Here is a 57,671-nt window from a genome sequence, read left to right as displayed (position 1 = left end):
AAGGGCTTCGGCACTGCCGATCGTCGGGGGCTCAGCGCCGCATGAAGCTGCGCAGCCGCACGCCGGCGGCGGCCAGCACCGCGAAATAGAGCAGCGCGGCGCCGGTCACCAGCATCGCGAGCAGGCCGATGCGCCAGAAGCGCTGCTCGCGTAGGCCGATCCAGTCGAAATGCCCCGAGGCCCAGGCCAGCAGCGCGGCCAGCACCAGCGAGCCCGCGAGCACCTGCAGCGCGAAGCGGCCCCAGCCGGGCTCGGGCTTGTAGCTGCCGCGGCGGATCAGGCCCGCCAGCAGCCAGCTCGCATTGACCAGCGCGCCGATGCCGATGGTCAGGGTCAGCGCCGCGTGCTGCAGCACCGGCACCAGGAACAGGTTGAGCACCTGGGTCAGGATCAGCACGCCGACCGCGATCAGCATCGGCGTGCGCGTGTCGTGCTTGGCGTAGTAGCCCGGCGCAAGCACCTTGATGGCCACGATGCCGACCAGGCCGACGCCGTAGCCCATCAGCGCGACGGTGGTGCGGCGCACGTCCTCGCCGCCATAGGCGCCGTTGTGGAACAGCACCGCCACCAGCGGCTGCGAGAACAGCAGCAGCGCCACCGCGCACGGCGCCGCGAGCAGCAGCACCAGGCGCAAGCCCCAGTCGAGCAGCGACGAATAGCGCGCGTCGTCCTTGGCCGCGCGCGCGCCGGCCAGCTGCGGCATCAGCACCACGCCCAGTGCCACGCCAAGCATGGCGGTCGGGAACTCCATCAGCCGGTCGGCGTTGGTGACCCAGGTCACGCTGCCGGTGGCCAGGTGCGAGGCGATCTGCGTGTTGATCAGCAGCGAGATCTGCGCCACGCTCACGCCGAGCAGCGCGGGCAGCATGAGGCGCGCGATCTTGCGCGTGTCGGGGTCGGCCCAGGCGGTGCGCAGCGCCTTGAAGCTCGCGCCGATGCGCGGCAGCAGCCCGAGCTTGCGCAGCGCGGGCAGTTGCAGCGCCAGTTGCAGCACCCCGCCCACCATCACGCCCACGCACTGGGCATAGATCGGCTCGATGCCCCAGCGGCGGAACAGCGGCGCGCCGAACAGGATCGACAGGATCAGCGCGATGTTGAGCAGCACCGGCGAGGCCGCCGGCACCGCGAACTTGCGCCAGGTATTGAGGATGCCGCCCGCCAGCGCCACCAGCGACATGAAGCCGATGTAGGGGAACATCCAGCGCGTCATGACCACCGCGGCATCGAAGCCCGCGAGGCCGCTGGCCATGGCCCAGACCAGCCACGGCGCGCCGACCACGCCGGCCACGCACACCAGCACCAGCATCCAGGTCAGCAGCGTGGCGACATGGTCGACCAGTTCCTTGGCGCCGGCATCGCCGCGCTCGGTGCGCGTGGCCGCCAGCACCGGCACGAAGGCCTGGCTGAACGCGCCCTCGCCGAAAACCCGGCGGAACAGGTTCGGAATCCGGAAGGCGACGTTGAAGGCGTCGGTCAGCGCGCTGACGCCGAACACCGAGGCGAACAGCACGTCGCGCACGAGGCCGGTGATGCGCGAGGCGAGGGTCAGCAGGGAGACGGTGGAGGCGGATTTGAGCAGCGACACGGGGGGAGTGTAGGCCCCGCAAAGCGCATGAAATGGCGGTTCTGGCCAGATTTCGCCGTCCGGCCTATAATGGAGGGCTTTGCTGCATCATCCTCAGACACTGAGAGAACACTACCATGGCATCTACCAAGCCCAAGAAGAAGAACCCGCGCCTGGCGTCGGGCCGCAAGCGCGTCCGCCAGGACACCAAGCTGAACGCAGCGAACACCTCGCTGCGCTCGAAGTACCGCACCGCCGTCAAGAACGTCGAAAAGGCCGTCCTGGCCGGCGACAAGACCAAGGCGACCGAGCTGTTCGCCAAGGCCCAGAGCATCGTCGACACGGTCGCCGACAAGGGCATCTTCCACAAGAACAAGGCTGCTCGCGACAAGAGCCGCCTGTCGGCCAAGGTCAAGGCCCTGGCCCTCGCGCCTGAAAAGGCCGCCGCCTGACACCTGTCAGGCAAGCCCGGACCGGTTCGTGCCGGTCCGCCGTTTGATCGGGGTGCGCTGCAGCAAAGTGAAAAACCGCCTTCGGGCGGTTTTTTCATGGGCGAACGGTTTGTCGAAAAAGGAAAAGCGGTCGACCGCTCAGGGCTTCTTGACCGGCGTCGGCGGGGTCCGCTGGAGCCCGGCCTTGTGCTGGTGATCCGGATCGGGCACCAGGCAGGCCTCGGCCACCTGCAGGTCGTTGTCGCGCGCGAAGTTCACGCAGAAGTCCCAGGCCATGGGTTCGGCCTCGCGCAGCGCGCTGTTCACCACCACGCACTTCACGCCGTTGATGGTGGTCGGCACGCACCACGGCGAATAGCTCAGGTGGCTGCCCGGATAGGCCCCGCCGGGCCGGAAGGAGCACATCACGCCGGCCAGCCGCTCGGCCCAGTCGCTCGGGCGAAAGGTGCGGCCGTCGTGCGTGATGCCTTGGATGAAGATCTCGGTGGCGGTGGGGGAAATCATCGTTTGGGAAGAGGCGACCGCAAGCCGTAGCGAGCTGTTGCGGTGCAGCAAGGATTCTATCCGCGCCCTCCTGCCTTCCACCCGCCGCAGGGCATTGCTGTGATGCGGAATCCTCAACGCCAGCGTCAAACTCGCCGCCTAGAATCCGCCTTCCCTTACTGGAGAACCGAATGAGCGCTACCGTCGAGCCCACCTCGCCCCACGTCATGAACACCTACGGCCGCCTTCCGATCGCGCTGTCGCACGGTCAGGGTTGCCGAGTCTGGGACACGAACGGCCGCGCCTACCTCGACGGCCTCGGCGGCATCGCCGTCAACACGCTGGGCCACAACCATCCCGAGCTGGTGCCCGCGCTGCAGGACCAGGTCAGCAAGCTGATCCACAGCTCCAACTACTACCACGTGACCGGCCAGGAAAAGCTCGCCGCCAAGCTGACCGAGCTCTCGGGCCTGACCAATGCCTTCTTCTGCTGCACCGGCCTCGAAGCCAACGAAGCCGCCCTGAAGCTGGCGCGCAAGTTCGGCCACGACAAGGGCATCGAGCGCCCCGAGATCGTGGTCTATGAAGCCGCCTTCCACGGCCGCAGCATCGCCACCCTGTCGGCCACCGGCAATCCCAAGGTGCAGAAGGGCTTCGGCCCGCTGGTCGAGGGCTTCATCCGCGTGCCGCTCAACGACATCGAGGCCCTGAAGAAGGCCACCGAGGGCAATCCCAACGTGGTCGCCGTGTTCTTCGAGACCATCCAGGGCGAAGGCGGCATCCACCCGATGCGCATCGAGTACCTGAAGCAGGTGCGCGCGCTGTGCGACGAGCGCGACTGGCTCATGATGATCGACGAGGTGCAGTGCGGCATGGGCCGCACCGGCAAGTGGTTCGCCCACCAGTGGGCTGGCATCAAGCCCGACGTCATGCCGCTGGCCAAGGGCCTGGGCTCGGGCGTGCCGATCGGCGCCGTGGTGGCCGGCCCCAAGGCCGCCAACATCTTCGGCCCCGGCAACCACGGCACCACCTTCGGCGGCAACCCGCTCGCCATGCGCGCCGGCATCGAGACCATCCGCATCATGGAAGAGCAGAAGCTGCTCGAGAACGCCGCCAACGTCGGCGCCCACCTGAAGGCCGCGCTCGAGCGCGAACTCGGCGGCCTGCCCGGCGTGAAGGAAGTGCGCGGCCAGGGCCTGATGCTGGGCATCGAGCTCGACCGCCCCTGCGGCGCGATCCTCAACCGCGCCTGCGATGCCGGCCTGCTGCTGAGCGTGACCGCCGACAGCGTGATCCGCCTGGTGCCGCCGCTGATCCTGAGCATCGCCGAGGCCGACGAGATCGTCGCCATCCTCGCGCCGATCGTGAAGACCTTCCTCTCGGAGCCCGCCCCCAAATGACGAGTGCCAGCGCGACGCCAGCCATCCGCCACTACCTGCAGTTCTCGGACTTCTCGGCCGACGAGTACGCCTACCTGTTCGACCGCATGGCGGTCATCAAGAAGAAGTTCAAGACCTACGAGAAGCACCAGCCGCTGACCGACCGCACGCTGGCCATGATCTTCGAGAAGGCCAGCACGCGCACCCGCGTGAGCTTCGAGGCCGGCATGTACCAGCTCGGCGGCAGCGTGGTGCACCTGACCACGGGCGACAGCCAGCTCGGCCGCGCCGAGCCGATCGAGGACAGCGCCAAGGTCATCAGCCGCATGGTCGACCTGGTGATGATCCGCACCTACGAGCAGACCAAGATCGACGCCTTCGCCGCGCATTCGCGCGTGCCGGTCATCAACGGCCTGACCAACGAGTTCCACCCCTGCCAGATCCTCGCGGACATCTTCACCTACATCGAGCACCGCGGCTCGATCCAGGGCAAGACGGTGGCCTGGGTGGGCGACGGCAACAACATGGCCAACACCTGGCTGCAGGCGGCCGAGATCCTCGGCTTCACCGTGCACGTGAGCACGCCCAGCGGCTACGAGGTCGACCAGTCGATCGCCGGCATCCGCTCGGGCGACAGCTACAAGGTCTACAAGGACCCGATGGAAGCCTGCCGCGGCGCCGACCTGGTGACCACCGACGTCTGGACCAGCATGGGCTACGAGGCCGAGAACGAGGCGCGCCGCAAGGCCTTCGCCGACTGGTGCGTGGACGAGGAGATGATGCGCGTGGCCCAGCCCGACGCGCTGTTCATGCACTGCCTGCCCGCGCACCGCGGCGAGGAAGTGCAGGCCGAGGTCATCGACGGCCCGCAGTCGGTGGTCTGGGACGAGGCCGAGAACCGCCTGCATGCGCAGAAGGCGCTGATGGAGTTCCTGCTGCTCGGCAGGCTCTGAGCGCCCCTTCCCTCGCCTCCTTCGACGCACAGCCCGCCATGAACGCCTGCCAGCAATGCGGCGCCTGCTGCGCCAGCTACCGCGTCGACTTCAGCGTGCACGAGCTCGACGACAACGGTGGCCGGGTGCCCTCGGGCCTGGCCGTCGAGGTCAACGACACGCTGTGCCGCATGCGCGGCACCGACCACACGCCCGCGCGCTGCGCGGCCCTCACCGGCAAGATCGGCCAGTCGGTGGCCTGCGGCATCTACGAGTGGCGGCCCAATCCCTGCCATGAGCTGCAGGCCGGCAGCGACGCCTGCCAGCGCGCGCGGCTGCGCCACGGGCTCGGCGCGCTGCCCGACACCCTGCACTGATCAGGCCGCCGGCACCGGCAGGCCGCCCACGCGGCCCTTGAATTCCTGCAGCGAGAAATAGGTCTGCACGTGGCGCACGCCCGGCAGGCGGTGCAGCTTGCGCTGCAGCAGCTCCGAGTAGGCGTCGAGGTCCTTCGCCACCACCACCAGGATGAAGTCCTCGGGCCCCGAGATGCCGTGGAACATCACGACCTCGGGGATGGCGCAGACCGCGTCCTCGAAGGCGCGCGACGAGATCTCGGTCTGGTGGTCGATGCCCACCATCACGAAGGCCATCACGCCGAAGCCCAGCGCGCGCCGGTTCAGGCCCGCGTGATAGCCGCCGATCACGCCGTCGTCCTCGAGCTTCTTCACGCGCCGCCAGCACGGCGACTGCGACAGGTGCGCCATCTGCGCGAGCTCGCCCGAGGTCAGGCGGGCGTTGTCCTGCAGCGCGCGCAGCAGCTGGAGGTCGGTGCGATCGAGGTCGGCTTGCATGATTTTTTCCAGAATCGGTCGTTTGAGAATGGATTATCCAATTTCATTCGAACCCATGGATAACTTCTCGACTTCAAGCAACTCTTGCGAATAGCATCCGGCACCGCGCAACGGCTTGTGGCAAGCCGGCATCCGGCCCACACTGGCTGCCTCGGCCCACCGGCATTGTTGCCACCCGAACCCCACCCTTCGTGACACCGCTTCGTGACACCGATTCAGCCACCATGACCGCACCACGACGACTCTGGGACATCTCCGCCCCCGTGCACGCGGGCAGCCCGGTGTTTCCGGGCGACACGCCCTATACGCAACAGTGGTGCGCCACCATCGGGCCCGGCTGCCCGGTCAACGTGAGCGCGATCACGATGTCGCCGCACGTGGGCTCGCACGCCGACGCCCCGCTGCACTACGACCCCGAGGGCGCCACCATCGGCGACGTCTCGCTCGACGCCTTCATCGGCCCCTGCCGCGTGATCCACGCCATCGGCCGCGGCCCGCTGGTCGAGTGGGCGCACATCGCCCACGCGGTCACGAGCCAGCTGCCGCCGCGCGTGCTGGTGCGCACCTATGCCGCCATGCCGGTCGATCGCTGGGACGGCCAGCTCGCCGCCTATGCGCCGTCGACGGTCGAGCGCCTCGCGGCCATGGGCGTGAAGCTCATCGGCATCGACACCGCGAGCATCGACCCGGCCGACAGCAAGACGCTCGACAGCCACCAGGCGATCCGCCGCCGCGGCCTGCGCGTGCTCGAGAACCTCGTGCTCGACGAGGTACCCGAGGGCGACTACGAACTCATCGCGCTGCCGCTCAGGCTGGTGAGCGCCGATGCCTCCCCCGTTCGCGCCGTGCTGCGCGAGCTTTGATCCGCCAAGACCCATGACGACCACCCTCGAAGACTGCCGCGCGCTCGACGCGCAAGACCCGCTGCGCGCCCTGCGCGACCAGTTCACGCTGCCCGACGGCGTGATCTACCTCGACGGCAACTCGCTCGGCGTGCTGCCCAAGGCCGCGCCCGCGCGCATCGCCGAAGTGGTGGCCAGGGAATGGGGCGAAGGCCTGATCCGCTCCTGGAACACCGCGAGCTGGTTCGACCTGCCGCAGCGCCTGGGCGACAAGGTCGCGCGCCTCGTCGGCGCCGCGCCCGGCGAGGTGGTGTGCACCGACAGCACCTCGGTCAACCTCTACAAGGTGCTGTTCGCCGCGCTCTCGCAGCAGAAGGACAGCGGCCGCAAGCTGGTGGTGAGCGAGCGCAGCAACTTCCCGACCGACCTCTACATCGCCGAGTCGCTGTGCCGCGAGCGCGGCTTCACGCTCCAGCTGATCGAGGCCGACGAGCTGCCCGGCGCGCTGACCGACGAGGTCGCGGTGCTGATGCTCACGCACGTCAACTACCGCACCGGCGCCATGCACGACATGAAGGCCATCACCGCCGCCGCGCATGAGGCCGGCGCGCTCGCGGTCTGGGACCTGGCCCACAGCGCGGGCGCGGTGCCGGTGGCGCTCAACGAGGCCGAGGCCGACTACGCCATCGGCTGCGGCTACAAGTACCTCAACGGCGGCCCCGGCGCGCCGGCCTTCGCCTGGGTGCACACGCGCCATGCCGGGCGCTTCGAGCAGCCGCTGTCGGGCTGGTGGGGCCATGCGGCGCCGTTCGAGTTCACGCCGCACTACCGGCCCGCGCCGGGCGTGGCGCGCTACCTCTGCGGCACGCAGCCGATCGTCTCGCTGTCGGCGCTCGAATGCGGCCTCGACACCGTGCTCGCGGCCGAGCCCTTCGACGGCGAGCGCGGCGGCATGGGCGCGCTGCGCGCCAAGTCGCTCGCACTGACCGACCTGTTCATCGCGCTGGTCGAGGAGCGCTGCGCGGGCCACGGCCTGTCGCTGGTCACGCCGCGCGAGCATGCGCGCCGCGGCTCGCAGGTGTGCCTGAGCCGCGACGAAGGCGCCTATGCGATCGTGCAGGCGCTGATCGCGCGCAACGTGATCGGCGACTTCCGCGCCGGCGACGCGCAGATGCCCGACATCCTGCGCTTCGGCTTCACGCCGCTGTACCTCGGCTTCGAGGACGTCTGGAATTCCGTCGAGCAGCTGGTGCAGGTGCTCGAGACCGGCGAGTGGCGACGCCCCGAATTCAACCGCAAGAACGCAGTGACATGAGCACCGAGAAGCGCCCCGAAGAGATCGTCCACGAAGAGAAGGCGCAGCTGGATTTCAGCGCGTCGATGAGCTACGGCGACTACCTGCACCTCGACGAGATCCTCAACGCCCAGCATCCGCTCTCGCCCGCGCACGACGAGATGCTGTTCATCGTGCAGCACCAGACCAGCGAGCTCTGGATGAAGCTGATGCTGCACGAGCTGCGCGCCGCCACCGCCTGCATCGCGAGCGAGCAGTTGCCCGATGCCTTCAAGATGCTGGCGCGCGTGAGCCGCATCATGGAACAGCTGGTCGGTGCCTGGACCGTGCTGTCGACCATGACGCCGCCCGAATACACCGCGATGCGCCCCTACCTCGCGAGCTCGAGCGGCTTCCAGAGCGCACAGTACCGCTGCATCGAGTTCGCGCTCGGCAACAAGAACCCCGCCATGCTCAAGCCGCATGCGCACCGCCCCGACCTGCTGGCCCAGGTCGAAGCCGCCTGGCGTTCCCCCTCGCTCTACGACGAGTCGCTGCGCCTGCTCGCGCGCCACGGTCTGGACGTGCCCGCCGACCGCCTCGAGCGCGACTGGACCCAGCCCTACGAGGCCAGCGACGGCGTCGAGGCCGCCTGGCTGCAGGTCTACCGCGAGCCGCACCGGCACTGGGACCTCTACCAGCTCGGCGAGAAGCTCACCGACATCGAGGATGCCTTCCGCCTCTGGCGCTTCCGCCACGTCACCACCGTCGAACGCGTGATCGGCTTCAAGCGCGGCACCGGCGGCACGGGCGGCGTGAGCTACCTGCGCAAGATGCTCGACGTGGTGCTGTTCCCGGAGATCTGGCGCCTGCGCACCGACCTCTGAGTGCCCGCGCGGCCGCACCCGGCCGCGCATGATTCGCCTCCTACAATCCGCGCGGCACCGGCGCTTCAAGACACGACGAGGCCCTGCGATCCGTCGCCTTGCCTCGTGCTGCGGGGTACCCCCGCGGTGGATGGATGGTTGCCCATTCCGGCGCGCAAGCGGGACTGCGCTCACGCGCAGGACAGCTGGCGCTTCACCGGCTGGTTGAAGCGCCGTGGCCACCCTCTTCAACGGCTTCGCGGCCCTCATCCATGACGCGTGAACCGAATTACAGGGAGTGGATCGCGCGCAGCCTCGCCCGCGCGCTGCTCGCCGATGCGAGGCAGCCCGGCGGCACCGCGCCGGGCGCCCTGCGCGCGCGGGCCGCGGCCACGCTGGGCAGCGATGCGCCCTGGCTCGCGCCGCTCATCGAAGCGCTGGCCCGACGCTCGCCGGCCACGTGGCGGCGCACCGACCTGCCCGCGCTGGCGCAAGCGATCCACGACCTGCCCGAATTCGATGCCGCCTTCGAGCAGGACGAGCCGCCGCGCGTGCGGCGCATCATCCTGCGGCCCGCGCAGATGTTCCCGCGCCCGCTCGGGCTCGACCACCTCGCGCTGCCTGCGCTGCCGACGCAGGCCGAACTCGCGCGCTGGCTGGACCTCGATCCGCAGCGCCTCGAATGGCTGGCGTCGCCCGCGCAGGCCTTTCGCACGCCGCAAGGCACGAGCCCCGCGCCCGCCCGCCACTACCGCTACCAGCTGCAGCCCAAGCGCCTCGGTGGCCTGCGGCTGCTCGAGATCCCACGGCCCGAGCTGAAGCGCGCGCAGCGCGGCATCCTCGACGCGCTGCTCGCGCGCGTGCCCGTGCACGAGGCGGCACATGGCTTCGTGCCGGGCCGCTCGGTCGCGAGCCATGCCGCCGCGCATGCCGGCAAGGCGGTGGTGATCGGCTTCGACCTGCGCGACTTCTTCGCCGGCGTGCGCGCCTCGCGCGTGCATGCCACCTGGCGCACGCTGGGCTATCCCGACGGCGTGGCGCGCACGCTCACCGCGCTGTGCACGCACCGCACCGACGCCGCGGTCATCGAGCGCCTGCGCGACGACGGCGGGCTCGACCTCATGGGCGGCAAACGGCTGGCCGAGGCGCACCTGCCGCAGGGCTCGCCCTGCTCGCCCGCGCTGGCCAATCTCTGCGCCTTCCGGCTCGACCTGCGGCTCGAGGGCCTGGCCTGGGTCTTCGGCGCCACCTACACGCGCTATGCCGACGACCTGGTGTTCTCGGGCGACGAATCGCTGCGCCTGCGCTTCGATGCGTTGCGGGCCTGGGTCGGCGGCATCGCCGCCGACGAGGGCTTCGAGCTCCATCCACGCAAGCTGCGCTGCATGCCGCGGCACCGCCAGCAGCGCGTGACCGGCGTGGTCGTCAACGACCGTCCCAATGCGCCGCGCGCCGACTTCGACCGCCTGCGCGCGCTGCTGCATCAATGCACGCTGCACGGTCCCGCGAGCCAGAACGCCGCCGGGCTCGCCGATTTCCGCGGCCACCTGCTGGGCCGCATCGCCTGGTTCGGCCAGTTCAGCCCGACACGCCAGGCCCGGCTGCGGCGCCTGTTCGATCGCATCGAGTGGCCGGCCGGCGCCGCGCCCGCCTGAACCGAGGGTGGCACCCATTGCCCCCGCGGCCCAGCGCGCTACATTTTGGGAACAACGGAGGCGCCATGAACGACATCCAGTTTTCGGCCGATGAACTCGACACCCTGCGCGAACACGGCGTGGCGCTGTTCGCGGACCGGGTGATCTTCGATGCGCAGCCGCCGATGCCGGCGCACCGCATCTCGGCGATCCAGGCGATGTGCGCGGGCCCGCTGCCCGAACCGCTGCTCGCGCTGTGGCGGCTCACGGCGGGCGGGCGCCTCGACTACGACCTCGCGCTCGAGATGAACGGCAACATCGAGAACATCAGCTGGTCGGAGCTGTTCTGGGACGGCAGCGACGGCTACCGCGACCTGCAGGGCTGGATCGAGCACGAGCAGGAACTGGCCGAGGAAGGCGCCCAGACCCACGGCCTGCGCTGGCGCGGCAAGCTCACGCACCTGCCCTTCGGCGGCTTCGAATACTGCGACCGCATCTACACGGTGGTCGAGCCCGGCGCCGAGCACGGGCAGGTCGTGGCCTGGAAGCAGGGCCTGCCGCCGGCCTGGACCCATGCGCTGCACGAGGACGGCCTGAGCGTGGTCGCGAACGACCTGTTCGGCGCCTTCGCCGCGCTGCACCTCGACGAGGATCCGCTCGCGCCCACGGGCGACTGCTACTCGGGCCACGCACTGCTGGCCTACATCGACGACCGCCACCAGACGCATGGGCTGGACATCGACCTGATGGACAAGCTGGTCACCTTCTACTGCCGCGCCGTGGTCGACTGGCGCACGCCGCTGGCCGACGGCAGCCTGCGCCGCCAGCCCGCGGTGGCGCGCACCGCGCTGCGCCATGCGATCGCGGTCGACGACGCGGCGCTGGTGGTCGATCTCGCGGCCGCGGGCGTTCGCTTCGAAGGGCCGCTGCAGGGCAGCGCGCTGGCCACCGACATGGCGGTGAGCCGCAGCGCCTATGCGGCCGCGGCCGCGCTGGTGCGCGCGGGCGCGCCGGTCTCGGCCGAGGTGCTGGCGAACATCGACGGGCAGATCTCGCCCGAACTCACGACCGCGCTGCTGGCCAATGGCGCGGAGCCCAACATGACGGCCGTGGTCGCCTGCGTGGCATGCGGCGCGCCCGCGAGCGCGCGGCTGATCGCCGAGGCCTGCGCGCGCGCGGGCATCGACGTGCCGGCCGCCTTCATCGTCGACCGCGACGCGCTGCTGGCCGAGCTCGAGGGCACGCTGATCCAGGTGCGCAGCGGCTCGATGGGGCACTACCTCGGGCCCGAGGGGCTGGCCGAGCGCATCGAACACCTGCAGTCGTTCAGGCTCTAGAGAACTCTCAGGGAGCTAGCCGCCGTACAGCCAGGGCTGGTCGAGCAGCCGCTCGCCGAGCGCGCGCATCGCGAGGTCGCGGCCCAGCCGCACCAGCCCGCTGGCATGGAAGATCTGCCCGTTGCGCCGTGCCTTCGCCTGCACCTGCGCATTGCGCTGCCAGCGCGCGGCCGCGTAGCGCGCGAAGGCGGCGGGCACGGCAGCGGCGCCGCCATCGCCCAAGGCCTCCGACAGCGCCACCGCATCCTCGATCGCCATGCCCGCGCCCTGCGCGAGGTACGGCACCATCGGATGCGCGGCATCGCCCACCAGCGCCAGCCGCTCGTGCGCCATCTCGGCGGCCGAGGCCAGCGGCGGGCGATCGCTCAGGGTCCAGGCGCGCCAGCCGGGCATGGCCTCGAGCAGCGCCTGCAACGAAGCGCCCGTGCGGCCCGTGGCGGCCTGCAGCGCCGCGAGGCCGCTGGCCTGGTCCCAGTCATGCGCATTGCCGGCCGGCGCCGACTCGGCGATGACCACCACGTTGAGCCATTCGCCGGCACGCACCGGATAGGCCACCGCATGCAGTTGCGGCCCGAGCCACACGTCGACCCCGCTGCGGCGCAGCGCGGGCGGCAGCGCGTCCTGCCGCGCGAGCGCGCGCCACGCGGTGTGGCCGGTGATGCGCGGCGGCCGGTCGGCCGTGGCCGCATCGAGGCGCCGCCGCACCACGCTCCAGAGGCCGTCGGCACCGACCACCGCCTCGCCCTCCCAGGCGCGCGCGTCGCTGCTCGACACGCACACGAGCTCGTCGCTGAGCTCCACGCGCTCGATCTGCGCGGCGGTCACGAGCGCGCCGGTGCCGCGCGCGCGCACGGCCTCGAGCAGCAGCCCATGCAGGTCGGCGCGGTGGATGCAGAGGTAGGGGGCGCCGTAGCGTTCACGCATGGCGGCGCCGAGCGCGAGCCGGCCGATCTCGGCACCGCTGCCGGCGCTGCGCACCACCAGCGCTTCGGGCTGCGCGGCGACCCGGGCGAGGGAGTTTTCGAGGCCGAGCTGCGACAGGCGCCGCGTGACGTTGGGGCCGAGCTGCACGCCGGCGCCGATGTCGCCGAAGGCGGCGGCCTGCTCGAACACGTCGACGCGATGGCCGCCGCCGGCCAGCGCCAATGCGGTGGCCAGCCCCCCGATGCCGCCGCCGGCGACGAGGATGTGCGCGGGCATCGGCCTCAGCGCGCGGAGGACGAAGAGGCGGAGGAGGAAGCCGGGGACGCCGGGTTCTGGGGGGATTTGGGACCGCAGCTGTTGCAGCTGTCGCACGAGCCGCAGCCCGAGGTCTTGGCGAGCGAGGCCGCCAGTTGCTCGGCGCGCTCGGCATCGACGAGGCCGGCGCGCTGCGTGCCGGTGGCGACCTTGCGCGCGGCGCTGCGCCGCCAGCCCGCGGGCATCCAGCGCCAGACCGCGTAGAACGCGGCGCTCGCGACGATCAATCCGACGATCAGTTCTTGTGCCATGGAAGCTAGCCTTTCAGGGGCGGTTTTACCCCGCCCCGAGAGCCACCGCAACGTGGTAGGTGATGAAGCACGCGATGTAGGCCAGCGCGAACAGGTAGCCCGCCATGATCCACACGTACTTCCACTGGCCGGTCTCGCGCTTGACCGTGGCCAGGGTCGAGATGCATTGCGGCGCGAACACGTACCAGACCAGCAGCGACAGCGCGGTCGCCAGCGACCAGCTGCCGGCGATCAGCGGCTCGAGCGCGCCGGCCACGTCGTCGCCGGTGGCCGAGAGCGCGTAGACCGTGCCCAGCGCGCCCACCGCGACTTCGCGCGCGGCCATGCCCGGCACCAGCGCGATCGAGATCTGCCAGTTGAAGCCGATGGGCGCGAAGATGTGCTCGAGGCCGCGGCCGATCATGCCGGCCAGGCTGTACTGGATCGCCGGTCCGGTTGCGCCCTCGGGCGGCGACGGGAAGGTCGAGAGGAACCACAGCAGGATGGTCAGCGTGAGGATGATCGTGCCCACGCGCTGGATGAAGATCCATGCACGCTCGTACAGACCCAGCAGCAGGTTGCGCGGATTGGGCCAGCGGTAGGCCGGCAGTTCCATCATCAGCGACGAGCGCTGGGTGTTGTCGCGGAAGCGCTTCATGACCCAGGCCACCAGCATCGCCGAGACGATGCCGAAGACGTAGAGCGCGAACAGCACCACGCCCTGCAGGTTGAACACGCCGGCCACGGTGCGCGCCGGGATGAAGGCCGCGATCAGCAGCGCATAGACCGGCAGCCGCGCCGAACAGGTCATCAGCGGCGCGATCATGATGGTGGTGATGCGGTCGCGCCAGTTGCTGATGGTGCGCGTGGCCATCACGCCCGGGATGGCGCAGGCGAAGCTCGACAGCAGCGGGATGAACGAGCGGCCCGACAGTCCCACGGTGCCCATCACGCGGTCGAGCAGGAAGGCAGCGCGCGGCAGGTAGCCGGAATCCTCGAGCGCCAGGATGAACAGGAACAGGATCAGGATCTGCGGCAGGAAGACGATCACGCCGCCCACGCCCGCGATCACGCCGTCGACCAGCAGGCTCTGCAGCATGCCCTCGGGCATGTGGGCCTTGAGCAGTTCGCCCAGGCCCTCGGTGGCGGCCTTGATGGCGTCCATCGGCACGTTGGCCCAGCTGAACACGGCCTGGAACATTAGGAACATGGTGACCGCGAGCACCAGCATGCCCCAGACCGGGTGCATCACGATGCGGTCGATGCGGTCGCTGGTGACCAGGCTGCTCGCGGGCTCCTTCACCGCCAGGCCGAGGATGCGGCGCACCTCGCGCTGGGTGGCGAGCACGTCGTCGAGGCCCGGCGCATGCCAGGGCTGAGGCGTGGCCGCGGCCACGGGGGTGTCGAGCACGGCCAGCAATTCCTTGGCGCCACCGGACTGCACGCCCACGGTCTCGATCACCGGCAGGCCGAGTTCGCGCGAAAGCACGGCCGTGTCGACCGCGATGCCCTGCTTGCGCGCCATGTCGGTCATGTTGAGCGCAACCACCATCGGCAGGCCGAGCTTCTTGGCGTCGAGCACCAGGCGCAGGTTCAGGCGCAGGTTGGTGGCGTCGGTCACGCAGACCAGCAGGTCGGGCAGCGCCTCCTGGCTCTGGCCGGTGACGACGTCGCGCGTGACGGCCTCGTCGGCCGACAGCGCGTTAAGGCTGTAGGCGCCCGGCAGGTCGAGCACGAACACGCGCCGGCCCGCGGGCGTGCGCAAGCTGCCTTCCTTGCGCTCGACGGTCACGCCCGCGTAGTTCGCGACCTTCTGGCGGCTGCCGGTCAGCAGGTTGAACAGCGCGGTCTTGCCGCAGTTGGGATTGCCCAGCAGCGCGATGCGGTTGGGCTGGCCGGTGGCGGCGAAACCGCCCGGGCCCTGGATCACGGCTTCAACCATGGCGCGCACCTCCGGCCACCTCGGCGCCCGGCGCCACGTGGATCAGCGCGGCCTCGTGGCGGCGCAGCGCGAAGGTGGTGTGGCCCAGCCGCACCGCGATCGGCTCGCGGCCCGGCATGCCGCTGGCGACGATGCGCACCGACTCGCCCGGCACGAAGCCGATCTCGGTCAGGCGCAGCACCAGTTCGCGGTCCTCCGCGCCTTCGGGGCGGGCGACGTCGAGCACGGTGGCCCACTGATGATCGGGAAGCTGGTCGAGACGCAGGCCCGCGGCGGCCGGCGCAGTGGCCGCCTGGGCGGCGATGTTGTTGGTTTGCACGGTGGGAGTGCGCTCGGAACCCCGGGAGCGCCAGTTAGCAAAACCAGGATGCTATCAATTCTCAATCGCGTAAACCTGACCAAGACCCCACAAATCCGACGATCGCGCCCCGCGCCGGTGCGTTTCGACCCCGGCAGGACCGGGGATCGAGGGTCAGTTCAGGCCGAGCATGCCGCGCAGCTTCGACAGGTCCTCGGCCAGCGTGTTGACCCGCCCGGCCAGCAGCTTGCGGTCGCGCTCGCTGAGCTTCGAATAGGTCTCGAAGCCGCCGTCGGGCGTGCGGTACTTGGCGAGCGTGTCGAACACCACCTTGAAGTTGGCGTCGGTCTTGTCCGAGAAGGCCTTGTTCTCCTTCACCACCAGCGGGCGCAGCAGCTCGACGATCTTGAAGGCGCCCTCGAAGTTGGACTGGAAGTCCCACAGGTCGGTGTGGCTGTAGCGGTTCTCCTCGCCCGAGATCTTGGTGGCCGCGACCTCCTCCATCAGCACGGCGGCGCCGCCCACCACCTTCTCGGGCGGGAAGGTCAGCGCGCCCAGGCGCTTCTGCAGCTCGAGCACGTCGGCCAGCAGCTTGTCGGCCACGGGGTTCAGCTCCTTCGTGCTCTTCTGCACCCACAGGCCGTACTCGATGCGGTGGAAGCCGCCGAAGGCCGGGTCCTTCTCGGCCTTCTCGTGGTCGTCGGCGCGCGAGTCGATGGACTTGTCGAGGTCGTTGAACAGCTCGGCCACCGGCTCGATGCGCTCGTAGCTCGTGCGCGTCGGCGCGTACAGCTTCTTCGCCTTCTCGATGTCGCCGGCCTTCACCGCGGCGGTGAAGGCACGGGTGTCCGCGGCCAGCTTGCGCACGTTCTCGGCGACGTAGATCTTGTAGTCGGAGATCGGGCCGACCAGCTCGAGCGGCGACACGGCGGCCTGCGCGCCGGCGGCGTAGAGGCCGGCGATGCCTGCGAGGAAGGTGGCGAGGAAGCGACGGCGGAACTGCACGGTCATGGATCTCCTTGGTTCTGAGGGTGGTGAAAAAACTGGGTGGCGCGCGGCGCGCTCAGGCCGCCATCAGGCTGCGGCCGAGCCAGTCGGCCTCGTCGCGCACGCCCGGCAGCGTGAAGAAGAAGCCGCCGCCGATGGGCCGGATGTATTCCTCGAGCGGCTCGCCGTCGAGGCGCGTCTGCACCGCGATGAAGCCGTCCTCGAGGTTGGCCTGGTAGCAGATGAACAAGAGGCCCATCTCGAGCTGGCCCGACTTGGTGACGCCGTTCGAATAGTTGAAGGGCCGTCGCAGCATGAGGTTCTTGTCGGACGCCCTGGTGCGCGGATTGGCCAGCCGGATGTGCGCGTCGAGCGGCGTGGTCTTGCCCTCGGGGTCCTTCGCGTAGTCGGGCACGTCGTGCTCGGTCCTGCCGCCGTCCATCGGCGCGCCCGTGGGCTTGAGCCGGCCCATGATGGCCTCCTGCTCCTGCAGCGGCGTGCGGTCCCAGCGCTCGACGAAGTTGCGGATGATGCGCACCGCCTGGTAGCTGCCGCCCACGGCCCAGGCCGGCTCGTCGCCGCCGGGCGGCACCCAGACGATGCGGTCCATCAGCGTGTCGTCGGCCGAGTCGGGGTTGGCCGAGCCGTCGCGAAAACCGAGGAAGTTGCGCGCGCTCTCGGCCGGCTTGCCGGGCACGGCCGGGATCGGCGGCACCGTGCCCTCCTGCTTCCAGTGCAGCACCAGCAGGTCGGGCGTGTTCTTGATGATGTCGCGCAGCGCGTGGATGTTGGTGTCGGGCGTGTTGGCGCAGAACTGGATCGACAGGTCGCCATGGCACAGCGCGGCATCGAGCGCGTCGTTCGGATGGCGCTGCATCTGGTTCAGCCGCTTGGGCTTCTTCGCGGCAAGGCCAAAGCGCTCGTCGAACAGCGAGGTGCCGACCGAGACGGTGACGGTGAGCCCGTCGGGCTGCACCACCGGTCCGAGGATGCCCGAGCCCGCGGGCGGCAGCTTGGGATCGGGATCGGTCTGCGGACCGCCCTGCGTGAGGAAGGCGATGCGCTCGGTCAGCGTGCGGAACAGGCGCTCGAGGTCGGCGCGGTTCTCGGCCAGCACGTAGAACGAGGCGATCATGCCGGCCGTCGGCCGCGGCGTGACGATGCCGGCCTGGTGCTTGCCGCGGAAGGGCACGCGGTCCTGCGTGTGGGTGCTCTGCGGCGCGTCGGTGACCTGGGCGCCGGCATCGGGCCCGTTGGGCGGGCCCGAGGGCGCGGCGGCATGCGCGGCCGCGGCCAGTCCGGCGAAGGCGGCACCGGCCGCGCCGAGCATCCGGCGGCGGTGCGGGGAGGCGGGTGGCCCGTCGGTGGGGAGGGATTCGTTCTTCGTTGTCATGAGAGGTCGGTCGGCAATAGCCTCATTCCAGGCCGAGCGCGGCATTCACCTTGGCCAGTTCCTCGGCCAGCGCGCGCACGGGCTCGGCCAGGGCCTTGCGCTGCGCCTCGTCGAGCGGCGCGGGCTTGAAGCCCTCGCCTTCGCGATACGGCGCGAGCGCGGCATCGAAGGCGGCGAAGCGTTCGTCCAGGCTCTTCTGCAGCGCGGGCGCGGCCTTCACCAGCAGCGGCTGCAGCAGGTCGGCGATCTTCTTCGTGCCTTCATAGCTGCCCTGCAGGTTCGCGAGTTCGGCATGGCCGTAGTGGTCCTCGCCGCCCGCGGGCAGGTTGTCGGCCACGCGGCGCAGCAGCTTCGAGGCCGAGCTCGCGAGCCGCTCGGGTGGCATGTTCAGGCCGCGCAGCCGTTCCTTGAGCACGCCGATGTCGGCGATCAACTGCGCCACCACGGGAGCCAGGAGTTTCAGGTCGTTCTGGCCATACAGCGCGTACTCGATGCGGTGGAAGCCCGTGAAGCCGGCATCGGCCTCGCGCTTCTCGAAGTAGTCGGCGCGCGCGTTGATGCGCGTGTCGAGGTCGGCGAACAGTTCGGCCATCGGCTCGATGCGCTTGTAGGCCTGGTGGGCGGGCGCGTAGAGCGCCCTCGCCTGCTGCAGGTCGCCGGCCTGGACCGCGTCGGACAGCGCGCGCACCGCGTCCTCGAGCGTGCCGGCCTCCAGGCGCAGGAAGGTCTGGTACTCCGCCAGCGCGCCCACGTAGTTGACCAGCGAGGGCCGCGCCGCCTCGGCCTCGGAGGCGGCCGAGGGCGTCACGCGCAGCTTGCCGCGCGGGTTGCTCAGCAGGCCGCAGGTGATCGCGAAATCGCCGGGCTGCAGCTTCACCGTCATGGTCTGCGAGAAGCCTGGCGCGATGTTCTCGCGCTCCTCCACCACCATCACGCCGTCGAGGATCTCCCACTCGAGCGCGCGGTTCGACTGGTTGACGATGGTGAAGGTGGTGCGCCCGGCCGGCACCGTGATCTCGTTGGGCTCGCAGACATTGCCGCGGATCGTGACGGTGACCGCGTTGTCGGCGGCCTTCGGCGGCGCCTGGCGCGCATGGTTGGAGGCATACCAGAAGGCCGCGAGGCCGGCGAGCGCCAGCAGGGCCGACGCGGCGACCGCCGCGCGCATCAGGTGGGAGGAAGGTGCCTTGGGTTCGGGAGAGGAAGAGGACATCGAGGGGTTTCAGCCGGCCGCAGCCGCGCGCGGCGCCGGCACGGCCGGACGCAGGAAGAAGAACAGGGCGACGGCCAGGAAGGCCAGGTAGACGACGACCTCGCCCACCACTGGCGCGGCCTGGTAGCCGAGCAGGCCCGACAGCACGGCGCCCAGCGGGCTGTCCATCGGCAGGGTCTCGCTCATGTCGAAGACCACCGTCTGCAGGTGGTTCCAGACGCCGCCCTCGTGCAGCTTGCGCAGCACGCCGGCCAGCAGGCCCGCGGCCACCAGCAGGATGAACAGGCCGGTGAAGCGGAAGAAGCGCCGCAGGTCGAGCCGCACGCCGCCCGAGTAGAGGCCGTAGCCGACCACCACCGACACCGCGATGCCGGCAAGCGCGCCAACCGGTGCTTCCCAGCCGCTGCTCTGCTGGAAGATCGCGAGCAGGAAGAACACCGACTCCAGGCCTTCGCGCGCGACCGCGAGGAACACCATGCCGATCAGCGCCCAGCCCTGGCCGTCCGAGCCCTTGGCGAGCGCCTGGTCGATCGAGGCCTGCAGCTCGCCCTTGATCGAGCGCGCGGCCTTGCGCATCCAGAACACCATCGAGGTCAGCATCACCACCGCGATCAGCCCGACCACGCCCTCGAACAGCTCCTGCTGCTTCTGCGGGAATTCGGCCGCGAGCAGTTGCAGCCCGGCGCCCGCGAACAGCGACAGCGCGGTGGCCAGCAGCACGCCGACCCACACCGCGGGCATCAGCGCGCCGCGCCCGCTCTGCTTGAGGTAACTGGCGACGATGCCGACGATCAGCGCGGCTTCGATGCCTTCGCGCAGCATGATGAGAAAGGGGATGAGCATCGGCTTCGGAAATCAGGGCAAGAGGAGCCCTCCGGAACCGGCGCGATCAGCGGCGCTGCATGTCGGCTCCCCGGAGGAGCGGACGAGGATAACCCATCAAACAAGAACCATTCTCATCTGATGGGCTTTTCTTACCGAATGGTAATGAAAGCCCTGTGACAGGCGGGGTCAGACCGCCAGTTCGACGATGCGCGCGTCGACCGCGCCGCCCTCGATCCGCAGCTCGGCAACGGCGATCGGCAGGCTGAAGCGTCGCGGCCCCGCGCTGCCCGGGTTCACGTAGAGCACGCCGCCGCGTTCCTCGATCCTGGGCTTGTGCGAATGGCCCGAGACCACCACGCGCACGCCGGCCGCGGCCGGGTCGATGGGCAGTTGCGCGAGATCGTGAATGGCATAGAGATGCACGCCGCCGAAGGCCACGCGCTCGTTCTCGGCAATGCCCTCGGCCCAGGCCTCGCGGTCGTTGTTGCCGCGCACCACCGTCAGCGGCGCGATCGCGCGCAGGGCGTCGAGGATGGCGGGACTGCCGATGTCGCCGCCATGCACGATGAAGTCGCAGCCCTGCAGGGCCGCCACGGCCTGCGGGCGCAGCAGGCCGTGGGTGTCGGAGATCAGTCCGACGCGCGTCACCGAATCAGGCGGCCAGCAACTGCCGCAGCACGAACGGCAGGATGCCGCCGTGCTTGTAGTAGTCGACCTCGATCGGCGTGTCGATGCGCAGGCGCACCGTCACCTCCTGGTGCGTGCCGTCGGGGCGGTGCACGACCAGCTTCACGTCCATCTGCGGCTTGAGCTCGCCGCCGATCACCACGTCGATCTGCTCGTCGCCCGTGAGGCCCAGGGTCTGCCAGGAATCGGCGCCGCGGAACTGCAGCGGCAGCACGCCCATGCCGACCAGGTTGGCGCGGTGGATGCGCTCGAAGCTGCGCGCCACCACGGCCTTGATGCCCAGCAGCTGCGTGCCCTTGGCGGCCCAGTCGCGCGACGAGCCGGTGCCGTACTCCTCGCCGCCGAACACCACCGTGGGCGTGCCCTGGGCGATGTACTTCATGGCCGCGTCGTAGATGAACATCTTCTCGTTGCCGGGCTGGAACAGCGTGACGCCGCCCTCTTCCTGCGTGCCGTTGGCGTCCGGCGGAATCATCAGGTTCTTGATGCGCACGTTGGCGAAGGTGCCGCGCATCATCACGTCGTGGTTGCCGCGGCGCGAGCCGTAGCTGTTGAAGTCGGCCTTGGGCACGCCGTGCGCCTTGAGCCAGATGCCCGCGGGCGAGCTTTCCTTGATCGAGCCGGCCGGCGAGATGTGGTCGGTGGTGATCGAGTCGCCGAACAGCGCCATGATGCGCGCGCCCTTGAAGCCCGCGTCCGAGGCATGCGGCTTCATCTTGAAGCCCTCGAAGAACGGCGGCTCGGCAATGTAGGTCGAGGTGGGCCAGTCGTAGACCTGGCCCGTGGTGCCCTTGATGCTGCTCCAGAACTTGCCCGGATCGGTCTTGACCTTGTCGTAGTTGGCGCGGAACGACTTGGCGTTCATCGCGAAGCGCAGGTTCTGGTCGATCTCCTTCGGCGTGGGCCAGATGTCGCCGAGGTAGACGTCCTTGCCGCCCTTGCCCTTGCCCACCGGCTGGGTCATCAGGTCGACCATCACGTTGCCCGCGATCGCGAAGGCCACCACCAGCGGCGGCGAGGCCAGGAAGTTGGCCTTGAGGTTCGGATGGATGCGCGCCTCGAAGTTGCGGTTGCCCGAGAGCACGGCCGCGCCGATCAGGTCGTTCTTGGTGATGATCTCGTTGATCTCGGACGTGAGGTCGCCCGCGTTGCCGATGCAGGTGGTGCAGCCGTAGCCCGCGAGGTAGAAGCCCAGCTTCTCGAGGTAGGGCAGCAGGCCGGCCTTCTCGAGGTACTCGGTCACGATGCGCGAGCCGGGCGCCAGCGAGGTCTTGACGTGCGGCTTGACCGAGAGGCCAGCTTCCACCGCCTTCTTGGCCAACAGGCCCGCGGCCAGCATCACGCTCGGGTTCGAGGTGTTGGTGCACGAGGTGATGGCGGCGATCAGCACGTCGCCGTTGCCGATGGTCACCTCGCCCTTGGACTTGGACGGCGCCGCCGGCGCGGTGGCGCTCACGTGCGCGGCCGCCTTGGTCGTGCGGTTGGCCACCATCTCGACCAGGTCGCGCGGCGCGCCCGGCGCGGGCGCGGCGGTCTCCTCGTCGTTGCCGGCGCCGGCCGGCGCGAGCGGGTAGCGCAGCTTGAGCTTGTCGGCCGGCTGGTTGAAGCCGTTGGCGTCGTTGGGCTTGCTGTAGAGCTCGGAGAACTTGGTCGACAGGTGGCCCAGGTCGATGCGGTCCTGCGGCCGCTTCGGGCCGGCCAGGCTCGGCGAGACGGTGCCGAGGTCGAGGCGCACGACCTTGGTGTAGTCGATGTCGCCGGGGTTGGGCATGCCGAACAGGCCCTGCGCCTTGTAGTAGGCCTCGAAGCGCTCGACCTCCTCCTTGGTGCGGCCCGTGCCCTCGAAGTAGGCGACGGTCATCTCGTCGACCGGGAAGAAGCCCATGGTGGCGCCGTACTCGGGCGCCATGTTGCCGATGGTGGCGCGGTCGGGCACGGCGATCGAGGCGGCGCCCGGGCCGAAGAACTCGACGAACTTGCCCACCACCTTCTCGGCGCGCAGGATCGCGGTGACGAACAGCACCAGGTCGGTGGCGGTCACGCCCTCGCGCAGCTTGCCGGTGAGCTCGAAGCCCACCACGTCGGGCGTGAGCATGTAGACCGGCTGGCCCAGCATCGCGGCCTCGGCCTCGATGCCGCCCACGCCCCAGCCGACCACGCCCACGCCGTTGATCATGGTCGTGTGGCTGTCGGTGCCGACCAGCGAGTCGGGGTAGTAGACCGGGACGTCGCCCTTGTCGTTCGGGTTCGAATAGACGCCGCGCGCGAAGTACTCGAGGTTGACCTGGTGCACGATGCCGAAGCCCGGCGGCACGACGCGGAAGGTGTCGAAGGCCTGCATGCCCCACTTCATGAACTGGTAGCGCTCGTTGTTGCGCTGGAACTCGAGCTTCATGTTGAGGTCGAGCGCCTTGGGCGTGCCGTAGTAGTCGACCATCACCGAGTGGTCGACCACCAGGTCGACCGGCACCAGCGGCTCGATGGTCTTGGGCGACTTGCCGAGCTTGGCGGCCACGCTGCGCATGGCGGCCAGGTCGGCCAGCAGCGGCACGCCGGTGAAGTCCTGCAGCACCACGCGGGTCACGACGAAGGGGATCTCGTCGGTGCGCTCGGCGTTCGGCGCCCAGTGGGCCAGTTCCTCGACGTGCTTGGCCGACACCTTCTGGCCGTCGCAATTGCGCAGCACCGACTCGAGCACGATGCGGATCGACACCGGCAGCCGATCGACGCTCGGATGCTGCTTGGCCAGCTCCTTGAGGGACCAGTACTTGCCGGCCTTGCCCGATGCGGTCTTGAAGGTCTTGAGGGTGGACGCAAAGGCGTGAGCCGGTGCTTTGGCCATGTGTGGGACTCCTTGGGGAATGTGTTCGTGAAGCGCCTCAAAGGTTAGCAGGGATGAATGTCAATTGCTGTAGTCAGGCATCGCATCGGCGGGGGCAAAAGGCCATGGCGGCCATTGACAAAAAGGCCTCCCGCGTGGCCATGAAAAAGGCGCCCTAGCGGGGCGCCTCGGCAGTCCGTGGGCGGAAGGCGTTCAGGCCAGCGCCATCCGCGCCACGGGCCGGCTCGCGCGCAGCCCGCTCCATTGCAGTTCAGCCAGCACCAGCACGCACACCGCCTGCGCCAGCACCCAGGCCACGCCCAGCGCGTTCACCGGGAACAGGCCGCCGGCCAGCAAGGCGGCGCAGGCCACCGCCCAGCCCAGGTTGCCGAGCATGACCACGCCGATCAGCGTGCGCGGCGGGGTGGCGCGGCTGGCCATGAAGGCGGCCGCGGCGGCATAGGCCAGCAGGAACACGCCGGTGCCCAACAGCAGCGCCGCCGGCAGACCGGTGAGGCGGGCCAGGGTGTCGGTGAAAGCGACCTGCAGCGCGCCGGTACCGGCGCAGGAGGCGGCGTCGGCCCACATCACGCGGGGCAGGAAACGCGGCGAGGCGAAGAGCGTGGAACGTGCGGTCATGAGGTTTCTCCTTCGGTTCGGGTGGTACGCCGCAGAACAGTCCTGCTGCGTTGGGGTCGATGATTCCGGGAGCGGCGCACAGCGTCCATGACCTGCCAGGTCATGGCGATGCGCGGCCCGCGCGCCAGAATGCGGCCCCATGAACACCCCCCGCCCCCACCCCACGAAGCCCGGCCAGCCGGGCGCGCGCGATCCCTTCGGCGTGCACCTGCGGCACTGGCGCACGCACCGCCGCCTGAGCCAGCTCGACCTGGCACAGGAGGCCGAGGTCTCGACCCGGCACCTGAGCTACGTGGAAACCGGCCGCGCCGCCCCCAGCCGCGAGATGGTGCTGCGGCTGGCCGAGCGGCTGGACGTGCCGCTGCGCGAACGCAACGCGCTGCTGGTGGCCGCGGGCTTCGCGCCCATGTACCGCCAGCGTTCGCTCGACGACCCGGCCATGGCCTCGGCGCGCCGCGCGGTCGACCTGGTGCTCAAGGGCCACGAGCCCTTTCCCGCGCTGGCGGTGGACCGCCACTGGAACCTGGTGGCCTACAACGCGCTGGTGCCGCTGTTGATGGAAGGCGCGTCGGCCGAGCTGGTGACGCCGCCGGTCAACGTGCTGCGCCTGAGCCTGCGGCCCGACGGGCTGGCCTCGCGCATCGCCAACCTCGCGCAATGGCGCGCCCACCTGCTCGAGCGGCTGCAGCAGCAGATCGCTGCCACCGGCGACCGCGTGCTGGTCGAACTGCACGACGAGCTCGCGGCCTACCCCGTGCCCCACGTCGGCCACGACACCCCGCCCGCGGGCGGCGAGCTGTCGGGCGTGGTGGTGCCGTTCCAGCTCGTGACGCCGAACGGCGTGCTGAGCTTCATCAGCACCACCACCATCTTCGGCACGCCGGTGGACATCACGTTGCAGGAACTCGCGGTGGAGTCGTTCTTTCCGGCCGATGCGCAGACGGCGGCGGCCCTGCCGGCGCTGGTTGCGCAGGCGAAGGCGCAGGCTGGCGCGGCGGGCTGAGCGCGCCCTCGCCCGCCTCGTCTTCGTCGCGCGCCTTCGGCCCCGGCACGTCGTCGACCTGGATCACCTTGTCGGCCGCGCGCAGATAGGCCAGCGCGAGCGCCGGATCGGCCGCCGTGCGGGCCGCGGCCTCGAGCGAGTTCGTGCGCCGCAGCACCTTGTTGAGGGCCGCGGTTTCCTCGCCGAGCCGGTCGCCGAGTTCCAGCGCGCTCATCAGGTCGCGCAGGCCGCCGGCCGCGGGTTCGCTGAGATCGGGCACCAGCCGCTCGACCACGTCGGGCCGGGTGCGCAGCGTCTCGGCCAGCGCCAGCAGCTGCACGTCGCGCAGCGGCGCCAGGTGCGCCGTGCGCCGCAGCACCAGCGCGCCGATGAAGCGCCGGCCCGGCGTGGGCAGGTTGGCATAGAGGTCGTGCAGGATCGCCGCCGCCTGGTCGAGTTGCACGCGGATCGCGGCCTGCGCGAAGGGCAGCATCTCGGGCGCCGCCTCCACCCCGTAGCGCCACACACAGGCGCTTGCCAGGTACAGGTGGGCCAGCACGTCGCCGAGCCGCGCCGACAGCAGTTCCATGCGCTTGAGCTTGCCGCCGAGCATGCCCATGGCGAGGTCGGCGGTGAGCGCGTACTTGGCGCTCATGCGCGCGATCAGCCGGGCCTCGGGCGCCAGCGCCTCGGGCGGGCGGCCCAGCACCGGCGCGCCGAACAGGCTGTGCCAGAGGTTGCGCGCCACGTGCCCGCCATGCGCCATCAGCGCCTTGCCGAGCGCGGTCTCGTCGTTCGCCTGCACCGCGGCCATCTCGTCGAGCACATGCGGATGGCAACGCACCGCGCCCTGGCCGAACACGATCAGCGCGCGCGTGAGGATGTTGGCGCCCTCCACCGTGATCGCGATCGGTGCCTGCCGGTAGGCCACACCCAGCAGGTTCGAGGGGCCGGAGATGATGCCCTTGCCGCCGAGGATGTCCATGCCGTGGTTGACCGCGCGCCGGCCGGCCTCGGTCAGCTGCACCTTGAGGATCGCGCTCGCCACGCTGGGCCGCTCGCCGGCATCGAGCGCGCAGGCGGTGAAGCGGCGCGCGGCATCGCTCGCATAGAGCTCGGCCGACATCTGGGCCACCAGCCCCGCCACCGCGTGGAACTTGCCTACCGGCAGGCCGAACTGCTCGCGGATGCGGCCATAGCCGTTGCTCACGAACAGCGCGGTCTGCTGCATCGCCGAGCCGAGCGCGGGCAGCGAGATGGCGCGGCCCGCGGCCAGGCACTCCATCAGCATGCGCCAGCCCTGGCCGACCTGCGGCTCGCCGCCGATCACCCAGTCCATCGGCACGAAGACCTGGCGACCGTGGATGGGGCCGTTCATGAAGGCGCTGTCCATCGGGCGATGACGCCGGCCGATCTCCATGCCCGCGTGCGGCACCGGGATCAGCGCGCAGGTGATGCCGAGATCGCGCTGGCCCTCGGGCCGGCTCTCGTCGACCGCGTGGAAGGCCAGGCCGACCACGGTGGCCACGGGCGCCAGCGTGATGTAGCGCTTGTCGAAGTCGACCAGGAAGCCGCGCGTTGGCCGGCCCTCGAACTCGCGCTCCACCAACACGCCGCGGTCGGGAATCGAGGCGGCATCGGAGCCCGCATAGGGCGAGGTCAGGCCGAAGCACGGCAGCTCGCGGCCATCGGCCAGGCGCGGCAGGTAGTGCTGCTTCTGGCCGTCGGTGCCGTAGCGCAGCAGCAGCTCGGCCGGGCCGAGCGAGTTGGGCACCATCACCGTGACCGCGGTCGCGACGTTGACGGTGGCGATGCGCGCCACCACCGTGGCATGAGCGTGGTGGCCGAAGCCGAGGCCACCGAACTCCTCGGGAATGATCATTCCGAAGAAGCGCTTTTCGCGCAGGTAGCGCCATACCTCGGGCGGCAGGTCCTTCGCTTCGTCGATCGCATGGTCGTCGAGCATCGCGCACAGCGTGCGCACCTCGCGATCGATGAAGGCCTGTTCGCGCTCGGTCAGGCGGTTGGGCCCGAAGGCGGCGAGCGCGTCGAAATCGGGGCGGCCCGCGAACAGCTGGCCTTCGAAACCGACAGTGCCGGCTTCGAGCGCGGCGCGTTCGGTGTCGCCCAGTGGCGGCAACGCCTTCGAGAAAGGCTTCATGGCCCAGCGGCCGATCAACGAGGCCAGCGGCATGCGTGTCTCCTTCGCCGCGAGGCAGGCGCGCGGCGCTCGACCATGGTGCGACCGGGGCGGCCCGGGCCCGGCCGGCCGAGGGCGACCGCGCGTGTCGGAGACGGGCTCGCATTCCCGGCGCTCCGCAACGCTTGACCCTCCACCCGGTGGAGACGCTACAACCCGCCCATGAACGTCAAACGACTGCTTTCCATCGGCGAGATCGCCAAGCTCAGCGGCGTGTCGGTGCGGCGCATCCGGTTCTATTCGGATGCGGGCCTGCTGCCGCCCGCGGCGCGCAGCGAGGCCAACTACCGCGGCTACACCCACGACGACGTGGCGCGGCTGGACCTGATCCGTTCGCTGCGCGACGCGGGCATCGGGCTCGAGACCATCGGGCGGACGCTGTCGGATCGGCTGTCGCTCACCGACGTTCTGACGATCCGTCTCCAGGCCCTGGAGGCGGAAATCGCTTCCCGCCGCCGCATCGCCGCCGTGCTGCGCGCGACGCTGGCCGACGAGAAGCAGCCCACCGAAACCTCGCTACGGAGACTCTGGACCGTGACCACCCTTTCGAACACCCGCCTTCGCCAGACCATCGAGAACTTCTACGACCAGGTGGCCGCCGGAGCCCGCATGGGCGACGACTGGAAGCGCCAGATGGTCGATGCCGCCACGCCCGAACTGCCGGCCGAACCCACGCCCGCGCAGATCGACGCCTGGACCGAGCTGGCCGCCATGCTCGGCGACCCGGCCTTCATCGCGAGCATGCGCGCCGAAGCGGCCGGCATGTGGAATGGCGAATTCGATCCTGCCGCCTATGCGCAAGCGGCCAACGCCACGCTGGCCCGCGTGCGCGCCGCGATCGCCGCGCGCACCGAGCCCGCGTCGGAAACCGGCCGGGCCATCGCGCAGGACTGGCTCGCGGCCTCGGCAAAAGCCATGCGCCGCGCGCCCGACGCGGACTTTCTCGCCTGGCAACTGGGGCAATACCGCAAGCACCACGCGCGCTCGGCGCGCTATCAGGAACTGATGGCCGTGCTGCGCGGCGAGGATGCCGACGCGGCCGCCGCGCAGGGCACCGAGTGGCGCTGGATCCACGAGGCGATGACGCCGCTGCTCGGCGCCGCGGCCTGAGCGGCAAGCGCGCGGCTCAGCGCCGCTTCGGCGCCTGCTGCGCGGCCGGTGCCGCCGGTGCGGGCGCCGCTTGCGGCGCGGCCGCCGCAGCCGCCGGATCGCGCCAGCCGTATTCGACATAGCGCCGGATCACCAGGCAGCCCGGCGGCGAATCGATCAGCGACACCGACGAGGTCGGCTCCTTGTCGTCGGTGTAGACCGTGTAGACCGGCAGCAGCTTGGTCGCGCGGTAGTTCGGCAGCTCCTGCTGGGCGATGCTCGCGCAAGTGAACGGCGCCACCGAGATGCGCTCGGCCGCCACGGTGCAGCTGCCGCCGTCGTCGGGGATCGCGGTGATCGAGCCCGCCACGCCGGCATTCGGGAACTCGATGCCGATCAGCGAGAACACCGGGCCGCTGTCGGGGCGCTTGCGGTCCCAGTCGAGCAGCACGTCGTGGCTGCGGCTGCCCTGCACGGTCAGCGACGACAGCCGCGTGATCGCCGGCAGGCAGCGCTTGACGCCCACGCTGGCGGCCGCGCGCGTGAGCGTGTCCTGCGGCGGCGCGGGCGGTGCCTGGGGCACGAGCACGCCCTGCGCGAAGGCGGTGGCCGTCAGGGTGCAGGCCGCGGCGCACAGCAGCAGGCGGCGGATCGGAAGCGAGGTCGGGGTCATGGCCATACGTTCTTCGGGAGTTCGCGCTCAGGCGTAGAGCGCCTCGATCGCGGCGGTGTAGATGCGCACGTTCTCCTCGCCTTCGGGGTCCAGCCGCTCGAGCAGCGCCCGCGCGCGCTCGCGGTAGTTGGGCAGGTCGGCGTCGTGCTCGGAGAAGGCGCGCCGCAGCGCCCGGCCACCATCCTCGCAGTCGAAGCCCTGGTAGCGGTAGCCGCAGTCGCCGATCAGGTGCGAGTTGTGCACCAGCGGATAGCCGCCGTACAGCGCCTCGTAGTAGAGGTAGTTCTGGCCGTTCTCCCAATGGTGCGCGAACACGCAGTCGACATTGGGCGGCACCACCTGGTAGACCGGGAAGCGCCCCTCGAACGAGGCCAGCCCGTGCTGCACCAGGTCCAGGCTCTGGGCGAAGCCGACGAACAGCGGCTTCTCGCGCAGGTGGAAGCTGTTGTACACCCACAGGCGCTCGATCAGGTCGGGCTGCGCGCGGTGCGCCGCCTCGCAGCCCAGCATCGGGATGAAGCTGGTCTTCACCATGCAGATGTTGGGCTCGAAGATCGCCACGCGCCAGTGCCTGCGCCCGGGCTCGTAGGCGAAGGGCTTGCCGCCACCGCTGCGCGCCAGGGCGCGCTCGAGCACCATCGGGCTCCACAGGTGCGGCATCAGGCGCACCGGCGTGCGGAAGGCGGCCTCGAAATAGGGTTTGCAGGTGGCCTCGTACTCGGGCAGCGTCCAGACCTCGTTGTAGGGCGCCAGCGTCAGCAGCAGGCCATGCGGCTTGTCGAAGATCATGCGCTCGATGTCGATCACGTAGTCGTTGCCCACGCGCATCGACACGATCTTGCCGCCGCGCTCGCGGAAGGCCACGGCCCAGTCGCGCCCGAGCTGCGCGCTCATCTCGATCATCACGTCGAGTTCCTGCGCGGCGGTTGCCATGTCGATGATCGGCACCGGCGAATCGGCCAGGAAGCCGGCCGCATCGGCCGGCGCGCCGTCGCCGCCGCCGGCCACGAGCACCGTGCTGGCCACGCGCGGCGAGCGCAGCAGCAGCATCACGAGAAACAGGCAGTTCTGGTAGACGCCGTTCTCCCACAGGCTCTGCTCGCCCTTGCGGATGAAGATCGAGACGCCGACGCGCAGCTTGTCGGGCATGGCGTTCATCGCGCGGTGCCTCCGGCGCGGAAGTTCGCATCGCCGCCCACCAGTTGCAGCAGCCGCTGCGCATAGCCCTCGACGTTGGCGCTCGCCAGCGGATCGAGCGCGTCGAACACGCGCTGCGAGCGGGCCCTGTAGTCGCCGAGTTGCGCGTCGTGATGGCGCGCCGCGTTCAGCAGCTGCTCGACGCCGGCGCCGACCTCGAAGCCCGGGTAGTAGTAGCCCGCGTCGCGCAGCCAGGGCGAGTTGTGCACCAGCGGGTAGTTGCCATAGAGCGCGTCGAGGTAGCTGTAGTTCTGGTCGTTCTGCCACTGGTGCGACACCACCGCGTCGGCGTACTGCACCATGAAGCCCGCGAAGTCGTGCCGGCCATGGAAGATCGCCTTGTGCTCGCGAACGATGTCGAGCGAGTTCGCCAGGTAGAGCATGGTCGGGTGGTCCTTCATGTGCAGCGTGTTGAGCGCATGCATCCAGTTCACCGCCTTCGGGTCGGCGCGGTAGGCGCCGTCGCAGATCAGCATCGGCAGGGTGCCGGCCTTCACCACCGAGATGTTGGGTTCGAAGATCGCCACCCGGAAGCCCGGCTGCTCGGCCGTGCGCGGCACGTAGCCGAAGCGGAAGCCCGCCGCCTCGACCTCGGCCACGCGCTGCGCGAGGAACTCGGGGGACCAGAGGTAGGGCACCACGTGCACCGGGCAGCGGTTGTAGACGCGCATCATCGGCGCGAAGGCCTGGTCCTTGGGCAGCAGCCAGACCTCGTCGCAGCGGTCGGGCCGGCTGAAGTGGCCCTTGTCGGAGAAGAGGATCGGCTCGGCCAGCGACACGAAGGGCTGGCCCACGCAATGGAACACCACGCGCCCGCCGCGGGCCCGGAAATACGACAGCCACGAGACCTCGAGCGCGCCCGCCATCTCGAACACCACGTCGAGCGCATCGGTGAGCTCGCGCGCCCGGCCGATCGCGAGCCCGCGCGCCCCGAGGTCGACCTGCGGCGGCATCGCCGACTGGTCGCCCGCGTCGATCAGCGTGACCGACTCGACGAACGGGATCTGCTGCAGCAGCCGGGCCAGGAACAGCACGTTCTGCCCCATGCCGTTCTCCCAGATGTTCTGGCCGGCGTGGGTGAGGACTGAAATACCGATGCGCATGGGCAGCGAGTGTCCCTCAAAAAAGGAAAGCCCCCGCACCTGGGGCGCGGGAGCCTTCGAGGGGGCTTTTCTCTCCCTGTGACTTACTTCCACTTCCAGCCGATGCCGGCGTTGATGCCCCACTCCTTGCCCGTGGTCGAGAGGCCTGCGCCCCAGGACATCTTGCCGTCGTCCGACAGGGCCTTGAAGGTCAGCGCCACCGCGCTGTAGCCCTTGTAGCTGCCGAAGCCCACGCCCACGGTCTTCTCGCCGGGGTAGAGCGTCGGCAGGTAGGTGCCCGACATCGCGAACGCCATCGCCGTGCCCGAGTAGGCGACGCGCGCCACGTCGCCGATCTGGTTGCGCACGTCGGTCAGCTGCTGCACGTTGACCGCGTCGCCCGGCAGGATGCCCGGCGCCACGTTGCTGATGCGCGTGCCGCCCGCCGCCTGGCCGGCGCCCAGCGTGATCTGGTTGTAGTTGACCGACCCGTCGGGGTTGGTCTCGTACTGCACGCTGCTGGCCTTCGAAGCCGCCGAGGCCGCCTTCAGCTGCGCCACGTTGGTGGCGTCGCTGTCGGCCGAGCCCGCGGCCACGCCGGTGATCTGGCGGAACTGGCCGTTGGCCGCATCGCCGACCGACACCGCGCCCTGCGTGCTGGTGGTGGCCTTGATCGCCGCCTCCTGCGCCGCGGTGGCGCTGCCTGGCACGTAGCCAGCCACGCCCGCGCCCCTGGAGGCCACCGAGCCCGAGCCCAGGGCCACGCCGCCGGTCTGCTGGACCACCGCGTTGAAGCCGACGGCCGTGCCGTTCGAGACGTTCGACGCCGCGCTCCTCGAGGTGCCGCCCGCATCCGCGCCGTCGCCGATCGCCACGCCCTTGCCGCCCGCGCTGGCACCTGCACCGATCGCCTGCGAGCCGGTGGCCAGTGCCCCGGTACCGATCGCGATCGCGTTGGTGCCCGTGGCCTGTGCCCCGAAGCCCACCGCCACCGCGCCGTCGGCCGTCGCCTTCGCGCCGTTGCCCGCGGCGAAGGAATTCGCGCCGCTGGCCACCGATTGCGGTCCGATCGCCACCGACTCCTGGCCGATGGCCTGCGAGTCGCCTGCCGTCGAGTTGGCGTGGAAGTACTTCGTGCCGTTGTTGTAGATGTTGGTGACGGTGCTGTTGGTGGTGCTCAGCCCCGTCGACAGGCTGCCGATGCCGCTGACCGACCCGCTGATGCTCGTCGACAGGCTGCTGAGGTTGCTGTTCGTCGTGCTCAGCCCGCTCGACAGGCTGCCGAGGCCGCTGGTGACGGTGCTCAGGCCGGTCGAGGTCGAGGTCGACAGGCTGGAGACGTTGCTGTTCGTCGTGCTCAGGCCCGACGACAGGCTGCCGATGTTGCTGGTCGCGGTGCTCAGGCCGGTCGACAGGCTGCTGATGCTGCTCGTGGCCGTGCTCAGACCGGTCGAGGTGGAGGTCGACAGGCTGTTGATGCTGCTGGTCGCCGTGCTCAGCCCGCTCGAGGTGGACGTCGACAGGCTGTTGATGCTGCTCGTCGCCGTGCTCAGGCCGCTCGACGTGGACGTCGACAGGCTGTTGATGCTGCTCGTCGCCGTGCTCAGGCCGCTCGAGGTGGACGTCGACAGGCTGCCGATGCTGCTCGTCGCCGTGCTCAGGCCGCTCGACGTGGACGTCGACAGGCTGCTCACGGTGCTGTTCGTCGTGCTCAGCCCGATCGACAGGCTGCCGATGCCGCTGCTCACGGTGCTCAGGCCCACCGACAGGCTGCCGATGGAGCTGGTCGCCGTGCTCAGGCCGGTCGAAGTCGAGGTCGAGAGGCTGTCGATGTTGCTCGTCGCGGTGCTGAGACCCGTGGAGGTCGAGGTCGACAGGCTGTCGATGCTGCTCGTGGCGGTGCTCAGGCCGGTCGACGTGGAGGTCGACAAGCTGCCGATCGAACTCGTCGCCGTGCTGAGGCCAGTCGACGTCGACGTCGAGAGGCTGCTGACGCCGCTGGTGGCGGTGCTCAGGCCGGTGGACAGGCTGTCGATGCTGCTGGTGGCGGTGCTGAGGCCGGTCGACGTGGACGTGGACAGGCTGCCGATGGAGCTCGTTGCCGTGCTGAGGCCAGTCGACGTCGAAGTGGACAGACTGCCGATGGAGCTCGTCGCGGTGCTCAGGCCGGTGGACAGGCTGCCGATGCTGCTGGTCGCCGTGCTCAGGCCCGTGGAGGTCGAGGTCGACAAGCTGCCGATGGAGCTCGTGGCCGTGCTCAAACCGGTCGACGTGGACGTGGACAGGCTGCCGATGGAACTCGTCGCCGTGCTCAGACCCGTGGACGTCGAAGTCGACAGGCTACCGATAGCGCTGGTGGCAGTGCTCAGACCGGTCGAGGTCGAAGTGGACAGGCTGTCGATGGAGCTCGTCGCCGTGCTCAGGCCGGTCGACAGGCTGCCGATGCTGCTGGTCGCAGTGCTCAGGCCCGTGGAGGTCGAGGTCGACAAGCTGCCGATGGAGCTCGTTGCCGTGCTCAAGCCGGTCGACGTGGAAGTCGAAAGGCTGCCGATGCTACTCGTGGCGGTGCTCAGGCCCGTCGAGGTAGACGTGGACAAGCTGCCGATCGAACTCGTCGCCGTGCTGAGGCCGGTAGACGTCGAGGTCGAGAGGCTGCCGATGCTACTCGTGGCAGTGCTCAGACCCGTCGAGGTTGACGTGGACAAGCTACCGATCGAACTCGTCGCCGTGCTGAGGCCGGTAGACGTCGAGGTCGAGAGGCTGCCGATGCTGCTCGTGGCTGTGCTCAGACCCGTGGAGGCCGACGTCGACAAGCTGCCGATGGAACTCGTTGCCGTGCTCAAGCCGGTGGACGTCGAGGTCGAAAGGCTGCCGATGCTGCTCGTGGCGGTGCTCAGACCCGTCGAGGTCGAGGTAGACAAGCTACCGATCGAGCTGGTCGCCGTGCTCAAGCCAGTCGACGTGGAGGTCGAAAGGCTGCCAATGCTGCTCGTGGCAGTGCTCAGACCCGTGGAGGTCGAAGTCGACAAACTGCCGATGGAGCTCGTGGCCGTACTCAAGCCGGTGGACGTCGAGGTCGAGAGGCTGCCGATGCTGCTGGTCGCTGTGCTCAGGCCCGTCGAAGTGGACGTGGACAGGCTACCGATCGAGCTCGTCGCTGTGCTCAAACCGGTCGACGTGGACGTCGACAGGCTGCCGATAGAGCTGGTGGCCGTGCTCAGCCCCGTCGAGGTCGACGTGGACAAACTGCCGATGGAGCTCGTCGCGGTGCTCAGGCCGGTCGACGTGGAAGTCGACAGGCTATCGATGCTGCTCGTGGCGGTGCTCAGGCCCGTCGAGGTCGAGGTGGACAAGCTACCGATCGAACTCGTTGCCGTGCTCAGCCCCGTCGAAGTCGATGTGGACAAGCTACCGATCGAACTCGTTGCGGTGCTCAAACCAGTCGACGTCGAAGTCGAGAGACTGTCGATGCCGCTCGTGGCCGTGCTCAGGCCCGTCGAAGTCGACGTGGACAAGCTGTCGATGGAGCTCGTTGCCGTGCTGAGGCCAGTGGACGTCGATGTCGACAGGCTGCCAATGCTGCTCGTGGCCGTGCTCAGACCGGTCGAGGTCGATGTGGACAGGCTACCGATCGAGCTCGTTGCCGTGCTCAGGCCAGTCGACGTCGAAGTCGAGAGGCTGTCGATGCTGCTGGTCGCCGTGCTCAAGCCGGTCGATGTCGATGTGGACAGGCTGCCAATCGAGCTCGTGGCGGTGCTCAGGCCCGTCGATGTCGAGGTCGACAAGCTACCAATGGAACTCGTCGCAGTGCTCAAGCCGGTGGATGTCGAGGTCGACAGGCTGTCGATGCCGCTGGTGGCCGTGCTCAAGCCAGTCGAGGTCGAAGTCGACAGGCTGTCGATGCTGCTGGTCGCGGTGCTCAGGCCGGTAGAGGTCGACGTGGACAGGCTACCGATCGAGCTCGTTGCAGTGCTCAGGCCGGTCGAAGTCGATGTCGACAAGCTATCGATGCTGCTGGTCGCCGTGCTCAGACCCGTAGAGGTCGATGTGGACAAGCTGCCGATGGAGCTCGTTGCCGTGCTCAACCCCGTCGACGTAGAGGTCGACAGGCTGCCAATGCTGCTCGTGGCAGTGCTCAGACCGGTCGAGGTCGAGGTGGACAAGCTGTCGATGGAGCTCGTCGCCGTGCTGAGGCCAGTTGACGTCGAAGTGGACAGGCTGCCGATCGAGCTCGTTGCCGTGCTCAAACCGGTCGACGTGGACGTCGACAGGCTATCGATGCTGCTGGTTGCGGTGCTCAGGCCCGTCGAGGTCGACGTGGACAGGCTGCCGATCGAACTCGTTGCTGTGCTCAAACCGGTCGACGTGGACGTCGACAGGCTGCCAATGCTGCTCGTGGCGGTGCTCAGACCCGTCGAGGTCGACGTGGACAGGCTGTCGATGGAGCTTGTTGCCGTGCTGAGGCCAGTAGACGTCGAGGTCGAGAGACTGTCGATGCTGCTGGTCGCAGTGCTCAGGCCCGTGGAGGTTGAGGTGGACAAGCTACCGATGGAGCTTGTCGCTGTGCTCAAGCCCGTAGAGGTCGAAGTCGACAAACTGTCAATAGAGCTCGTTGCCGTGCTCAGGCCAGTGGACGTCGAGGTCGAGAGGCTGCCAATGCTGCTCGTGGCCGTGCTCAGCCCAGTCGACGTCGAAGTCGAGAGGCTATCGATGCTGCTCGTCGCGGTACTCAGGCCCGTAGAGGTCGAGGTGGACAGGCTACCGATCGAACTCGTCGCCGTGCTGAGGCCAGTAGACGTCGAAGTCGACAGGCTATCGATGCTACTCGTGGCGGTGCTGAGACCGGTCGAAGTCGACGTGGACAGGCTACCGATCGAGCTCGTTGCCGTGCTCAGGCCCGTCGACGTGGAGGTCGACAGACTGCCGATGCTGCTCGTGGCCGTGCTCAAACCGGTCGACGTCGAGGTCGACAAGCTGTCGATGCTGCTGGTCGCCGTGCTCAAGCCGGTCGACGTCGATGTGGACAGGCTGCCGATCGAGCTCGTTGCCGTGCTCAGACCCGTCGACGTCGAAGTCGAGAGGCTATCGATGCTGCTCGTCGCGGTGCTCAGGCCCGTAGAGGTCGAGGTGGACAGGCTACCGATCGAACTCGTTGCCGTGCTCAGGCCAGTCGACGTCGAAGTCGACAGGCTATCGATGCTGCTCGTCGCGGTGCTCAGACCCGTCGAAGTCGACGTGGACAGGCTGCCGATCGAACTCGTTGCCGTGCTCAGGCCAGTCGACGTCGAAGTCGACAGGCTATCGATGCTGCTCGTCGCGGTGCTCAGACCCGTCGAAGTCGACGTGGACAGGCTACCGATCGAACTCGTTGCCGTGCTCAAGCCGGTCGACGTCGAGGTCGACAGGCTATCGATGCTGCTCGTCGCGGTGCTCAGACCCGTCGAAGTCGACGTGGACAGGCTGCCGATCGAACTCGTTGCCGTGCTCAAGCCGGTCGACGTCGAGGTCGACAAGCTGTCGATACTGCTGGTCGCGGTGCTCAGACCCGTGGAGGTCGAGGTGGACAGGCTACCGATGGAACTCGTGGCCGTGCTCAAGCCCGTCGAGGTCGACGTCGACAAGCTGCCGATGGAGCTTGTCGCCGTGCTCAACCCGGTCGACGTGGAGGTCGACAGGCTGTCAACAGAGCTCGTTGCCGTGCTCAAGCCAGTCGATGTCGAGGTCGACAAGCTACCGATGCTGCTGGTCGCCGTGCTCAGACCGGTCGACGTAGACGTCGACAGGCTACCGATCGAACTCGTCGCGGTGCTGAGCCCAGTCGACGTCGAAGTCGACAGGCTGTCGATAGAGCTCGTTGCCGTGCTCAGACCGGTCGACGTGGAGGTCGAGAGGCTGCCGATCGAACTCGTCGCGGTGCTCAAGCCAGTGGAGGTCGAGGTCGACAGGCTACCGATGCTGCTGGTCGCCGTGCTCAGACCGGTCGACGTAGACGTCGACAGGCTACCGATCGAACTCGTCGCGGTGCTGAGCCCAGTCGACGTCGAAGTCGAGAGGCTGTCAATGCTGCTCGTGGCGGTGCTGAGACCGGTCGAGGTCGACGTGGACAGGCTACCGATCGAGCTCGTTGCCGTGCTCAGGCCCGTCGAGGTCGACGTCGACAAGCTGCCGATCGAGCTTGTCGCCGTGCTCAACCCGGTCGAGGTGGAAGTCGACAGACTGTCAATAGAGCTCGTTGCTGTGCTCAAGCCGGTGGACGTCGAGGTCGAAAGGCTGCCAATGCTGCTGGTGGCAGTGCTCAAACCCGTGGAGGTCGAGGTCGACAAGCTGCCGATGCTGCTCGTAGCCGTGCTCAGGCCCGTCGAAGTGGATGTCGAAAGGCTATCGATCGAGCTGGTGGCCGTGCTCAGGCCGGTCGAGGTCGATGTCGACAAGCTACCGATCGAACTCGTCGCCGTGCTCAGACCAGTCGATGTCGAAGTCGAGAGACTGTCGATGCTGCTGGTCGCCGTGCTCAAGCCGGTCGAAGTCGACGTAGACAGGCTGCCAATCGAACTCGTCGCAGTGCTCAGCCCGGTCGACGTCGAGGTCGAAAGGCTGTCGATGCTGCTGGTCGCGGTGCTCAGGCCCGTGGAGGTCGAGGTGGACAAACTACCGATGGAACTCGTGGCCGTGCTCAAGCCAGTCGATGTCGAAGTCGACAGGCTGCCGATGCTGCTGGTCGCGGTGCTCAAGCCCGTGGAGGTCGAAGTCGACAAGCTGCCGATGGAGCTCGTGGCCGTGCTCAAACCGGTCGACGTCGAGGTCGAAAGGCTGTCGATGGAACTCGTTGCCGTGCTCAGACCCGTCGACGTGGAAGTCGACAGGCTGCCGATGCTGCTGGTCGCGGTGCTCAAGCCCGTGGAGGTCGAAGTCGACAAGCTGCCGATGGAGCTCGTGGCAGTGCTCAGACCCGTCGACGTGGAAGTCGACAGGCTGCCGATGGAGCTTGTTGCCGTGCTCAGACCAGTCGAGGTCGACGTGGACAGGCTACCGATCGAGCTGGTTGCCGTGCTGAGGCCAGTCGACGTCGAGGTCGACAAGCTATCGATGCTGCTCGTCGCAGTGCTCAGACCCGTGGAGGTCGACGTGGACAGGCTGCCGATGGAACTCGTTGCCGTGCTGAGGCCAGTCGACGTCGACGTCGAGAGGCTGTCAATGCTGCTCGTAGCAGTGCTCAGACCCGTCGAGGTCGACGTCGAGAGGCTGCCGATGGAGCTCGTTGCCGTGCTGAGGCCCGTCGACGTCGAGGTCGAAAGGCTGTCGATGCTGCTGGTCGCGGTGCTCAGGCCCGTGGAGGTCGAGGTGGACAAGCTACCGATCGAACTCGTGGCCGTGCTCAAGCCAGTCGACGTCGAGGTAGACAGGCTGTCGATACTGCTCGTAGCGGTGCTCAGCCCCGTAGAAGTCGAAGTCGACAAGCTACCGATGGAGCTCGTCGCAGTGCTCAGACCCGTCGAGGTCGACGTGGACAGGCTACCGATGGAACTCGTCGCCGTGCTCAGGCCGGTCGACGTAGAAGTCGAGAGGCTGCCGATGCTGCTGGTCGCAGTGCTCAGACCCGTGGAGGTCGAAGTCGACAAGCTGCTGATGGAGCTCGTTGCCGTGCTCAAACCGGTCGATGTCGAGGTCGACAGGCTGTCGATGCTGCTCGTCGCGGTGCTCAGGCCCGTCGAGGTCGACGTGGACAGGCTGCCAATGGAGCTCGTTGCAGTGCTGAGGCCAGTGGATGTCGAGGTCGACAAGCTACCGATGGAGCTCGTTGCGGTGCTCAAACCGGTGGAGGTCGAGGTCGAGAGGCTATCGATGCTGCTGGTCGCAGTGCTCAGGCCCGTGGAGGTCGAAGTCGACAAGCTGCCGATGGAGCTCGTTGCCGTGCTCAGACCCGTCGAAGTCGATGTCGAAAGGCTATCGATCGAGCTGGTGGCGGTGCTCAGACCCGTCGAGGTGGAGGTCGACAGGCTGCCGATGCTACTGGTCGCAGTGCTCAAGCCTGTGGACGTCGACGTCGAGAGGCTACCGATGGAGCTCGTTGCAGTGCTCAAGCCGGTGGAGCTGGAAGTCGACAAGCTCGACACGCTGCTGTTCGTCGTGCTCAGGCCTGACGACAGACTGCCGATGCTGCTGGTTGTGGTGCTCAGTCCGGTCGACAGGCCATCGATACGGCTGTTCGCCGTGCTCAGACCTGTGGAGGTCGAGGTCGAAAGGCTTCCGATCGAGCTGGTCGCAGTGCTCAGGCCCGTCGAGGTCGAGGTCGACAAGCTGTCGATGCTGCTGGTCGCCGTGCTCAAGCCGGTCGACGTCGATGTGGACAGGCTGCCGATCGAACTCGTTGCAGTGCTCAGGCCAGTGGACGTCGAGGTCGACAAACTGCCGATGGAGCTCGTTGCGGTGCTGAGACCCGTGGACGTCGAAGTCGACAGACTGCCGATCGAACTGGTCGCAGTGCTCAAACCCGTGGAAGTCGACGTGGACAGGCTGCCGATGCTGCTCGTAGCCGTGCTCAGACCAGTGGAGGTCGACGTCGACAGGCTCGACACGCTGCTGTTCGTCGTGCTCAGACCCGAAGACAAGCTGCCAATCGAGCTGGTTGCGGTGCTCAGCCCCGTCGAGGTGGAGGTCGACAAGCTGCCGATGGAACTCGTTGCGGTGCTGAGACCCGTGGACGTCGAGGTCGACAGACTGCCGATCGAACTGGTCGCCGTGCTCAAGCCTGTCGAGGTCGATGTGGACAAGCTGCCGATGCTGCTCGTGGCCGTGCTCAGCCCCGTGGAAGTCGAAGTCGACAGGCTCGACACGCTGCTGTTCGTCGTGCTCAAACCCGAAGACAAGCTGCCAATCGAGCTGGTTGCGGTGCTCAGGCCCGTCGAAGTCGAGGTGGACAGGCTGCCGATAGAACTCGTTGCCGTGCTCAGACCAGTCGACGTCGAGGTCGACAGGCTGCCAATCGAACTTGTTGCAGTGCTCAGACCCGTCGAGGTCGAGGTAGACAGGCTGCCGATCGAGCTCGTTGCCGTGCTCAGGCCAGTCGACGTCGAGGTTGAGAGGCTACCAATGCTGCTGGTGGCAGTGCTCAGGCCAGTAGACGTCGAGGTCGACAAGCTGCCGATAGAACTCGTTGCGGTGCTGAGACCCGTGGACGTCGAGGTCGACAGACTGCCGATCGAACTGGTCGCAGTGCTCAGGCCTGTCGAGGTCGATGTGGACAGGCTGCCGATGCTGCTCGTTGCCGTGCTCAGGCCCGTCGAAGTCGATGTCGAAAGGCTCGAAACGCTGCTGTTCGTCGTGCTCAGACCCGACGACAAACTACCGATCGAGCTGGTCGCAGTGCTCAGGCCCGTCGAGGTCGACGTGGACAAGCTACCGATGCTGCTCGTGGCCGTGCTCAAGCCCGTGGACGTGGAGGTCGACAGGCTGCCGATGGAACTCGTTGCGGTGCTCAGACCCGTGGAAGTCGAAGTCGAGAGGCTCCCGATCGAGCTGGTCGCAGTGCTCAGCCCCGTGGAGGTCGAGGTCGAAAGGCTGCCGATCGAACTCGTGGCCGTGCTCAGACCTGTGGAACTGGAAGTCGACAAGCTCGACACGCTGCTGTTGGTCGTGCTCAAGCCCGACGACAGGCTGCCGATGCTGCTGGTTGTGGTGCTCAGGCCGGTCGACAGGCCATCGATGCGGCTGTTTGCCGTGCTCAAGCCAGTGGAGGTCGACGTCGACAGGCTACCGATGCTGCTCGTGGCGGTGCTCAAGCCAGTCGAAGTCGAAGTCGAGAGGCTGCCGATGGAACTGGTCGCCGTGCTCAACCCCGTCGACGTCGACGTGGACAGGCTCGACACGCTGCTGTTCGTCGTGCTCAAGCCCGACGACAAGCTGCCGATGCTGCTCGTGGCCGTGCTCAATCCCGTGGAAGTCGAGGTCGAGAGGCTGCCGATCGAGCTGGTGGCGGTGCTCAGCCCCGTCGAGGTGGACGTCGACAGGCTGCCAATAGAGCTCGTCGCCGTGCTCAACCCTGTGGAGGTCGACGTCGACAAACTCGACACGCTGCTGTTCGTCGTGCTCAGCCCCGACGACAGGCTGCCGATGCTGCTGGTGGCCGTGCTCAGCCCCGTGGAAGTCGACGTCGAGAGGCTACCGATCGAACTGGTGGCGGTACTCAGACCTGTCGAGGTGGACGACGACAAGCTGCGGATGCTGCTCGTGGCCGTACTCAAGCCCGTCGAGGTCGAAGTCGACAGGCTCGACACACTGCTGTTTGTCGTGCTCAGACCCGACGACAAGCTCCCGATGCTGCTGGTCGCGGTGCTCAGGCCCGTCGAGGTCGAGGTCGACAGGCTGCCGATGGAGCTCGTCGCCGTGCTCAACCCCGTCGACGTCGAAGTCGACAGGCTCGAAACGCTGCTGTTCGTCGTGCTCAAGCCCGACGACAGACTGCCGATGCTGCTCGTGGCCGTGCTCAAGCCAGTCGACGTCGAGGTCGACAGGCTGCCGATGGAACTGGTCGCCGTGCTCAAGCCAGTCGACGTCGAGGTCGACAAGCTCGAAACGCTGCTGTTCGTCGTGCTCAGCCCCGACGACAGACTACCGATGCTGCTGGTCGCAGTGCTCAAGCCGGTCGACGTCGAAGTCGACAGGCTCGAAACACTGCTGTTCGTCGTGCTCAGCCCCGACGACAGGCTACCGATGCTGCTCGTGGCCGTGCTCAACCCCGTCGACGTCGAAGTCGACAAGCTCGAAACGCTGCTGTTCGTCGTGCTCAGCCCCGACGACAGACTGCCGATGCTGCTCGTGGCAGTGCTCAAGCCAGTCGACGTAGAAGTCGACAGGCTGCTGATGGAACTGGTCGCCGTGCTCAACCCCGTCGAGGTCGAAGTCGACAGGCTCGACACCCGGCTGTTCGTCGTGCTGAGGCCCGACGACAGGCTGCCGATGCTGCTGGTCGCGGTGCTCAGGCCGGTCGAGGTCGACGTCGAGAGGCTGCTGATGCTGCTGGCGGTCGTGCTCATGCCCGTGCTCAGCTGCGCCACCGTCACGGCGTCCTGCAACGCTGCGCCATCGGCCACGTTGGTAATGCGCCGCAGGGCGGACGACGAGCCCACCGAGACTTCGGAGGCGGGTGCGTTGGTACCAGTGAGGAAGCCGTTGCCGGTCGGTCCCTTGGCGCCCGTCACGCTGCCCGCGCCCAACGCGACGCTGTTGGCATAGGCGGCGTTGGCGCCGGTGCCCATCGAGACCGCGTTCGAGCCCAGCGACACGGCGTTGGCGCCGAAGGCGATCGCGGCATCGGTCACCGACAGGTCGGCCGACTTGACGACGGCGCCATTGCCGATCGCGATGCTGCGGGTGGTACGGTCGTCGGTCGTGGCATTGCCGCCGATCGCGATCGAGGCGTTCTGGGGTGCCACGCCGATCTGGTCAGCGGATGCGCCGGTGCCCAGGGCGATGCTGCCGCCCCAGCTGTTCGCATTGGTCCCGATCGCGATGGTGTTGACATCGGTGTTCGAGCCGATGGTGGCGTTCTTGCCGATGGCGATGGCGCCATCCGCGATCGAGCGTGCGCCGGAGCCCAGCGCGACGCTGGCGTTGCCCGAGGCCAGGGTGCTTTGCCCGATGGCGACGGCGGCCGCGGCCGCGGCGTTCGCGCCGGTGCCGAAACCGATGGCATTCGCGGCCGATGCGCTGGCCGCGTCACCGAAGGCGAGCGTGCCGGCCGCGGTGGCGTTGGACTTGTTGCCCAGCGCAACCGATCCCTGCCCGATCGCATTGTTGGAATTGCCGATGGCCACCGCGCCGCTCGCCGCGGTCGTGCCGTCCAGGCTGCCGGCGGCGGTGTTGTTGGCACCCATCGTCACGGCACCGGTGCCGTTCGAGACGTTGGGATCGCCGATGGCGACCGCACCGTCGCCCGTGGCCTTCTGGCCGCGGCCGATGGCCACCGCGCCACCCGCGGCGGTACTGGAGTTCGCGGTCGTGCCCGACGAACCGATGGCAACGTTCTGCCCCGTGGCGCCACTGACGACGCCGTCGCCCTGGGCAATGCCGAAGGCGCCGTTGACGATGGCACCGCGGCCGAGCGCGATGCCGGAGGTTGCCGCGGCCACGACGCTGGACTGGCCGCCGATGGCGATCGAATCGGCCGCGGCGGCGGATGCGCCGCCCACGGAATTCGTTCCGAGCGCCAGGGCACCGGCGGCGGTTGCGCTCGCCGTGCGGCCCAGGGCCGAGGAGAAATCGCCCGTGGCCGTGGCCCCGGCACCGATGGCGGTGCTGCGATTGCCGAAGGCGTTCGCCAGCGTGCCGACCGCCAGGGCATTCTCCGCGCCGGCGTTCGAGGAATAGCCGAACGCCACCGAGGTCTTGCCCCAGGCCTGCGCGAACACGCCGAAGGCCGTGGAACTGCCGCCCCAGGCATTGGCGTTGTTGCCGAAGGCCGTGGAAGGCGCCAGGGAACTCGCGTCGCCGCGGGCCGTCGCATTCGTGCCGAAGGCCATGTCGTTGCCGAAGGCGGCATTGGCGCCGGCGCCGATGGCCGTCGCGCCGCCGCCGTTCGCCTTGGCGCCGGCACCGATCGCGAGGTTGTTCGTCTTGTTGGTCGCGCTCGCATTCGCGCCGATGGCGATGCTCGAATCCGCGCCGGCTCCGACGTTCGCACCGCTTCCCAGGGCGATGGTGCTGTTCGACTGCGCATTGGCGTTGAGGCCGATGGCGATACCCGAATCGGCCGCGCTGCCGACGACCGACTGGCCGCCGATCGCGACCGAGTTGGCGCCCAGGGCACGGGCCGCCGCGGTGCCGCTGGCACCGATGGCCGTTGCGCCGGTGCCGCTCGCGGTCGCGCCGGCGCCCACCGCCGTCGCGTAGTTGGCGGTTGCGTTGGCGCCCACGCCGATCGCCGACGCATTGGTGCCGCTCGCGCCACCGTCGTTGCCACCGATGGCCAGGGCATTGGTGCCGCTCGCGTTGGCCTGGCCGCCGATCGCCACCGCGTCCTGCGCCGTGGCCTTGGCGCCGGTGCCGATGGCCAGCGAATCGCCGACCGTGGTGTTGGACGAGGCGACGGAGTTGGCACCGATCGCGATGGCCGTGCCCGCGCTGATCGCCGCCGCGTTCGCGCCCGCGCCGATGGCGATGTTGTTGTTGCTCGCGGCGAGGGCGTTCTGGCCCATCGCGATGCTGGCGATGCCGAAGGCATTGGCCTGGAGGCCGAAGGCCGAGGCGTACTGCCCGGCGGTCGATCCCATGCCGAACATGCTGGAGCCCTTGCCGCGCGCCGTCGTGAACGACCCGAACATCGTGACGCCCAGGAAGCCGCCGCCATTGGCCGAGCACCCGCCGACCACGGTCGAGTACACGCCGGAACCGTCGACCGGATCGACCGTCGCCGGGTAGGCCTTGCCGTCGGGACCGGTGTTCGCGCCCGTGTTGCAGGCGCCGTTCGGCGGTCCGACGATGTAGGCGTTCGCGCTCTCCATCAAGCCGAAGGACGCCAGCGCGACGCTCAGCGCGGCACCCGCGATCACCGCAGCCGAACTGCTGCGCTTGCCTCGGGCGGAAGTGATTTCCGAAGCGGCCACCCATGCACCGAGCGACTCATTCCAGATACTTCTATATGACTTGTTCATTGACTGCCAACTGCGTGTGGAATCTCAGGACCCGCGCGGTAGGTCCCAGGAAAAATGTGAAGGGTCGTGCTTGGCGCTCGTCGTCGAGATCCCAATCACCGCGCTGTTCACAAGAGCGGTGGAATGTACATACTTGTTTACATTCAGAACGCAAAAGACCAAATCGCTCAAAAAGCTTCGATGATTTAGTTCACAAAAAAGGACACAAATTAGCATTCACATTGATTAACAATTGTCTCCTGAAGGTGAAAGTGCCGCGAAAACATAGAATCCCCTCACCGTTCGAAACGGGGCAGAAGATTCGATGCAAGCCCTTGTTTCATAAGGACTTTTTCTTCGATCATGTGGAATTAATTCACATTGAAGCTTGCGAACGTCAACTTTGGCAGGTGAGTAAAAAAGCACACTCGATGCGCGCCAATCTGGAACTTGTTCACGGATCCATTTATTCATCCGTGATTTATTTCTCGCCGTAGAGCGCAGATGACGCCAATTAACAATTGGGCAACAAAAGTGAATTCAAACGACTCCCTCCGCATCGGCATCACCATCGGTCTTCACCACGAAGCCGAAACACTCTGGAACAACGGCATCAAGCAGAACGCCGTGTTCCTGGCCGAGGCGCTCAAGCACTGCCCCGGCGTGGCGTCGGTGGTGCTGGTCAACACCACGGCCACGCCGATCACGCCGGCCCTGCCCTGGGACCAGGCGCGCTGGCCCACGACGAACTTTGAGGGCGCCAAGGACAAGGTCGACGTGCTGATCGAGCTGGGCGGCCAGATCGATCACCTGCAGACCGACTACCTCAAGCAGCGCGGCGCCCGGCTGGTGTCGTACTGCTGCGGCTTCGAGTACGTGCATGCGATGGAGTCGATGCTGTTCAACAAGCCGCTGTGGGGCCGGAACCTGTTCGTCAACCAGCGCTACGACGACATCTGGATGGTTCCGCAGGTGGCGCACATCAGTCAGCCCTACTTCGAGGTGCTGCGCCGGATCGAGGCGCGCGCCGTGCCCTTCGTCTGGAGTCCGGTGTTCCTCGAGGAGCGCACGCGCGGGCTGCCCGAGAACGGCGTCTACCAGCCGCGCGTCGGCCCGCGGCGCCTCAGCGTGATGGAGCCGAACATCAACGTGGTGAAGTTCTGCCTCTACCCGATCCTGGTCGCCGAACTGGCCTACCGCGCGCGGCGCGAGGCGATCGCACTGCTGCAGGTGGCCAATGCCGAGAAGATGGCGCGCGAGAACATGGAATTCATCACCCTGATGAACCAGCTCGACCTGGTGCGCGAGCACAAGGCCGTGTTCCTGGGCCGGCACGACACGCCGACCTTCCTGGCCCAGAACACCGACATCGTGATCTCGCACCAGTGGGAGAACCCGCTCAACTACTTCTACCTCGAGACCTGCTGGCAGGGCTATCCGCTGGTGCACAACGCCCACCTCTGCGCGGACCTCGGCTACTACTACGAAGCCAACGATGTGGCAGCGGGCAGCACGCGCGTGCTCGAGGCGATCGACGCGCACGATGCGCAGCCGCTCGCCTACCGCGAGCGCCAGCGCGGCCTGATCGACCGCTACCTGCCCGGCAACGCGGCCGCCACCGAGGTGTACAACACGCTGCTGCTCGGCCTGATGCAGCGCCCCGCCCGATAACCGGAGCCGCCATGCTCGAACCCTCCGCTCTCCAACGCTTCTTCCCAGTGGTCGTCACGCCGAGCCACGACGGCAAGTTCTTCCAGAACTACGTGATGTCGATGATGAACTTCGCCATCGAGGCCGAGCGCGCCGGCATGCGGATGCAGGTGCTGTTCCACCAGGGCGAAAGCCTCGTGACCCGGGCGCGCAACAACTGCGTGGCCCAGTTTCTCGCCAACCCGGAATGGACCCACCTGTTCTGGATCGACGCCGACATCGGCTTCTCGCCGCAGGCGGCGTTCCGGCTGCTGCTCTCGGACTACGAGATCGCGGCCGGCGTCTACCCGCTCAAGCGCGAGGACTGGCCCGAGGAAGGCGTCGCGTCCGGCACCACGCGCGCGCAGTTCGATGCCACCTTCACGCGCTACACGGTCAATGCGAGCGCCTCCGAAGCCAGCGGCAAGGTCGAGCTCGAGGTACAGCCCGACGGCTTCATGAAGATGACCGAGGCGCCCACGGGCTTCATGGCGATCAAGCGCGGCGTGTTCGAGCGGCTGATGGCGAGCTACCCCGAGCTCAACTACGTGCCCGACAGCATCGGCGAGGCCGACCGCGGCCTGCACTACCGTTTCTTCGACGTGATGGTCGACCCCGTGACGCGCCGCTATCTCTCGGAAGACTACGGCTTCTGCCGCCTCTGGTCGGGCCTGGGCGAATCGATCCACATCGATGCCAACTCCAACCTCACGCACCAGGGCGCCAAGCTCTACCGCGGCGACTTCGCGACCTCGCTGCTGACCTCGCTGCCGCATGCGGTGGGCGGCCCCGCGGGGGTGTCCATGGAACTGACGGGCACGCAGTACCTGCGTCCGAACCACCCGCCGACGCTCTGAACGCCGGCGCCAGTGCCATGAAAAAAGCCCCGCGGATGCGGGGCTTCGTCGACACGGGCCGGGCCGGCCGCGGGGACCGTCCGGCTTGTCTTCAGGCTCAGGCCGTGACCGAATCGGCCACGTTCTTGTAGTCCTCGATCTTGTCGAAGTTCAGGTACTGGTAGATCTGCGCGCTGGACGCATCGAGCACGCCGGTGCTGGCCATGTACTCTTCCCGGGTCGGGATGCGGCCGAGGCGCGAGCAGATGGCGGCCAGTTCGGCCGAGCCCAGGTACACGTTGGTGTTCTTGCCCAGGCGGTTCGGGAAGTTGCGCGTGCTGGTCGACATGACCGTGGCGCCTTCGCGCACTTGCGCCTGGTTGCCCATGCACAGCGAGCAGCCCGGCATCTCGGTGCGGGCACCGGCATTGCCGAACACGCCGTAGTGGCCCTCCTCGGTCAGCTGCTGCGCGTCCATCTTGGTCGGCGGCGCGATCCACAGCTTGACCGGGATGTCGCGCTTGCCTTCGAGCAGCTTCGACGCGGCGCGGAAGTGGCCGATGTTGGTCATGCACGAGCCGATGAACACTTCGTCGATCACGGCACCCGCCACGTCGCTCAGCGTCTTCACGTCGTCGGGGTCGTTCGGGCAGGCCACGATGGGCTCGTGGATCTCGGCCAGGTCGATCTCGATCACGGCCGCGTAGTCGGCGTCGTCGTCGCCCTTGAGCAGTTGCGGGTCCTTGAGCCAGGCTTCCTGCGCGGCGATGCGGCGCTGCAGCGTGCGCGCGTCGGCATAGCCCTCGGCGATCATCCACTTCATCAGCGTGATGTTGCTGTTGATGTATTCGATGATCGGCTCCTTGTTCAGATGCACCGTGCAGCCGGCGGCCGAGCGTTCGGCCGAGGCGTCGCTCAGTTCGAAGGCTTGTTCGACCTTGAGGTCGGGCAGGCCCTCGATCTCGAGGATGCGGCCCGAGAAGATGTTCTTCTTGCCCTTCTTCTCGACCGTCAGCAGGCCGCTCTTGATGGCGTACAGCGGGATCGCGTTGACCAGGTCGCGCAGCGTGACGCCGGGCTGCATCTTGCCCTTGAAGCGCACCAGCACCGACTCGGGCATGTCCAGCGGCATCACGCCGGTGGCGGCCGCGAAGGCCACGAGGCCCGAGCCCGCGGGGAAACTGATGCCGATCGGGAAGCGGGTGTGGCTGTCGCCGCCGGTGCCCACGGTGTCAGGCGTCAGCAGGCGGTTGAGCCAGCTGTGGATCACGCCGTCGCCCGGGCGCAGCGAAACGCCACCGCGGTTGGCCATGAACTCGGGGAGTTCATGGTGCATCTTGACGTCGACCTTCTTCGGGTAGGCCGCCGTGTGGCAGAACGACTGCATCACGAGGTCGGCCGAGAAGCCCAGGCAGGCCAGGTCCTTGAGCTCGTCGCGCGTCATCGGGCCGGTGGTGTCCTGCGAGCCGACCGAGGTCATCTTGGGTTCGCAGTAGGTGCCCGGGCGCACGCCCTGGCCTTCGGGCAGGCCGCAGGCGCGGCCGACCATCTTCTGTGCCAGCGAGAAGCCCTTCTTGGTGTCGACCGGGCTTTGCGGCAGGCGGAACAGCGTGGAGACCGGCAGGCCCAGCGCTTCGCGCGCCTTGGCCGTGAGGCCGCGGCCGATGATCAGCGGAATGCGGCCGCCGGCGCGCACTTCGTCGAACAGCACGTCGCTCTTCACGGTGAATTCGGCGATGACCTGGCCGTCCTTCAGGGCCTTGCCTTCGTAGGGACGCAGCTCGACCACGTCGCCCATGTTCATCTGCGTCACGTCGAGCTCGATCGGCAGCGCGCCCGAGTCTTCCATCGTGTTGTAGAAGATCGGTGCGATCTTGCCGCCGAGGCAGACGCCGCCGAAGCGCTTGTTGGGCACGAACGGGATGTCTTCGCCGGTGAACCACAGCACCGAGTTGGTGGCGCTCTTGCGCGACGAACCCGTGCCGACCACGTCGCCGGCATAGGCCACGAGGTGGCCGCGCGCGCGCAGGTCCTCGATGAACTTCACCGGGCCGCGCTTGCCGTCTTCCTCCGGAACGATGCCGGGGCGCGCGTTCTTGTGCATCGCCAGGGCGTGCATCGGGATGTCGGGACGCGTGGTCGCGTCGGGCGCGGGCGACAGGTCGTCGGTGTTGATTTCGCCGGCCACCTTGAAGATGCTGACGGTGATGCTCTGGGGCACTTCGGGACGGCTGGTGAACCACTCGGCATCGGCCCAGCTCTGCAGCACGCCCTTGGCGTTGGCATTGCCCTTGTCGGCCTTTTCCTTGACGTCGTGGAACTGGTCGAACATCAGCAGCGTCTTCTTGAGGCCCTCGGCCGCGACGGCGCCGACTTCGGCGTCGTCCAGCAGGTCGATCATGGGGCTGATGTTGTAGCCGCCGAGCATCGTGCCGAGCAGTTCGGTGGCACGGGCGCGCGTGATGAACGCGCTCTTCTCGGTGCCATGCGCCACAGCCGCGAGATAGCTGGCCTTGACCTTGGCGGCGTCGTCCACGCCCGCGGGCACGCGGTGGGTCAGCAGGTCGAGCAGAAAGGCACCGTCCTTGTCGTTCGCGCTCTTGAGGAGCTCGATCGCTTCAGAGGTCTGCTTCGCGCTCAGGGGCAGCGGCGGGATACCGAGCGCGGCGCGTTCGGCGACATGGTCAACGTAGGCTTGCAACATCTTCTTTTCTCCGGAAACTTGGGGCTGGAGGGCATGCGGCGCGGTGTTCGACCCGCCGTCCGGCTTTCGCCGGTCGGCAAGCAAGAGCCGCGCCGCCCCTCGTGGGGTCGACTTACTTCTTGTCGCCGTCAGCGCCTTCGAAAAGGCTCTTCGGCGGGTTCTTCTTCATTTCTTCGGCAAAGGCCACCTGGGCCGGCGTCTGGCATTCGTCGGCGATGCGCAGGCCGGCCTTCTGGTTCATCAGCATCGACTTGTTGCCCAGCTGCAGCCACATGGCGCCAGCGCGGGGGTCTTCGAGGCGGATGGCGCCGGTGCGGCTTTCGACCGGGTGCATGCGGTAGCGCAGGCCCTTGGTGGTCACGGTGAAGAAGCCGGGCTTCTTCTCGTCCTCGGTCACGGTCACGTCGGCGCCGAGTTCGCACTGGGCCTTGCCGGTCGACACGCGCTTGGCGACCTCGAGGTCGGAGTCGGTGAGCACGACGTTGGTGTCGTCGCTGATCGGCGTGACTTCCTCGACGGCCTTGGCGGCCTTGCGGGTGACCTGGCGCTTGGGCGGGGCCTTCTTGGCTTCGGTGGACTTGGCGGCGGGCTTGGCAGCGGCCGGCTTGGCGGGCGTGCTGCTCTGCGCCAGGGCACCGAACGGCAGAGCCAGGGCCACTGCGGCGATCAGGGCGATTTTCTTCATGTGAGGGTTTCCTTGAGGCTGGTTCGGAGGTTTCAGGAGACCGCGGGCGTCAGCCAGGCCTTGGCCTCTGGCGGCAACGCGCGCCCTGTTGCGTGGGCACGCGTCAGCACCTGCCAGAAATGGCGGTAGCTCGCGCGGTCGTGCAATGTGCCATCAATTTGTGTCGGCGCCCAATCCGCGGCCGCTGCCTTGAGCAGGATATTTGTGGCAATTTGAATCTGCGCCTCGTCGGGCGCGAAGGCCTCGAGGATCGGCCGGATCTGGTTCGGATGGATGCTCCACATGCGCGTGTAGCCGAATTCGCGGGCCGCCTTGCGGGCCGCGGTGCGCATGGCGTCCATGTCGTTGAACTCGGTCACCACGCAATGCGAGGGCACCTTGCCGTGCGCATGCGCGGCCGAGGCGATCGCCAGCTTGGCGCGCACCACCAGCGGATGCGTGAACTGGCCCGCGGCGCCCATGCCCTCGGCGGGGATGGCGCCGGCGTGGGCCGAGACGAAGTCCATCAGGCCGAAGCTCAGCGACTGCACGCGCGGATGGGCCGCAATGTCGAAGGCGTTGTGCACGGCAAAAGGCGATTCGATCAGCACGTGCAGCGGCAGCGTTTCGGCATCGGCGGCGTCGAGCGCGGCCACGGCCTGCTCGACGTCGGCCACCGATTCGACCTTCGGCACCATCAGGTGACTGAGCCGCTGGCCGGCGCGGCCCGCGATGGTGACCACGTCGCCCGCGAAGGCCGGGTGGTCGACCGGGTGCACGCGCACGCCGACGCGTATGCCGGGCCTGGCGGCCAGCGCCAGCTCGGTGACCAGCGCCGCATGCTCGGCCTCGCCGCCCACCGGGGCGCCGTCCTCGCAGTCGAGGGTGACGTCGAACACGCAGGCGCCGAACTCCTCGGCCATCTCGGCCTGGAGCGCGAGGCTCTTCTTCATGCGCGCCTCGACGCCGCTGTAGTGGTCGCACACCGGCAGGCTGACGGCGCCGGCCTGCGCGCCGAGCAGCACGGCAGCGGGATGGGCGGGGGCGCGTTCGCTCACGGTCGTCACGCCTTCTTCTGCGCCACGATGAACATGCGCGGGAAGGCCAGCAGCCGCTTGCCGTCGGTGCGTGCCGGGTAGGCCTCGTTCACGCGGCGCTCGTATTCGGCCAGGTAGCTGGCCTGCAGGTCGGGCGGCAACCGGTCGACGAAGGGCTTCAGGCCCGTGCCGCGCACCCATTCGACGATGGAGGCGGCATCGGCCATGCGGTGCTGGTAGATCGTGTGCCAGACGTCGACGTTGGCCGCGCGTGGCGCCAGCAGGTCGTAGTAGCCGCCCAGCGGCAGCAGCCTGGTGCGCAGCCGGTCGGCATCGCCGATGGGCTCGGCCCAGGGCGCTTCGGCCGCGAGCGCGCGCATCAGGCGGTGCGTGGGTTCCTGGCGGTTGTCGGGCATCTGGATGGCCAGCACGCCGCCGGGGGCGAGCGCGTCGAACAGGCGCGGGATCAGCGTTTCGTGATCGGGCACCCATTGCAGCGACGCGTTCGCATAGATGAGGTCGGGCGCCGCTTCCGCGGAAGGCGCCCAGGTCGCGATGTCGCTCAACTCGAAGCGCGCGCCGGGCAGGCGCTCGCGCGCGCTGACCAGCATGGCTTCGGAGTTGTCGGTCCCGAGGGCCTGGGCCTTCGGGAACCGGTGGACCAGCAGCTCGGTGGAGTTGCCCGGACCGCAGCCGAGGTCGACCACGCGGGCCGCCTCCGCCAGAGGCACCCGCGCCAGGAGTTCCTGCGCGGGGCGGGTGCGCTCGTCCTCGTAGCGACGATAGAGCGCGGGGTTCCAGTCGAGCATGCCGGCAGGCCTTGCTTAGATCAGGTGAGCAACGCCGGCTTGTTCGCCTTGCAGCTCTTCCAGGGTCTTGTTGATGCGTTCCTGGCTGAATGCGTCGATCTCGAGGCCTTCGACCAGCTTGTATTCACCGTTTTCGCAGGTGACCGGGAAGCCGAACATCGTGTCCTTCGGAATGCCGTACTGGCCGTCCGACGGGATGCCCATCGTGACCCACTTGCCATTGGTGCCCAGGGCCCAATCGCGCATGTGGTCGATGGCGGCGTTGGCGGCCGAGGCAGCCGAGGACAGGCCGCGTGCTTCGATGATGGCGGCGCCGCGCTTGCCGACGGTCGGCAAGAAGGTGTTGGCGTTCCATTCCTGGTCGTTGATCATCTTGGCGACGCTTTCGCCGTTGATGGTGGCGAAGCGGTAGTCGGCGTACATCGTGGGCGAGTGGTTGCCCCAGACGGTGAGCTTTTCGATGTCGGCCACGGGCTTGCCGGTCTTGGCGGCGAGCTGGCTGGCGGCGCGGTTGTGGTCCAGGCGCAGCATGGCGGTGAAGTTCTTGCGCGGCAGGTCCGGTGCGCTCTTCATGGCGATGTAGGCATTGGTGTTGGCGGGGTTACCGACCACCAGCACCTTGACGTTGCGGCTGGCAACGGCGTTCAGGGCCTTGCCTTGCGCCGTGAAGATGGCGCCGTTGACGGCCAGCAGTTCGGCACGTTCCATGCCCGGGCCGCGGGGACGCGAGCCGACCAGCAGTGCGTAGTCGGCGTCCTTGAAGGCGGTCATCGGGTCGCCGTGGGCTTCCATGCCGGCCAGCAGCGGGAACGCGCAGTCGTCGAGTTCCATCATCACGCCCTTGAGCGCCTTCTGGGCCTTCTCGTCGGGGATTTCGAGCAATTGCAGGATGACCGGCTGGTCCTTGCCGAGCATTTCGCCGGACGCGATACGGAACAACAGGGCATAACCGATTTGACCGGCGGCACCGGTGACGGCAACGCGGACGGGCTTTTTGCTCATGGGAAGACTCCAGAAGTGATGTGACGGTGTCGGCGCACGCGCGAAACGCGGCGGCGGAAGTCTCGCGGGGCGGTCGGGAGGTCCGAAAGGGGCCGGACGGCCGCGGCGCGGGAACGGCCGGCATTTTAAGCCGATTCGATGAGGCCCGTCTTATGTCTTATATAAGATATCCTCCGGGTTCCGCCACGGCGCTTACCCACGCCCTGCCATGAACAGCCCCACCACCACCCTCGACGAGCCCACGACGCCCTCGTTCAGCCCGCTCTACCAGCAGATCAAGACCCTGATCCTGCAGAGCCTGCAGGCGGGCGAGTGGAAGCCGGGCGAGCCGATCCCCAGCGAGATGGACCTGGCCGTGCGCTTTCGCGTCAGCCAGGGCACGGTGCGCAAGGCGATCGACGAGCTCGCGGCCGAGAACCTCGTGGTGCGGCGCCAGGGCAAGGGCACCTTCGTCGCCACGCATGCCGAGCAGCATGTGCAATACCGTTTCCTGAAGCTGGTGCCCGATGGCGGCCTGCCGAGCGCCGAAGGCCCGGCCGAGCGCACCATCGTCGACTGCAAGCGCCTGCGTGCCTCGGCCGACGTGGCGCGCGCGCTGGGCCTGCGCACCGGCGATGCCGTGCTGCAGGTGCGGCGCGTGCTCGCCTATGGCGGCGTGCCGACCATCCTCGAAGACCTCTGGCTGCCCGGCACGCCGTTCAAGGGCCTCACGGCCGAGCGGCTGCGCGCCTGGCCGGGCCCGATGTACGCGCTGTTCGAAACCGAGTTCGGCGTGCGCATGGTGCGCGCCGAAGAAAAAATTCGCGCGGTGCTGCCCGACCCCGAGCAGGCCCAACTGCTCGACGTCACGCCGCAGATGCCGCTGCTGAGCGTCGAACGCGTGGCCCACACCTACCACGACATGCCGATGGAACTGCGCCGCGGCCTCTATCGCACCGACACGCACCACTATCGCAACCAGCTCGGCTGAATGCGCCTCACGATGGACCACGTAACGAATACGCTTCAAGCCGCCGCGCGGCGCGCGCAAGACGCTATGAAGTCAAGAGCATCCGACTGCCGCGGTGCGTCGACGCGAGCGCGACCGATGCGCGATGGTGCATTGCAATAGAATTTTGCGTTGTTTGCATTTCCCGAAGAGAAAACAAAAGCGTTCGCTCTCAGAACAAGTCAATCAACAAGCCACGAAAGCCCCTCCATGACAGAGCTTGCATCCTCCTCCACACCACGGCGTCGCGAATTCCGCAACATCAACGCCTTCACCGATCTCACGACCTACCGCCTGCCGCCCGCCGGCATCGTGTCGATCCTGCACCGCGTCAGCGGCGCGCTGATGTTCCTGCTGCTGCCGTTCATCATCTGGATGTTCGACACCTCGCTCTCGTCCGACTATTCGTTCGCCAAGTTCAAGGCCGCCTTCAACAGCGGCCTTGGTTTCGTTCCGGGCTGGTTTTTCAAGCTCGTCGTGCTCGCGCTGATCTGGGCCTACCTGCACCACTTCATCGCCGGCGTGCGCCACCTCTGGATGGACGTGAGCCACAAGGCCGTGACCAAGGAGTTCGGCAAGAGCTCGGCCATCTTCACGCTGGCCGCGAGCGTCCTGCTGACCATCGTGCTCGGCGCCAAGCTGTTCGGCCTGTACTGAGAAGGAGCCTCAAATGTCTGTGAACTACGGCTCCAAGCGCATCGTCGTCGGCGCGCATTACGGCATGCGCGACTGGCTCAGCCAGCGCGTCACGGGCGCCCTGATGGCGCTCTTCACGATCATCCTGCTGGCGCAGCTGATCTTCACGCGCGGCCCGATCGGCTACGACCTGTGGGCCGGCATCTTCGCCGCGCAGTGGATGAAGGTCCTGACCTTCTGCGTCATCGTGTCCCTGCTCTATCACGTGTGGGTCGGCATGCGCGACATCTGGATGGACTACATCCAGCCCGTCGCGATCCGCCTCGTGCTCCAGATCTTCACCATCGTCTGGCTGGTCGGTTGTGCGGGTTGGGCCATTCAAGTGCTTTGGAAAATCTGACGACCCCATCCCCACCATGACCTACACAAAAGAACAAATCACCAAGCGCAAGTTCGACGTCGTGATCGTCGGTGCCGGCGGTTCCGGCATGCGCGCCTCGCTGCAACTGGCGCGCGCGGGCCTCAACGTGGCCGTGCTCTCCAAGGTGTTCCCCACCCGTTCGCACACGGTCGCCGCGCAAGGCGGCGTGGGCGCATCGCTCGGCAACATGAGCGAGGACAACTGGCACTACCACTTCTACGACACGATCAAGGGTTCCGACTGGCTCGGCGACCAGGACGCGATCGAGTTCATGTGCCGCGAAGCACCGAAGGTTGTGTACGAGCTCGAGCACTTCGGCATGCCCTTCGACCGCAACCCCGACGGCACGATCTACCAGCGCCCGTTCGGCGGCCACACGGCCAACTACGGCGAGAAGCCCGTGCAGCGCGCCTGCGCCGCGGCCGACCGTACCGGCCACGCGATGCTGCACACGCTCTATCAGAAGAACGTGGAAGCGCGCACCCAGTTCTTCGTCGAATGGATGGCGCTCGACCTGATCCGCGACGACGAAGGCGACGTGGTCGGCGTGACCGCGCTCGAGATGGAAACCGGCGACCTGCACATCCTGCAGGCCAAGACCGTGCTGCTGGCCACCGGCGGCGCGGGCCGTATCTTCCAGGCCTCGACCAACGCCTTCATCAACACCGGCGACGGCCTTGGCATGGCCGCGCGCTCGGGCATCCCGCTGCAGGACATGGAGTTCTGGCAGTTCCACCCGACCGGCGTGGCCGGCGCGGGCGTGCTGCTGACCGAAGGCTGCCGCGGCGAAGGCGCGATCCTGCTCAACAGCAACGGCGAACGCTTCATGGAGCGCTATGCGCCCACGCTGAAGGACCTGGCGCCGCGCGACTTCGTGTCGCGCTCGATGGACCAGGAAATCAAGGAAGGCCGCGGCTGCGGTCCCAACAAGGACTACGTGCTGCTGAAGCTCGATCACCTCGGTGCCGAGACCATCCACAAGCGCCTGCCTTCGGTGTACGAGATCGGCATCAACTTCGCCAACGTCGACATCACGAAGGAACCGATCCCCGTGGTGCCCACCATCCACTACCAGATGGGCGGCATCCCGACCAACATCAACGGCCAGGTCGTAATCCAGAAGGGCGAGGACAACAGCGCCGTCGTCAACGGCCTCTACGCCGTGGGCGAATGCTCGTGCGTGAGCGTGCACGGCGCCAACCGCCTGGGCACCAACTCGCTGCTCGACCTGCTGGTGTTCGGCCGCGCGGCCGGCAACCACATCGTCGAGTTCAACGACAAGCTCAAGGAACACAAGCCGCTGCCGGCCAATGCCGCCGACCGCACGCTCGAGCGCCTCAACGAGTTGCAGAACTCCACCGGCGGCGAGTACGCGCAGGACGTGGCCAACCAGATCCGCGTCACCATGCAGCAGCACGCCGCGGTGTTCCGCAAGCAGGCTTCGATGGACGAAGGCGTGGTCAAGATCGCCGAAGTGCGCGAGCGCGTGAAGGCCATCGGCCTGAAGGACAAGTCCAAGGTGTTCAACACCGCGCGCATCGAGGCGCTGGAAGTCGACAACCTGATCGAAGTGGCGCAGGCCACCATGGTCTCGGCCGCGGCCCGCAAGGAATGCCGCGGTGCCCACACCGTCGAGGACTACGAGCGCCCGGCCGACGATCCGGTCGCGCCGCTGGGCCGCGACGATGCCAACTGGATGAAGCACACGCTCTGGTACAGCGCCGACAACCGCCTCTCCTACAAGCCCGTCAAGCTGCAGCCGCTCACGGTCGCCTCGGTGCCGCCGAAGGTTCGCACCTTCTAAGCGCCAGCTAATGATCAGCCACGTAAAAGCATTCACAAGGTCACAACGATGAAGCGCACATTCCAGATCTACCGCTACGACCCGGACAAGGACGCGAAGCCCTACATGCAGACCGTCGAGATCGAACTCGACGGCCACGAGCGCATGCTGCTCGACGCCCTGATGAAGCTCAAGGCGCAGGATCCCACGCTGTCGTTCCGCCGCTCGTGCCGCGAAGGCGTCTGCGGTTCCGATGCGATGAACATCAACGGCAAGAACGGTCTGGCCTGCCTGACCAACATGAACACGCTCAAGGGCACCGTGGTGCTCAAGCCGCTGCCCGGCCTGCCGGTGATCCGCG

44 protein-coding genes and 3 pseudogenes (1 of these 47 cut by a window edge) are annotated in these 57,671 nt (G+C 68.1%); 21 read left to right on the top strand and 26 right to left on the bottom strand.

Translation table 11 applies throughout. The features are described 5' to 3' along the window. Positions 1–31: 31 nt before the first annotated feature. Positions 32–1,585: a murein biosynthesis integral membrane protein MurJ gene (gene murJ / locus BM109_RS25360; RefSeq protein ID WP_093348857.1), complete on the bottom strand. Its 1,554-nt coding sequence runs from the start codon at positions 1,583–1,585 to the stop codon at positions 32–34. A 116-nt stretch (positions 1,586–1,701) separates the two neighbouring features. Here murJ and rpsT point away from each other — a divergent pair, with 116 nt between their 5' ends. Beyond that, a complete protein-coding gene (gene rpsT, locus BM109_RS25355; RefSeq protein ID WP_057590666.1) occupies positions 1,702–2,016 on the top strand; it encodes a 30S ribosomal protein S20 in 315 nt (104 codons plus the stop codon). A gap of 138 nt (positions 2,017–2,154) precedes the next feature. Here the strand turns inward: rpsT and BM109_RS25350 are convergent, their stop codons facing one another. Further along, entirely contained in the window at positions 2,155–2,520 is a 366-nt protein-coding gene (locus BM109_RS25350; protein ID WP_093348855.1) for a DUF3579 domain-containing protein, read from the bottom strand. A gap of 170 nt (positions 2,521–2,690) precedes the next feature. On the opposite strand from BM109_RS25350, the gene BM109_RS25345 reads away from it, so the two are divergent. Genes BM109_RS25345 through BM109_RS25335 form a run of 3 tightly spaced genes read left to right on the top strand, consistent with a single transcriptional unit; the run spans position 2,691 to position 5,187 of the window. Beyond that, a complete protein-coding gene (locus tag BM109_RS25345; RefSeq protein WP_093348853.1) occupies positions 2,691–3,899 on the top strand; it encodes an aspartate aminotransferase family protein in 1,209 nt (402 codons plus the stop codon). Continuing rightward, the gene (argF, locus tag BM109_RS25340; protein ID WP_093348850.1) at positions 3,896–4,831 is read left to right on the top strand and encodes an ornithine carbamoyltransferase; all 936 of its coding nucleotides are present in this window, start codon (positions 3,896–3,898) and stop codon (positions 4,829–4,831) included. The genes BM109_RS25345 and argF overlap by 4 nt, the downstream gene beginning before the upstream one ends. Positions 4,832–4,869: 38 nt before the next feature. Further along, positions 4,870–5,187, top strand: coding sequence for a YkgJ family cysteine cluster protein (locus tag BM109_RS25335; RefSeq protein WP_093348847.1), 318 nt, complete (start codon positions 4,870–4,872; stop codon positions 5,185–5,187). Here the strand turns inward: BM109_RS25335 and BM109_RS25330 are convergent, their stop codons facing one another. After that, positions 5,188–5,664, bottom strand: a complete 477-nt coding sequence (locus BM109_RS25330) for an Lrp/AsnC family transcriptional regulator (RefSeq protein ID WP_093348845.1) — start codon at positions 5,662–5,664, stop codon at positions 5,188–5,190. It abuts the gene before it with no gap. Positions 5,665–5,888: 224 nt separating this feature from the next. Between BM109_RS25330 and kynB the strand changes: the two genes are divergently transcribed. The 5 genes from kynB (at position 5,889) to BM109_RS25305 (ending at position 11,616) form a co-directional block, all read left to right on the top strand. Continuing rightward, positions 5,889–6,527: an arylformamidase gene (kynB, locus tag BM109_RS25325; RefSeq protein WP_093348842.1), complete on the top strand. Its 639-nt coding sequence runs from the start codon at positions 5,889–5,891 to the stop codon at positions 6,525–6,527. A 13-nt stretch (positions 6,528–6,540) separates the two neighbouring features. Next, positions 6,541–7,821 carry a kynureninase gene (kynU, locus tag BM109_RS25320; protein ID WP_093348840.1) on the top strand — a complete coding sequence of 427 codons (1,281 nt, stop codon included), beginning with the start codon at positions 6,541–6,543 and terminating at the stop codon, positions 7,819–7,821. Further along, entirely contained in the window at positions 7,818–8,666 is an 849-nt protein-coding gene (gene kynA / locus BM109_RS25315; protein WP_093348837.1) for a tryptophan 2,3-dioxygenase, read from the top strand. Before kynU ends, kynA begins: the two co-directional genes overlap by 4 nt. 251 nt (positions 8,667–8,917) lie before the next feature. Next, positions 8,918–10,300: a reverse transcriptase family protein gene (locus tag BM109_RS25310; RefSeq protein WP_177239451.1), complete on the top strand. Its 1,383-nt coding sequence runs from the start codon at positions 8,918–8,920 to the stop codon at positions 10,298–10,300. A 65-nt stretch (positions 10,301–10,365) separates the two neighbouring features. Beyond that, complete coding sequence (locus BM109_RS25305; RefSeq protein WP_093348832.1) at positions 10,366–11,616, top strand: SMI1/KNR4 family protein; 1,251 nt, start codon at positions 10,366–10,368, stop codon at positions 11,614–11,616. A 15-nt stretch (positions 11,617–11,631) separates the two neighbouring features. Here the strand turns inward: BM109_RS25305 and BM109_RS25300 are convergent, their stop codons facing one another. The 11 genes from BM109_RS25300 to BM109_RS25250 all read right to left on the bottom strand — a co-directional run bounded on the left by BM109_RS25300 (position 11,632) and on the right by BM109_RS25250 (position 23,890). Then, complete coding sequence (locus BM109_RS25300) at positions 11,632–12,816, bottom strand: FAD-dependent monooxygenase (protein WP_093348830.1); 1,185 nt, start codon at positions 12,814–12,816, stop codon at positions 11,632–11,634. A gap of 5 nt (positions 12,817–12,821) precedes the next feature. Then, positions 12,822–13,106, bottom strand: a complete 285-nt coding sequence (locus tag BM109_RS25295; RefSeq protein ID WP_093348827.1) for a DUF6587 family protein — start codon at positions 13,104–13,106, stop codon at positions 12,822–12,824. 25 nt (positions 13,107–13,131) lie between these two features. After that, positions 13,132–15,027 carry a ferrous iron transporter B gene (locus BM109_RS25290; RefSeq protein ID WP_093349278.1) on the bottom strand — a complete coding sequence of 632 codons (1,896 nt, stop codon included), beginning with the start codon at positions 15,025–15,027 and terminating at the stop codon, positions 13,132–13,134. Continuing rightward, positions 15,020–15,346 (bottom strand): FeoA family protein, encoded by a 327-nt coding sequence (locus BM109_RS25285; RefSeq protein ID WP_093348825.1) that lies wholly within the window; start codon positions 15,344–15,346, stop codon positions 15,020–15,022. Before BM109_RS25285 ends, BM109_RS25290 begins: the two co-directional genes overlap by 8 nt. Positions 15,347–15,499: 153 nt before the next feature. Next, positions 15,500–16,336, bottom strand: a complete 837-nt coding sequence (efeO, locus tag BM109_RS25280; protein WP_093348822.1) for an iron uptake system protein EfeO — start codon at positions 16,334–16,336, stop codon at positions 15,500–15,502. 52 nt (positions 16,337–16,388) lie between these two features. Beyond that, positions 16,389–17,705 carry an iron uptake transporter deferrochelatase/peroxidase subunit gene (efeB, locus tag BM109_RS25275; protein ID WP_093348820.1) on the bottom strand — a complete coding sequence of 439 codons (1,317 nt, stop codon included), beginning with the start codon at positions 17,703–17,705 and terminating at the stop codon, positions 16,389–16,391. Positions 17,706–17,727: 22 nt separating this feature from the next. Beyond that, complete coding sequence (efeO, locus tag BM109_RS25270) at positions 17,728–18,918, bottom strand: iron uptake system protein EfeO (protein ID WP_093348817.1); 1,191 nt, start codon at positions 18,916–18,918, stop codon at positions 17,728–17,730. A 9-nt stretch (positions 18,919–18,927) separates the two neighbouring features. Beyond that, a complete protein-coding gene (gene efeU, locus BM109_RS25265; RefSeq protein WP_093348815.1) occupies positions 18,928–19,761 on the bottom strand; it encodes an iron uptake transporter permease EfeU in 834 nt (277 codons plus the stop codon). A gap of 168 nt (positions 19,762–19,929) precedes the next feature. Next, positions 19,930–20,391, bottom strand: coding sequence for a metallophosphoesterase family protein (locus tag BM109_RS25260; RefSeq protein WP_093348812.1), 462 nt, complete (start codon positions 20,389–20,391; stop codon positions 19,930–19,932). 4 nt (positions 20,392–20,395) lie between these two features. Continuing rightward, complete coding sequence (locus BM109_RS25255) at positions 20,396–23,272, bottom strand: aconitate hydratase (protein WP_093348810.1); 2,877 nt, start codon at positions 23,270–23,272, stop codon at positions 20,396–20,398. A gap of 192 nt (positions 23,273–23,464) precedes the next feature. Beyond that, positions 23,465–23,890, bottom strand: a complete 426-nt coding sequence (locus BM109_RS25250) for a hypothetical protein (protein WP_093348807.1) — start codon at positions 23,888–23,890, stop codon at positions 23,465–23,467. A gap of 139 nt (positions 23,891–24,029) precedes the next feature. Here BM109_RS25250 and BM109_RS25245 point away from each other — a divergent pair, with 139 nt between their 5' ends. Beyond that, positions 24,030–24,893, top strand: a complete 864-nt coding sequence (locus tag BM109_RS25245; RefSeq protein ID WP_093348805.1) for a helix-turn-helix domain-containing protein — start codon at positions 24,030–24,032, stop codon at positions 24,891–24,893. Here BM109_RS25245 and BM109_RS25240 read toward each other — a convergent pair. After that, positions 24,781–27,066, bottom strand: a complete 2,286-nt coding sequence (locus BM109_RS25240) for an acyl-CoA dehydrogenase (protein WP_093348802.1) — start codon at positions 27,064–27,066, stop codon at positions 24,781–24,783. The two genes, BM109_RS25245 and BM109_RS25240, sit on opposite strands and share 113 nt — an antisense overlap. 168 nt (positions 27,067–27,234) lie before the next feature. Between BM109_RS25240 and BM109_RS25235 the strand changes: the two genes are divergently transcribed. Beyond that, complete coding sequence (locus BM109_RS25235; protein ID WP_093348800.1) at positions 27,235–28,182, top strand: MerR family transcriptional regulator; 948 nt, start codon at positions 27,235–27,237, stop codon at positions 28,180–28,182. 16 nt (positions 28,183–28,198) lie between these two features. On the opposite strand, the gene BM109_RS25230 is transcribed toward BM109_RS25235, so the two are convergent. The 5 genes and pseudogenes from BM109_RS25230 to BM109_RS41315 all read right to left on the bottom strand — a co-directional run. Then, entirely contained in the window at positions 28,199–28,834 is a 636-nt protein-coding gene (locus tag BM109_RS25230) for a hypothetical protein (protein ID WP_256222767.1), read from the bottom strand. Between the two features lie 27 nt (positions 28,835–28,861). Continuing rightward, the gene (locus tag BM109_RS25225) at positions 28,862–29,992 is read right to left on the bottom strand and encodes a DUF2827 domain-containing protein (RefSeq protein WP_093348797.1); all 1,131 of its coding nucleotides are present in this window, start codon (positions 29,990–29,992) and stop codon (positions 28,862–28,864) included. Beyond that, complete coding sequence (locus BM109_RS25220) at positions 29,989–31,134, bottom strand: DUF2827 domain-containing protein (RefSeq protein ID WP_093348794.1); 1,146 nt, start codon at positions 31,132–31,134, stop codon at positions 29,989–29,991. The genes BM109_RS25225 and BM109_RS25220 overlap by 4 nt, the downstream gene beginning before the upstream one ends. An 83-nt stretch (positions 31,135–31,217) precedes the next feature. Then, positions 31,218–31,535: pseudogene (locus BM109_RS41820) on the bottom strand (YadA-like family protein); the annotation flags it as partial. A gap of 36 nt (positions 31,536–31,571) precedes the next feature. Continuing rightward, a pseudogene (locus BM109_RS41315) lies at positions 31,572–42,368 on the bottom strand (hypothetical protein); the annotation flags it as partial. Between BM109_RS41315 and BM109_RS41675 the strand changes: the two are divergent. The 3 genes from BM109_RS41675 to BM109_RS25190 are packed head-to-tail and all read left to right on the top strand — an operon-like array spanning position 42,361 to position 44,529. Beyond that, positions 42,361–43,479 carry a hypothetical protein gene (locus BM109_RS41675; protein ID WP_093348782.1) on the top strand — a complete coding sequence of 373 codons (1,119 nt, stop codon included), beginning with the start codon at positions 42,361–42,363 and terminating at the stop codon, positions 43,477–43,479. The pseudogene BM109_RS41315 and the gene BM109_RS41675 overlap by 8 nt on opposite strands. Positions 43,480–43,530: 51 nt before the next feature. Beyond that, a complete protein-coding gene (locus tag BM109_RS25195) occupies positions 43,531–44,001 on the top strand; it encodes a hypothetical protein (protein ID WP_143129254.1) in 471 nt (156 codons plus the stop codon). 12 nt (positions 44,002–44,013) lie between these two features. After that, entirely contained in the window at positions 44,014–44,529 is a 516-nt protein-coding gene (locus BM109_RS25190) for a hypothetical protein (RefSeq protein WP_143129253.1), read from the top strand. Positions 44,530–44,678: 149 nt separating this feature from the next. On the opposite strand, the pseudogene BM109_RS41815 reads toward BM109_RS25190, so the two are convergent. Continuing rightward, positions 44,679–44,762: pseudogene (locus BM109_RS41815) on the bottom strand (ESPR domain-containing protein); the annotation flags it as partial. A gap of 513 nt (positions 44,763–45,275) precedes the next feature. Between BM109_RS41815 and BM109_RS25180 the strand changes: the two are divergent. After that, the gene (locus tag BM109_RS25180) at positions 45,276–46,412 is read left to right on the top strand and encodes a DUF2827 domain-containing protein (protein ID WP_256222766.1); all 1,137 of its coding nucleotides are present in this window, start codon (positions 45,276–45,278) and stop codon (positions 46,410–46,412) included. 11 nt (positions 46,413–46,423) lie between these two features. Then, positions 46,424–47,287: a hypothetical protein gene (locus BM109_RS25175; protein WP_093348772.1), complete on the top strand. Its 864-nt coding sequence runs from the start codon at positions 46,424–46,426 to the stop codon at positions 47,285–47,287. Positions 47,288–47,384: 97 nt separating this feature from the next. Here BM109_RS25175 and BM109_RS25170 read toward each other — a convergent pair whose 3' ends face one another. The 5 genes from BM109_RS25170 to BM109_RS25150 form a co-directional block, all read right to left on the bottom strand. Continuing rightward, a complete protein-coding gene (locus BM109_RS25170) occupies positions 47,385–49,970 on the bottom strand; it encodes a bifunctional aconitate hydratase 2/2-methylisocitrate dehydratase (protein ID WP_093348770.1) in 2,586 nt (861 codons plus the stop codon). A gap of 112 nt (positions 49,971–50,082) precedes the next feature. Then, entirely contained in the window at positions 50,083–50,655 is a 573-nt protein-coding gene (locus BM109_RS25165; RefSeq protein WP_093348767.1) for a hypothetical protein, read from the bottom strand. 32 nt (positions 50,656–50,687) lie between these two features. Then, positions 50,688–51,701, bottom strand: a complete 1,014-nt coding sequence (locus tag BM109_RS25160) for an HpcH/HpaI aldolase/citrate lyase family protein (protein ID WP_177239450.1) — start codon at positions 51,699–51,701, stop codon at positions 50,688–50,690. After that, positions 51,698–52,480: a trans-aconitate 2-methyltransferase gene (tam, locus tag BM109_RS25155; RefSeq protein WP_093348765.1), complete on the bottom strand. Its 783-nt coding sequence runs from the start codon at positions 52,478–52,480 to the stop codon at positions 51,698–51,700. The genes BM109_RS25160 and tam overlap by 4 nt, the downstream gene beginning before the upstream one ends. 15 nt (positions 52,481–52,495) lie before the next feature. Then, on the bottom strand, positions 52,496–53,482 hold the full coding sequence (locus tag BM109_RS25150) for a malate dehydrogenase (protein WP_093348762.1): 987 nt from the start codon (positions 53,480–53,482) through the stop codon (positions 52,496–52,498). A 208-nt stretch (positions 53,483–53,690) separates the two neighbouring features. Here BM109_RS25150 and BM109_RS25145 point away from each other — a divergent pair, with 208 nt between their 5' ends. The 5 genes from BM109_RS25145 to BM109_RS25125 all read left to right on the top strand — a co-directional run. Beyond that, on the top strand, positions 53,691–54,452 hold the full coding sequence (locus BM109_RS25145) for a GntR family transcriptional regulator (protein ID WP_093348760.1): 762 nt from the start codon (positions 53,691–53,693) through the stop codon (positions 54,450–54,452). A 228-nt stretch (positions 54,453–54,680) separates the two neighbouring features. After that, positions 54,681–55,127, top strand: a complete 447-nt coding sequence (sdhC, locus tag BM109_RS25140; protein WP_057595822.1) for a succinate dehydrogenase, cytochrome b556 subunit — start codon at positions 54,681–54,683, stop codon at positions 55,125–55,127. A 13-nt stretch (positions 55,128–55,140) separates the two neighbouring features. Next, positions 55,141–55,506 (top strand): succinate dehydrogenase, hydrophobic membrane anchor protein, encoded by a 366-nt coding sequence (sdhD, locus tag BM109_RS25135; protein WP_093348757.1) that lies wholly within the window; start codon positions 55,141–55,143, stop codon positions 55,504–55,506. 16 nt (positions 55,507–55,522) lie between these two features. Then, positions 55,523–57,331: a succinate dehydrogenase flavoprotein subunit gene (sdhA, locus tag BM109_RS25130; RefSeq protein WP_093348754.1), complete on the top strand. Its 1,809-nt coding sequence runs from the start codon at positions 55,523–55,525 to the stop codon at positions 57,329–57,331. A gap of 48 nt (positions 57,332–57,379) precedes the next feature. Further along, positions 57,380–57,671: the start of a succinate dehydrogenase iron-sulfur subunit gene (locus BM109_RS25125; RefSeq protein WP_093348750.1), read on the top strand. 410 nt of this gene lie beyond the right edge of the window; 292 of the gene's 702 nt are visible here — the first part of the coding sequence; it begins with the start codon at positions 57,380–57,382; the stop codon falls past the right edge of the window.

Origin of the sequence: Variovorax sp. PDC80 (genome assembly GCF_900115375.1) — a bacterium.
Taxonomy (GTDB): Bacteria; Pseudomonadota; Gammaproteobacteria; order Burkholderiales; family Burkholderiaceae_C; genus Variovorax.
This window is presented reverse-complemented; position numbering and strand designations above follow the sequence as displayed.

Coding starts and splice junctions, on each gene's coding strand:
- BM109_RS25290 (WP_093349278.1), bottom strand. CDS start 15,027: ATGGTTGAAGCCGTGATCCAGGGCCCGGGCGGTTTCGCCGCCACCGGC.
- efeB (WP_093348820.1), bottom strand. CDS start 17,705: ATGACAACGAAGAACGAATCCCTCCCCACCGACGGGCCACCCGCCTCC.
- sdhA (WP_093348754.1), top strand. CDS start 55,523: ATGACCTACACAAAAGAACAAATCACCAAGCGCAAGTTCGACGTCGTG.
- BM109_RS25305 (WP_093348832.1), top strand. CDS start 10,366: ATGAACGACATCCAGTTTTCGGCCGATGAACTCGACACCCTGCGCGAA.
- BM109_RS25225 (WP_093348797.1), bottom strand. CDS start 29,992: ATGAACGCCATGCCCGACAAGCTGCGCGTCGGCGTCTCGATCTTCATC.
- efeU (WP_093348815.1), bottom strand. CDS start 19,761: ATGCTCATCCCCTTTCTCATCATGCTGCGCGAAGGCATCGAAGCCGCG.
- BM109_RS25175 (WP_093348772.1), top strand. CDS start 46,424: ATGCTCGAACCCTCCGCTCTCCAACGCTTCTTCCCAGTGGTCGTCACG.
- BM109_RS25245 (WP_093348805.1), top strand. CDS start 24,030: ATGAACACCCCCCGCCCCCACCCCACGAAGCCCGGCCAGCCGGGCGCG.
- BM109_RS25345 (WP_093348853.1), top strand. CDS start 2,691: ATGAGCGCTACCGTCGAGCCCACCTCGCCCCACGTCATGAACACCTAC.
- BM109_RS25335 (WP_093348847.1), top strand. CDS start 4,870: ATGAACGCCTGCCAGCAATGCGGCGCCTGCTGCGCCAGCTACCGCGTC.
- tam (WP_093348765.1), bottom strand. CDS start 52,480: ATGCTCGACTGGAACCCCGCGCTCTATCGTCGCTACGAGGACGAGCGC.
- BM109_RS25165 (WP_093348767.1), bottom strand. CDS start 50,655: ATGAAGAAAATCGCCCTGATCGCCGCAGTGGCCCTGGCTCTGCCGTTC.
- efeO (WP_093348822.1), bottom strand. CDS start 16,336: ATGACCGTGCAGTTCCGCCGTCGCTTCCTCGCCACCTTCCTCGCAGGC.
- rpsT (WP_057590666.1), top strand. CDS start 1,702: ATGGCATCTACCAAGCCCAAGAAGAAGAACCCGCGCCTGGCGTCGGGC.
- kynA (WP_093348837.1), top strand. CDS start 7,818: ATGAGCACCGAGAAGCGCCCCGAAGAGATCGTCCACGAAGAGAAGGCG.
- argF (WP_093348850.1), top strand. CDS start 3,896: ATGACGAGTGCCAGCGCGACGCCAGCCATCCGCCACTACCTGCAGTTC.
- kynU (WP_093348840.1), top strand. CDS start 6,541: ATGACGACCACCCTCGAAGACTGCCGCGCGCTCGACGCGCAAGACCCG.
- BM109_RS25310 (WP_177239451.1), top strand. CDS start 8,918: ATGACGCGTGAACCGAATTACAGGGAGTGGATCGCGCGCAGCCTCGCC.
- BM109_RS25350 (WP_093348855.1), bottom strand. CDS start 2,520: ATGATTTCCCCCACCGCCACCGAGATCTTCATCCAAGGCATCACGCAC.
- BM109_RS25170 (WP_093348770.1), bottom strand. CDS start 49,970: ATGTTGCAAGCCTACGTTGACCATGTCGCCGAACGCGCCGCGCTCGGT.
- BM109_RS25250 (WP_093348807.1), bottom strand. CDS start 23,890: ATGACCGCACGTTCCACGCTCTTCGCCTCGCCGCGTTTCCTGCCCCGC.
- BM109_RS25330 (WP_093348845.1), bottom strand. CDS start 5,664: ATGCAAGCCGACCTCGATCGCACCGACCTCCAGCTGCTGCGCGCGCTG.
- efeO (WP_093348817.1), bottom strand. CDS start 18,918: ATGTCCTCTTCCTCTCCCGAACCCAAGGCACCTTCCTCCCACCTGATG.
- BM109_RS25235 (WP_093348800.1), top strand. CDS start 27,235: ATGAACGTCAAACGACTGCTTTCCATCGGCGAGATCGCCAAGCTCAGC.
- BM109_RS25230 (WP_256222767.1), bottom strand. CDS start 28,834: ATGACCCCGACCTCGCTTCCGATCCGCCGCCTGCTGCTGTGCGCCGCG.
- sdhC (WP_057595822.1), top strand. CDS start 54,681: ATGACAGAGCTTGCATCCTCCTCCACACCACGGCGTCGCGAATTCCGC.
- sdhD (WP_093348757.1), top strand. CDS start 55,141: ATGTCTGTGAACTACGGCTCCAAGCGCATCGTCGTCGGCGCGCATTAC.
- BM109_RS25295 (WP_093348827.1), bottom strand. CDS start 13,106: ATGGCACAAGAACTGATCGTCGGATTGATCGTCGCGAGCGCCGCGTTC.
- BM109_RS25240 (WP_093348802.1), bottom strand. CDS start 27,066: ATGCCGCTGGCCTCGTTGATCGGCCGCTGGGCCATGAAGCCTTTCTCG.
- BM109_RS25300 (WP_093348830.1), bottom strand. CDS start 12,816: ATGCCCGCGCACATCCTCGTCGCCGGCGGCGGCATCGGGGGGCTGGCC.
- BM109_RS25255 (WP_093348810.1), bottom strand. CDS start 23,272: ATGGCCAAAGCACCGGCTCACGCCTTTGCGTCCACCCTCAAGACCTTC.
- BM109_RS25220 (WP_093348794.1), bottom strand. CDS start 31,134: ATGCGCATCGGTATTTCAGTCCTCACCCACGCCGGCCAGAACATCTGG.
- kynB (WP_093348842.1), top strand. CDS start 5,889: ATGACCGCACCACGACGACTCTGGGACATCTCCGCCCCCGTGCACGCG.
- BM109_RS25150 (WP_093348762.1), bottom strand. CDS start 53,482: ATGAGCAAAAAGCCCGTCCGCGTTGCCGTCACCGGTGCCGCCGGTCAA.
- BM109_RS25145 (WP_093348760.1), top strand. CDS start 53,691: ATGAACAGCCCCACCACCACCCTCGACGAGCCCACGACGCCCTCGTTC.